52 protein-coding genes, 1 tRNA gene and 1 pseudogene (2 of these 54 cut by a window edge) are annotated in these 57,671 nt (G+C 44.6%); 28 read left to right on the top strand and 26 right to left on the bottom strand.

Features of this window, described 5'->3' with window-relative positions; all coding sequences use genetic code 11:
• The 4 genes from HYN48_RS12005 to HYN48_RS11990 all read right to left on the bottom strand — a co-directional run.
• Positions 1-256 carry the beginning of a M50 family metallopeptidase gene (locus HYN48_RS12005; RefSeq protein ID WP_108372031.1) on the bottom strand. 878 nt of this gene lie to the left of the window's left edge, so 256 of the gene's 1,134 nt are visible here — the first part of the coding sequence; its start codon is at positions 254-256; its stop codon lies off the left edge, out of view.
• Between the two features lie 18 nt (positions 257-274).
• Positions 275-538, bottom strand: coding sequence for a hypothetical protein (locus tag HYN48_RS12000; protein WP_108372030.1), 264 nt, complete (start codon positions 536-538; stop codon positions 275-277).
• Positions 539-546: 8 nt separating this feature from the next.
• Positions 547-1,611 carry a WD40/YVTN/BNR-like repeat-containing protein gene (locus HYN48_RS11995; protein ID WP_108372028.1) on the bottom strand — a complete coding sequence of 355 codons (1,065 nt, stop codon included), beginning with the start codon at positions 1,609-1,611 and terminating at the stop codon, positions 547-549.
• A gap of 67 nt (positions 1,612-1,678) precedes the next feature.
• Positions 1,679-2,197 carry a helix-turn-helix transcriptional regulator gene (locus HYN48_RS11990; RefSeq protein WP_181248472.1) on the bottom strand — a complete coding sequence of 173 codons (519 nt, stop codon included), beginning with the start codon at positions 2,195-2,197 and terminating at the stop codon, positions 1,679-1,681.
• A 74-nt stretch (positions 2,198-2,271) separates the two neighbouring features.
• Here HYN48_RS11990 and HYN48_RS11985 point away from each other — a divergent pair, with 74 nt between their 5' ends.
• The 10 genes from HYN48_RS11985 (at position 2,272) to HYN48_RS15315 (ending at position 11,934) form a co-directional block, all read left to right on the top strand.
• Positions 2,272-2,916, top strand: a complete 645-nt coding sequence (locus tag HYN48_RS11985) for a protein rep (RefSeq protein WP_108372024.1) — start codon at positions 2,272-2,274, stop codon at positions 2,914-2,916.
• Positions 2,917-3,029: 113 nt separating this feature from the next.
• The gene (locus HYN48_RS11980) at positions 3,030-3,254 is read left to right on the top strand and encodes a hypothetical protein (protein ID WP_108372022.1); all 225 of its coding nucleotides are present in this window, start codon (positions 3,030-3,032) and stop codon (positions 3,252-3,254) included.
• A 55-nt stretch (positions 3,255-3,309) separates the two neighbouring features.
• Positions 3,310-3,675, top strand: coding sequence for a hypothetical protein (locus HYN48_RS15175; protein WP_146171774.1), 366 nt, complete (start codon positions 3,310-3,312; stop codon positions 3,673-3,675).
• Positions 3,676-3,751: 76 nt separating this feature from the next.
• Complete coding sequence (locus HYN48_RS11970; protein ID WP_108372018.1) at positions 3,752-4,270, top strand: DUF3347 domain-containing protein; 519 nt, start codon at positions 3,752-3,754, stop codon at positions 4,268-4,270.
• Positions 4,270-4,830 (top strand): helix-turn-helix domain-containing protein, encoded by a 561-nt coding sequence (locus HYN48_RS11965; RefSeq protein WP_108372016.1) that lies wholly within the window; start codon positions 4,270-4,272, stop codon positions 4,828-4,830. Before HYN48_RS11970 ends, HYN48_RS11965 begins: the two co-directional genes overlap by 1 nt.
• Before the next feature lie 83 nt (positions 4,831-4,913).
• Positions 4,914-5,636: a heavy-metal-associated domain-containing protein gene (locus tag HYN48_RS11960; protein WP_108372014.1), complete on the top strand. Its 723-nt coding sequence runs from the start codon at positions 4,914-4,916 to the stop codon at positions 5,634-5,636.
• 30 nt (positions 5,637-5,666) lie between these two features.
• Complete coding sequence (locus tag HYN48_RS11955; protein WP_108372012.1) at positions 5,667-5,918, top strand: heavy metal-binding domain-containing protein; 252 nt, start codon at positions 5,667-5,669, stop codon at positions 5,916-5,918.
• A 7-nt stretch (positions 5,919-5,925) separates the two neighbouring features.
• Complete coding sequence (locus HYN48_RS11950; protein ID WP_245945954.1) at positions 5,926-8,562, top strand: multicopper oxidase domain-containing protein; 2,637 nt, start codon at positions 5,926-5,928, stop codon at positions 8,560-8,562.
• Positions 8,563-8,853: 291 nt separating this feature from the next.
• The gene (locus tag HYN48_RS11945) at positions 8,854-11,193 is read left to right on the top strand and encodes an Eco57I restriction-modification methylase domain-containing protein (RefSeq protein ID WP_181248471.1); all 2,340 of its coding nucleotides are present in this window, start codon (positions 8,854-8,856) and stop codon (positions 11,191-11,193) included.
• Positions 11,194-11,295: 102 nt separating this feature from the next.
• Positions 11,296-11,934 carry a TaqI-like C-terminal specificity domain-containing protein gene (locus tag HYN48_RS15315; protein ID WP_181248470.1) on the top strand — a complete coding sequence of 213 codons (639 nt, stop codon included), beginning with the start codon at positions 11,296-11,298 and terminating at the stop codon, positions 11,932-11,934.
• 86 nt (positions 11,935-12,020) lie between these two features.
• Here the strand turns inward: HYN48_RS15315 and HYN48_RS11940 are convergent.
• The 12 genes and pseudogenes from HYN48_RS11940 to panB form a co-directional block, all read right to left on the bottom strand.
• Positions 12,021-12,105 (bottom strand) — tRNA-Ser (locus HYN48_RS11940).
• A 163-nt stretch (positions 12,106-12,268) separates the two neighbouring features.
• The gene (gene ribB / locus HYN48_RS11935) at positions 12,269-13,399 is read right to left on the bottom strand and encodes a 3,4-dihydroxy-2-butanone-4-phosphate synthase (RefSeq protein ID WP_108372010.1); all 1,131 of its coding nucleotides are present in this window, start codon (positions 13,397-13,399) and stop codon (positions 12,269-12,271) included.
• 656 nt (positions 13,400-14,055) lie between these two features.
• A pseudogene (locus HYN48_RS11930) lies at positions 14,056-15,399 on the bottom strand (LptF/LptG family permease); the annotation flags it as partial.
• Between the two features lie 7 nt (positions 15,400-15,406).
• Positions 15,407-16,045, bottom strand: a complete 639-nt coding sequence (gene lolA1, locus HYN48_RS11925; RefSeq protein WP_108373619.1) for an outer membrane lipoprotein periplasmic chaperone LolA1 — start codon at positions 16,043-16,045, stop codon at positions 15,407-15,409.
• 37 nt (positions 16,046-16,082) lie between these two features.
• Positions 16,083-18,548 (bottom strand): DNA translocase FtsK, encoded by a 2,466-nt coding sequence (locus HYN48_RS11920; RefSeq protein ID WP_108372005.1) that lies wholly within the window; start codon positions 18,546-18,548, stop codon positions 16,083-16,085.
• Between the two features lie 39 nt (positions 18,549-18,587).
• Positions 18,588-18,962 (bottom strand): diacylglycerol kinase family protein, encoded by a 375-nt coding sequence (locus HYN48_RS11915; protein ID WP_108372002.1) that lies wholly within the window; start codon positions 18,960-18,962, stop codon positions 18,588-18,590.
• A 3-nt stretch (positions 18,963-18,965) separates the two neighbouring features.
• A complete protein-coding gene (gene tpx, locus HYN48_RS11910; RefSeq protein ID WP_108372000.1) occupies positions 18,966-19,463 on the bottom strand; it encodes a thiol peroxidase in 498 nt (165 codons plus the stop codon).
• An 80-nt stretch (positions 19,464-19,543) separates the two neighbouring features.
• Positions 19,544-23,596: a PAS domain S-box protein gene (locus tag HYN48_RS11905; RefSeq protein WP_108371998.1), complete on the bottom strand. Its 4,053-nt coding sequence runs from the start codon at positions 23,594-23,596 to the stop codon at positions 19,544-19,546.
• A gap of 142 nt (positions 23,597-23,738) precedes the next feature.
• Entirely contained in the window at positions 23,739-25,067 is a 1,329-nt protein-coding gene (locus HYN48_RS11900) for an aldehyde dehydrogenase (RefSeq protein WP_108371996.1), read from the bottom strand.
• 14 nt (positions 25,068-25,081) lie between these two features.
• Positions 25,082-26,419, bottom strand: coding sequence for a DUF5723 family protein (locus HYN48_RS11895; RefSeq protein ID WP_108371994.1), 1,338 nt, complete (start codon positions 26,417-26,419; stop codon positions 25,082-25,084).
• A 78-nt stretch (positions 26,420-26,497) separates the two neighbouring features.
• Positions 26,498-27,187, bottom strand: a complete 690-nt coding sequence (locus HYN48_RS11890; RefSeq protein WP_108371992.1) for an RluA family pseudouridine synthase — start codon at positions 27,185-27,187, stop codon at positions 26,498-26,500.
• 124 nt (positions 27,188-27,311) lie between these two features.
• Positions 27,312-28,130, bottom strand: coding sequence for a 3-methyl-2-oxobutanoate hydroxymethyltransferase (panB, locus tag HYN48_RS11885; protein WP_108371990.1), 819 nt, complete (start codon positions 28,128-28,130; stop codon positions 27,312-27,314).
• Between the two features lie 169 nt (positions 28,131-28,299).
• Between panB and HYN48_RS11880 the strand changes: the two genes are divergently transcribed.
• The gene (locus tag HYN48_RS11880) at positions 28,300-29,556 is read left to right on the top strand and encodes a flavin monoamine oxidase family protein (protein ID WP_108371988.1); all 1,257 of its coding nucleotides are present in this window, start codon (positions 28,300-28,302) and stop codon (positions 29,554-29,556) included.
• Between the two features lie 9 nt (positions 29,557-29,565).
• Here HYN48_RS11880 and HYN48_RS11875 read toward each other — a convergent pair whose 3' ends face one another.
• The gene (locus tag HYN48_RS11875; RefSeq protein ID WP_108371986.1) at positions 29,566-30,993 is read right to left on the bottom strand and encodes an L-serine ammonia-lyase; all 1,428 of its coding nucleotides are present in this window, start codon (positions 30,991-30,993) and stop codon (positions 29,566-29,568) included.
• A 192-nt stretch (positions 30,994-31,185) separates the two neighbouring features.
• Between HYN48_RS11875 and HYN48_RS11870 the strand changes: the two genes are divergently transcribed.
• The 3 genes from HYN48_RS11870 (at position 31,186) to HYN48_RS11860 (ending at position 35,019) form a co-directional block, all read left to right on the top strand.
• On the top strand, positions 31,186-32,094 hold the full coding sequence (locus HYN48_RS11870; protein WP_108371984.1) for an EamA family transporter: 909 nt from the start codon (positions 31,186-31,188) through the stop codon (positions 32,092-32,094).
• Positions 32,095-32,376: 282 nt separating this feature from the next.
• The gene (dnaK, locus tag HYN48_RS11865; RefSeq protein ID WP_108371982.1) at positions 32,377-34,263 is read left to right on the top strand and encodes a molecular chaperone DnaK; all 1,887 of its coding nucleotides are present in this window, start codon (positions 32,377-32,379) and stop codon (positions 34,261-34,263) included.
• Positions 34,264-34,407: 144 nt separating this feature from the next.
• On the top strand, positions 34,408-35,019 hold the full coding sequence (locus HYN48_RS11860; RefSeq protein ID WP_108371980.1) for a hypothetical protein: 612 nt from the start codon (positions 34,408-34,410) through the stop codon (positions 35,017-35,019).
• A 31-nt stretch (positions 35,020-35,050) separates the two neighbouring features.
• Here HYN48_RS11860 and HYN48_RS11855 read toward each other — a convergent pair whose 3' ends face one another.
• The 3 genes from HYN48_RS11855 to HYN48_RS11845 form a co-directional block, all read right to left on the bottom strand.
• Positions 35,051-36,829 carry a M56 family metallopeptidase gene (locus HYN48_RS11855; RefSeq protein ID WP_108371978.1) on the bottom strand — a complete coding sequence of 593 codons (1,779 nt, stop codon included), beginning with the start codon at positions 36,827-36,829 and terminating at the stop codon, positions 35,051-35,053.
• 2 nt (positions 36,830-36,831) lie between these two features.
• Complete coding sequence (locus tag HYN48_RS11850; RefSeq protein WP_108373617.1) at positions 36,832-37,197, bottom strand: BlaI/MecI/CopY family transcriptional regulator; 366 nt, start codon at positions 37,195-37,197, stop codon at positions 36,832-36,834.
• 131 nt (positions 37,198-37,328) lie between these two features.
• Entirely contained in the window at positions 37,329-38,555 is a 1,227-nt protein-coding gene (locus HYN48_RS11845; RefSeq protein ID WP_108373615.1) for an MDR family MFS transporter, read from the bottom strand.
• Between the two features lie 94 nt (positions 38,556-38,649).
• Here HYN48_RS11845 and HYN48_RS11840 point away from each other — a divergent pair, with 94 nt between their 5' ends.
• A complete protein-coding gene (locus HYN48_RS11840) occupies positions 38,650-39,306 on the top strand; it encodes a TatD family hydrolase (RefSeq protein WP_108371976.1) in 657 nt (218 codons plus the stop codon).
• A gap of 24 nt (positions 39,307-39,330) precedes the next feature.
• Positions 39,331-40,044: a tRNA threonylcarbamoyladenosine dehydratase gene (locus HYN48_RS11835; protein ID WP_108371974.1), complete on the top strand. Its 714-nt coding sequence runs from the start codon at positions 39,331-39,333 to the stop codon at positions 40,042-40,044.
• 41 nt (positions 40,045-40,085) lie between these two features.
• Here the strand turns inward: HYN48_RS11835 and HYN48_RS11830 are convergent, their stop codons facing one another.
• Complete coding sequence (locus HYN48_RS11830) at positions 40,086-41,144, bottom strand: SRPBCC family protein (protein ID WP_108371972.1); 1,059 nt, start codon at positions 41,142-41,144, stop codon at positions 40,086-40,088.
• 227 nt (positions 41,145-41,371) lie between these two features.
• On the opposite strand from HYN48_RS11830, the gene HYN48_RS11825 reads away from it, so the two are divergent.
• Positions 41,372-43,402, top strand: a complete 2,031-nt coding sequence (locus HYN48_RS11825; protein WP_108371970.1) for a dipeptidyl-peptidase 3 family protein — start codon at positions 41,372-41,374, stop codon at positions 43,400-43,402.
• Positions 43,403-43,477: 75 nt separating this feature from the next.
• Here HYN48_RS11825 and HYN48_RS11820 read toward each other — a convergent pair whose 3' ends face one another.
• Positions 43,478-43,702 carry a hypothetical protein gene (locus HYN48_RS11820; protein WP_425433094.1) on the bottom strand — a complete coding sequence of 75 codons (225 nt, stop codon included), beginning with the start codon at positions 43,700-43,702 and terminating at the stop codon, positions 43,478-43,480.
• An 80-nt stretch (positions 43,703-43,782) separates the two neighbouring features.
• Between HYN48_RS11820 and HYN48_RS11815 the strand changes: the two genes are divergently transcribed.
• Complete coding sequence (locus tag HYN48_RS11815) at positions 43,783-44,172, top strand: pyrophosphohydrolase domain-containing protein (RefSeq protein ID WP_108373610.1); 390 nt, start codon at positions 43,783-43,785, stop codon at positions 44,170-44,172.
• Positions 44,173-44,251: 79 nt separating this feature from the next.
• Here the strand turns inward: HYN48_RS11815 and HYN48_RS11810 are convergent, their stop codons facing one another.
• Positions 44,252-45,319, bottom strand: coding sequence for a branched-chain amino acid aminotransferase (locus HYN48_RS11810; protein ID WP_108371968.1), 1,068 nt, complete (start codon positions 45,317-45,319; stop codon positions 44,252-44,254).
• 281 nt (positions 45,320-45,600) lie between these two features.
• Here HYN48_RS11810 and HYN48_RS11805 point away from each other — a divergent pair, with 281 nt between their 5' ends.
• The 3 genes from HYN48_RS11805 to mnmC2 are packed head-to-tail and all read left to right on the top strand — an operon-like array spanning position 45,601 to position 47,353.
• Positions 45,601-46,227: a DUF4920 domain-containing protein gene (locus tag HYN48_RS11805; protein WP_245945953.1), complete on the top strand. Its 627-nt coding sequence runs from the start codon at positions 45,601-45,603 to the stop codon at positions 46,225-46,227.
• Entirely contained in the window at positions 46,227-46,691 is a 465-nt protein-coding gene (locus HYN48_RS11800) for a hypothetical protein (RefSeq protein ID WP_108371965.1), read from the top strand. Before HYN48_RS11805 ends, HYN48_RS11800 begins: the two co-directional genes overlap by 1 nt.
• Positions 46,691-47,353 (top strand): tRNA (5-methylaminomethyl-2-thiouridine)(34)-methyltransferase MnmC2, encoded by a 663-nt coding sequence (gene mnmC2 / locus HYN48_RS11795; RefSeq protein ID WP_108371963.1) that lies wholly within the window; start codon positions 46,691-46,693, stop codon positions 47,351-47,353. The genes HYN48_RS11800 and mnmC2 overlap by 1 nt, the downstream gene beginning before the upstream one ends.
• Before the next feature lie 5 nt (positions 47,354-47,358).
• Here mnmC2 and HYN48_RS11790 read toward each other — a convergent pair whose 3' ends face one another.
• On the bottom strand, positions 47,359-48,249 hold the full coding sequence (locus tag HYN48_RS11790; protein ID WP_108371961.1) for an NYN domain-containing protein: 891 nt from the start codon (positions 48,247-48,249) through the stop codon (positions 47,359-47,361).
• A gap of 324 nt (positions 48,250-48,573) precedes the next feature.
• Between HYN48_RS11790 and capB the strand changes: the two genes are divergently transcribed.
• Complete coding sequence (gene capB, locus HYN48_RS11785) at positions 48,574-49,833, top strand: cysteate-C-fatty acyltransferase (RefSeq protein WP_108371959.1); 1,260 nt, start codon at positions 48,574-48,576, stop codon at positions 49,831-49,833.
• Positions 49,834-49,971: 138 nt separating this feature from the next.
• A complete protein-coding gene (locus HYN48_RS11780) occupies positions 49,972-50,445 on the top strand; it encodes a hypothetical protein (protein WP_108371957.1) in 474 nt (157 codons plus the stop codon).
• A 62-nt stretch (positions 50,446-50,507) separates the two neighbouring features.
• Here the strand turns inward: HYN48_RS11780 and HYN48_RS11775 are convergent, their stop codons facing one another.
• On the bottom strand, positions 50,508-51,626 hold the full coding sequence (locus HYN48_RS11775) for a GTP cyclohydrolase (RefSeq protein WP_108371955.1): 1,119 nt from the start codon (positions 51,624-51,626) through the stop codon (positions 50,508-50,510).
• Complete coding sequence (locus HYN48_RS11770; protein WP_108371953.1) at positions 51,623-52,585, bottom strand: transporter; 963 nt, start codon at positions 52,583-52,585, stop codon at positions 51,623-51,625. The genes HYN48_RS11775 and HYN48_RS11770 overlap by 4 nt, the downstream gene beginning before the upstream one ends.
• Before the next feature lie 118 nt (positions 52,586-52,703).
• On the opposite strand from HYN48_RS11770, the gene HYN48_RS11765 reads away from it, so the two are divergent.
• From HYN48_RS11765 to HYN48_RS11745, 5 genes are all read left to right on the top strand, one after another.
• Positions 52,704-52,991: a DUF4834 family protein gene (locus tag HYN48_RS11765; protein WP_108371951.1), complete on the top strand. Its 288-nt coding sequence runs from the start codon at positions 52,704-52,706 to the stop codon at positions 52,989-52,991.
• Positions 52,992-53,074: 83 nt separating this feature from the next.
• Positions 53,075-55,546, top strand: coding sequence for a YfhO family protein (locus HYN48_RS11760; protein WP_108371949.1), 2,472 nt, complete (start codon positions 53,075-53,077; stop codon positions 55,544-55,546).
• Positions 55,547-55,556: 10 nt separating this feature from the next.
• On the top strand, positions 55,557-56,858 hold the full coding sequence (locus tag HYN48_RS11755; protein WP_108371947.1) for a glycosyltransferase: 1,302 nt from the start codon (positions 55,557-55,559) through the stop codon (positions 56,856-56,858).
• The gene (locus tag HYN48_RS11750; RefSeq protein ID WP_108371945.1) at positions 56,851-57,450 is read left to right on the top strand and encodes a hypothetical protein; all 600 of its coding nucleotides are present in this window, start codon (positions 56,851-56,853) and stop codon (positions 57,448-57,450) included. Before HYN48_RS11755 ends, HYN48_RS11750 begins: the two co-directional genes overlap by 8 nt.
• Positions 57,450-57,671, top strand: partial view of a lipopolysaccharide biosynthesis protein gene (locus HYN48_RS11745; RefSeq protein ID WP_108371943.1) — the 5' end (the start) only. Its footprint extends 1,242 nt past the window's final position; only the first 222 of its 1,464 coding nucleotides appear in the window; its start codon is at positions 57,450-57,452; its stop codon lies off the right edge, out of view. The genes HYN48_RS11750 and HYN48_RS11745 overlap by 1 nt, the downstream gene beginning before the upstream one ends.

The raw sequence follows: 57,671 nt of genomic DNA, 5'->3' as shown, positions 1-57,671 counted from the left end.
TGAATGGCCCAACGATGTATGTTTTGAAATGAAATTTCATCGAGACACCAGCGAGTGCGTGACCCGCTTCATGTATAGCTATTACAATAAAAAATGTAGGAATAAAAAGCAGTATTAATGCAATGAATGACAATTTTGACATACCGGATGAAGCGGCTATGCCCACTTTGGCAGCAAAAAAACCCATACCGCCGAAAACAATAACTATGACAATTGATCTTAGGATTAAAACTAATTGTGGTTTTTTAATTTTCATATAAAATTTAAAATCAAATTATCTATCTCCGATACCAATTCCCAGTCCAAATAACAGCCCAACGATACCCAGATGAGCAAAAAGCCATATTTTTTGCCATAGTGGACGTCGGGGCCATGATTGCTCCGGATTGAAAGGATCAAAAGCTAACGCAATACCGAGCGTTGCAGCGGAATCCACATAAGCATGTTTGGCAAAAAACTGATATCCAGCCAAAGCGATGAATAAAAAATACAGTACTTTGTTGAAGGGGGTAACCGACTTGATTTTATTATTCTCCATTATTTATTTTATAATTTAAATACATTGACGCCAATACTGTATCCAAAGACCTTTCCGTTGTCATCCTTGTAAATCCGGATTTTGTTGCAGGCCTTTCCTAAGTCAATCTTTCGCCATGTAAGCCCTCCATCAATGGTTTCAAAGCCACTATTCATCGTCCCGACGTATCCATGACTTCCATCTACAAATCCAATCCCAAATTCTCGTGCGGCAGCGTCTTCCACTAAATTGATTTCCGTCCACGTTTTGCCTCCATCAAGCGTTTTAGCAACCCTTTGTTGCTTAACATCGGGATCAGGATTATAGGATTGAATAGTGACATATCCAATATCTTTGGTAGGAAACGAAACTTTCCAGGTGGTTTCAAAAGGTCGTGTCGATTGGTAAACTTTTTGCCAGGTTTCGCCACCATCAGTTGTTTTCAAAATCAGGGCATTGGATAGCGTGATGTCTTCGTTAGTAGCCGCACAGGCAAAGCCTTCATTTTTATTGAGCATTTTAATATCGAACAACATTTTGCAATCGTTGTTCATACTGCGTGATGTCCAGGTCTCACCTGCATCATGGGAAATCATAAGGTTTGCCGGGCTGCCTACACGGCCCACCGCAAAAAGATGCACTTTGTAATCAATTTTTCCGTGATTGATGAACTGCTCTTTGACAATGTCTATAGCACACAATCCTTTTACGTAAGGGCCTTTATAGGTTACCGGTTTCCAGGATTTTCCGCCATCTTTTGTGCCGTAAAGCGGAATGGTATCGGTCACATTTGGAAAATACTCAGTCCCTACGGTACCGGCAAATCCAATGTTCTTGTCTACGAAAGCAACAGTCCTGAAAAAGGTTCCCTTTTGTTCCATTTGTTTTTCCCAGGTAGTTCCACCATCTGTAGTGTGGAAAATTTTGCCATAGCCGTTAACGTACCAACCCGTATTTTCATCTACAAAAGCAATATCGTCCTGCTTGCCTGCATAGGTTTCGGTAGTTAACTTTCTCCAGGTTGCTTCCTGACCAAATACCGGTGTAACTGCTGTGAACAGTAGGATCGAAATTTTAAAAATTTGATTTATCATCACTCTCTGGTTTAGAATTCACTTCAAAATTAATTGAGGATCACGCCAGCTTAGTTGTGAAAAATTGCTAATTTATCCGGAATTTATTTGGCGAAAAACCATAGTGTTGTTTGAAGGCATTACTAAACGCAGGTATGTCTGAGTATCCGAGCAGCACGGCTACGTTTGAGATGGGATATTGGTGTTCGAGTAACTGTGAGGCAAAATCTAATCTTTTTTTGGTGACGTATTTGTAAGGTGTAGTGTTGAAAATTGATTTGAATAATCGAATGAAATGGTACTCTGACAGCTTTGCTTCCCGGGCAATGATTTCGATATTTATTTTTTCAAGGAAATGATCGTCTATGTAATTTTTCGCATCATAAATAAAATTAAACAAGCGCCCATTAGTCTCTTGTTTTACTGATTTTAATGTGTTGAAACTTTGAAAAACAGCACTTTGGTCTTTTACGATACACTCTGCTATTGCATAAAACAGCTCCTTGTTGATCTTAATGTTTCCGTTGTTTAGATTCTCAAAATCGTTTGACAATAGACCGAGTGCCTGTCCTAAAGAAGTGTTTTTGACGTTGTATTTCTGGACCATCCAGACCTGATCAAATAAAAAATCGGAAAACGGGACTACATCTTGATACATTAGGACAAAACGGGACAAATAAAATGGGACAAAAGCCGGTTTTTATTTCAGGAAATGGCTCTGACCTCAGCAATGATGAGGTTTTGAAAGGAAGGGCAAAGCGCAAATTTATCACACAAAATATGATGCTGAGCCTGATGGATGTAGCAAAAGAAAAAGGCGATAATGAAAAGCAAAAAAGTTATTGGAACAGCTATTATTGCCAAAACCGAGTTACAAGCGTTGATGGTCGTTTGTATGGCAACTATTGCAAAAATAGATTTTGCACCCTTTGTTGCAGCATCAGGAAAGCCGAAATCATAAACAAATATTATCCGGTTATTGAGCAATGGGAACAACCTTATTTTGTAACACTAACAGTCAAAGCCTGTTCAGCTACAAGGCTAAGAGTAATGGTCAAAAAGGTGATGCAGGGATTCCAACGGATAAAAGACAGGCATAAAAAGAACTATCTGAGAGGAAAGGGAATCAAATTGATTGGCGTTAAATCGTTGGAGTGCAATTTCAATCCGACAAAAAAGACTTATAATCCCCATTTACACCTCATCGTTGCCAATAAGAAAATGGCAGAAATATTAATTCAGGATTGGCTAAAACTGTGGACACCGAAATTTGCCCAAAGACAAGCGCAGGATATGAGGGAAATTTTCAACGCTGAAACAGGCTGATAGAGATTATAAAATATGGAAGTAAAATATTTACTGAGCCGGATATAAAGAAAAAAGAGGATAACGCTTCCTATCAAATCTATGTTTCGGCTTTAGATAATATACTAACATCTATGAAAGGAATCCGAATTTTTGAACGCTTCGGATTCAATGCTGAAAAGAAGGAAGAAATCGTAACTAAAGAACCTCAGCCGGTAGTGAAGTATGAGCAATGGGAATTTAACCCACAGCTTTTTGATTGGCAAAATACAGCAACAGATGAGGTTTTAACCGGATATAAGCCAAAACCTCAACTTACAGCTATATTGTCAAACTGTATTGATATTACTTCTCAATGACATTGTTTAACAAATTCTTATAAATTATCCTTAAAAATTAAATAAATTTGTATCAATGAAAATCAGTCACTTCATATTACTTGTGTTTTTTACACTTTGCCTGTCGCAAAATAGTGCTTTCGCTTGCGGTGGAAAAAAATCATGTAAAAAAGAAATGTCTAAAACTCAAGAAAAAGACTGTTGTGGAGATTCATGTGGAAATCATGAAAAAGGCAATCATAATGGTTGCAATGGTAAATGTGGTCATTCATCCTGCGTGAATCCGATAGTATATACTGCGCTGAATATTATCCCTACTTATTCAATTTACACTAATCAAATAGTTTTTTCGACTGAAAAAGCTTCATTTTATTATACACAATCCCAACTTTCTATGGGATATTATACAATTTGGCTCATACCTAAAATAAGCCTGTCATAATTACATAACAGCCACAGGTATGCCCTGTTGGAAGCTTGGCTTCCGTTTTTAATTGTATAATTTAATAATAATATTCATGAAATCACTTTCTAAAATAGTGATGGCAATAGTTACATTGCTATCAATAAACCTTTGCATTGCTAATGCACAAACCAACCAATCACCAAATGAATTATCAACAGTGTTTGATAAGTACTTTGCGGTAAAAGATGCATTGGTAAGCACTAACGGAAAATCAGCAGCCGAGAAAGCAAAAGGACTGACCGCAGCTATAAAAAATGTAAATATGGAAAAACTGACTGCGGAACAGCATACCGTTTGGATGGCGGTTCAGAAAGACTTAGTTGAGGATGCAGAGCATATTTCCGAAACGGGTGATGCAAAGCACCAAAGAGACCATTTTGTAACACTTTCAACGGCTATTTATAAGCTTCAAAAAGTATCAAAAACTGAAACGCCGGTATATTATCAATTTTGCCCAATGGCAAATGATGGTAAAGGTGCTAATTGGTTAAGTAAAGAAAAGCCAATTAAAAACCCTTATTATGGCTCACAGATGATGAGTTGCGGCAAAACTGTTGAAACGATACAGTAATGATGCTATATATCAAAAATATGGTTTGTCGGCGTTGCAAAATGGTAGTTGCTTCCGAACTCGAAACATTAGGCATTAAAGCCCTTTCTGTAGAGTTGGGCGAAGTTGAATTACTGCATCCTATTGATACTGCTCAAAAAGCAACACTCTCAGCCAATTTATATGCTTTGGGATTTGAACTCATCGATGATAAGAAAAGTAAAACTATCGAACGGATTAAAAACCTCATCATTGATTTAGTCCATTCCCGAAACAACGATTTGAAAACAAATTTGTCGCAATACCTTTCTTCAGAAATTGGTCAGGAATACAGTGCGCTCAGTAATTTATTTTCTGAAGTCGAGGGAACTACCATCGAGAAGTATTTGATTGCACAGAAAATCGAGAAGGTCAAAGAATTGCTTACTTATGATGAGTTGTCATTAAGCGAAATAGCTTATCAGTTAAATTACAGCAGTGTCGCTTATTTAAGTAATCAATTTAAGAAAGTAACCGGATTCAGTCCAACTTATTTCAAAAACCTCAAAAGCAGGAAACGTAAGCAAATTGAAGATTTGTAAAGCTTTACAAAACTCATCCAAAATTTCGCAACATTATGATTTAGTGAATATGGAACTTTGTACTGTAAATTAAAACAAATATCATGACACACACTTATCAGGTTACAGGAATGACATGCGGAAGCTGCGAAGCAAAAGTAAAATCTGCTTTAATGACAGTTGAAAATGTTTCATCAGTCGAAGTATCTAAGGATACTAATACGGCAACAGTCACAATGGACAAACATATTGCAATTATTGAGTTTCAAAAGGCATTGGGAGGCGATGAAAGCCGTTATCATATTTCAGCCATTGAGCACAATGAAACAGTAGAACAGGCGAAAAGTTGGTTTGTTACCTACAAGCCCATTATAACAATATTCGCTTATATTACTGCTATAACGTTGCTAATTCAAACGCAAAATGACAGTTTCAATCTTATGGAATGGATGAGGCATTTTATGGCGGGATTCTTTTTGATTTTTTCTTTCTTTAAGATGCTAAATCTAAAAGGATTTGCAGAAAGTTATGTGATGTATGATGTGGTTGCCCGTAAAATACCTATTTGGGCATATCTATATGCTTTTGTAGAATTGGGATTAGGTATTGCAAACCTCATCGATTTTAATCCGGTTGTAACCAATGCAACAACATTTATTGTGATGTCAATAAGCATTATTGGAGTATTGCAATCGGTACTAAATAAAAAACAAATTAAGTGTGCCTGTCTTGGTGCGGTATTTAACCTGCCAATGAGTACGGTTACCATCATTGAAGATGCACTTATGATAGTTATGAGCGGCGTGATGCTTGTGACTATGCTTTAAAATAAAATTTATTAATTAAAACTTATCATTATGAAAAATCTAATCTTCTTATCATTTATCTTACTTTCATTAACTGCTTGTAATTCAAAAAGCGGTAAAACAGAAAGTGCCACACCTACTGAGCCACAGAAAACCGAAACAACTGAAAAGGTTGTTGACACCACTGCTGAAACAAAATCAGTTGCACAATTATATTCATGCCCGATGCATCCTGAAGTAAAAGGGGAAAAAGGCTCTGAATGTCCAAAATGCGGAATGGCATTAACTGAACCTGTTAAGTAATAGGATTATGAGAAAGGCATTTTTAATATTTTTCCTCATTATGCTTCCGTCACTGTCACAGGCGCAGTCGGTTAGTTATACCTGTCCAATGCATCCCGAAGTACATTCACCCAAACCCGGTAAATGTCCTAAATGTGGAATGAATTTGGTTAAGAAAAAAACGAAGGCGAAACCGAAAACAGTTAAGGTAGTAAAACCAAAAAACAATCCTGCTACTTCTGAAAATAAGGAAACAGATGGTGTGGCAAAATACACTTGTCCTATGCACCCTGAAGTTGTTTCAGATAAACCGGGAAACTGCCCAAAGTGTGGGATGAAATTAGTGCCACAGGAAAAGAAAGTTGTTTCAACTGAAGAAACAAAAACAGACATGCCTGAAAACCATGATATGACAGGTATGGATATGCCAACGGATGATTTAAGTGAAAATATAAGCCTTGCAAAAAAGAACTTGGGAAAAGTCAAAACAGTTAAAGCGGTGCAACCACCTCGCACTGTGCGTTACGATTTGCATATACGTGATACCATTGTAATGTATGGCAAAAATAAAAAAATGGCTATTGCGGTTAACGGACAAATCCCAATGCCCACGTTGACATTTACTGAAGGTGATACGGCTGAAATCCATGTTTATAATCATCTAAAAGAAGAAACATCACTTCATTGGCATGGTCTATTTCTTCCTAATCAAATGGACGGCGTGCCATTTATGACACAAATGCCAATTAAGCCAGGAGCAGAATATTTATACAAATTTCCTATTGTTCAGCACGGTACACATTGGTATCATAGCCATAGCGGCTTACAAGAGCAGATAGGTATGTATGGGATGTTTATCATGAATAAAAGAGAAGAATGGGATATTCCAACTATTCCGGTATTATTGAGCGAATGGACTGATATGAAGCCGGAAGAAGTGCATCGTAGGTTAAAGAACGCCAACGATTGGTTTGCTATCAAAAAAGGAACTACGCAAAGTTACACCGAAGCAATTTCATCTGGGCATTTAGGTACTAAGGTAACCAACGAATGGAAACGTATGACTGCAATGGATTTAAGCGATGTATATTATGATAATTTCCTTATTAATGGAAAAAATCAGGATGAACATCCACAGTTTAAGGCAGGCGATAAGGTAAGGCTACGCATTGCCAATGGTGGGGCATCCGATTATTTTTGGCTTAACTATGCCGGTGGTAAAATTACTGTCGTTGCGAGTGATGGAAATGATGTTGAACCTGTTGAGGTTGACCGTCTATTAATAGCCGTTTCAGAAACTTATGATGTTGTAGTAACTATTCCCGAAAATAAAAGCTATGAGTTTTTAGTAACGCCTGAAGACCGAACAAAATCGGCTTCTATATGGCTTGGAAGCGGTGAAAAGGTTATGGTTGACAAATTACCACGACTGAAGTATTTTGAGGGCATGAAGATGATGAATCAAATGATGGACATGAACGGTAACATGGTTGAAATGGATGGGATGAAAATGCAAAACCAAATCATGGACATGAATACTGTTATGTATCCTGAAGTAACAGGTAAAGAAAAAAAGAAAACCCAAAAAGAGGAAACAGAAAACAATCATGCGGGGCATAACATGGCTAATATGGATGCAATGCTCAAAGACATTGTCACACTGAGTTATGAAATGCTACGTGCGCCTGAGAAAACAACACTACCTAATGGCGAATGGAAGGAACTAAAGTTTGAGTTAACAGGAAACATGAACCGCTACGTTTGGAGTTTGGATAATAAGGTGGTTTCTGAAACCGATAAAATCCTGATTAAAAAAGGTCAAAATTTGCGCATTGTTTTATATAACAACAGTATGATGCGCCATCCTATGCACTTACACGGACATGATTTCCGTGTTGTAAATTCTCAGGGTGATTATGCACCAATGAAAAATATCATTGACATTATGCCAATGGAACGTGATACAATAGAATTTAAAGCAACTGAGCCAGGTGGTGATTGGTTTTTCCATTGTCACATCCTTTATCACATGATGAGCGGAATGGGGCGAGTTTTCAGTTACGAAAATTCACATATCAACCCTGAATTACCTGATGCCAAATTCGCTCGCCGTAAATTAAATTCTGATGATAGGGCATTCCATTTTATGGCAGAAAATGATTTTGCTACAAATGGAAATGATGGGATGGCAATGCTTGCCAATACACGTTGGAGTGTAGGCTCAGAATGGCGTTTAGGATATAATGACATGCACGGCTATGAATCGGAAACCCACATAGGGCGATATATAGGAAGAAATCAGTGGTTTATGCCTTTTATTGGGTTTGATTTGAGGTATAGGAAAATGGAAATGGGTGAAACAGAAGAAAACCTGTTTGGGCAAAAGAACACAAAAGACAAACGTGCGCAATTCAGTATTGGTGCAGCCTACACTTTACCTATGCTTGTCATTCTGCAAGGGGAGTTATATCATGATGGAAATGTGCGTTTACAGTTGATGCGTGAAGATATTCCAATTTCACCAAGAATTAGAGCAGGCTTTATGATAAATACTGACCGGGAATATATGGCTGATATGCGTTATATTTTTGGTAAAAATATCAGCGGAAGAATCCATTATGATAGTGATATGAAGTTTGGAGTTGGCTTAACAGTTAATTATTAAAAAGGACAGAGAATTATCTAAATAGAGCCCCTTATAATTGGGGCTTTTATATTTTTAAGTCATCCTTTGACAACATTAAAATTTCATTAGTTGGATTCTAACAGCATTTAAGATAGCCAATATAATGCTTTGCTAAGCTATCCTTTTGATTTGGTTACTGATATTGATACCATTGCAATTTTACTCAGTTTGTTACTTTCTGAATTGATCCTCCGATGTTGATTTATATGTTTTGGTTAGAATTAATAATTAACATTTTTATTACCTTGTGCCATCTAACAAAACTTTCTAATGGCTTTCTTTCAAAATTCAGTAATTAAAAAGTATTTACAAAATCAAAATAAATCCAAAGTGGCTTCACAATGGAACATTTTTAGAAATCACTTTTTAAATACCCGTATTCAAAATAATATTCGCAATAGTAAGGAAGAAGAATATCAGGGTGAATTTCTGATTGATTTATTTGTTAATGTATTAGGATATACAAAGAAACCTCAAGAAAATTACAACTTAGTTACTGAGAAAAAAAATGTTAATAATAGTGAAAAGTCAGATGGTGCTATCATAATCAATGACAAAGTAAAGGCTGTCATAGAGTTAAAAGGCACTAAATTAACTGATTTAAAAAAGATTGAAGTACAGGCGTTTGGTTATAAAAACAACCACCCTCATTGTGTTTTTGTTATTACTTCAAATTTTGAAAAGTTGAGGTTCTACATTAATAATGCGACCGAATATTTAGAGTTTAATTTATTCCAACTTACAGAAAGTGAATTTGAGTTACTTTATTTGGTATTATCTTATGAAAGTTTATCTAAAGGATTAGCTAATACAATTAAGGAAGAATCAATTATTGAGGAAAAGAAAATATCAAACGAACTTTACAAAGACTATTCAACATTTAAAAGCGCATTACATCAAAATCTCGTCTTATTAAATCCGGAATATAACCCATTAGAGCTATTAAAAAAATCTCAAAAACTTTTAGATAGATTTTTATTTATATTCTTTGCCGAAGACAAAAATTTAGTCCCAACAAATTTAATTTTTAGGATAAATAAGGAGTGGGAGCAGTTGGTTAATATGAGGATAAATCAATCCTTGTACGATAGATACAAAATTTATTTTGAAGACTTAAATTCTGGTGCATTGGTTACATTACCTGCATTTAGTAAAACAGTTTCAGACACTAAGGAAAAGCATCAACTTTTTGCTTATAATGGAGGTCTTTTTCAACCCGATGAGGTTTTGAATAATATTAGAATAGACGATGCATTACTTTTTAAATATACTGAGAAATTAAGCGAATATGATTTTGAAAGTGAAATTGATGTAAATATTTTAGGTCATATTTTTGAGAATTCATTAAATGATTTCGATGAAGTAAAAGCCAAAATAGAAGGAAAAAAAATTGATACTTCTAAAACCAAAAGAAAGAAAGATGGAGTTTTCTACACCCCGAAATATATAACAAAATATATGGTAGATAATTCTTTAGGTCTACTATGTAACGAGAAAAAAAAGCTCCTGAAAATAAATGATGAGAACTATCAACCAGCAGCGAAAAGAAGTCGTGAACGGTTGAATAATCTGAATGAATATAGAAAATGGCTTAAACAATTGGCTATTTGTGACCCTGCCTGTGGTTCAGGAGCATTTTTAAACCAAGCTTTTGATTTTTTAATTGAGGAACATAAATATATTGATGAGTTATCAGCAAAGTATAATAGAGATACTTTCATACTTAGCGATGTTGAAAAAAGTATTTTAGAAAATAATTTGTTTGGCGTTGACTTAAATGATGAAAGTGTAGAAATTGCAAAGCTCTCCTTATGGTTAAGAACTGCAAAACCAAATCGAAAATTGAATGACTTAAATAACAATATTAAATGTGGTAATTCATTAATTGATGATAAGGTTGTAGCGGGAGATAAAGCATTTGATTGGTATAGAGAATTTCCCAAAGTATTTGCAAAAGGTGGTTTCGATGTGATTATTGGTAATCCTCCCTATGGGATTTTTATTGATAAGGAAATGCAAGATTATTTTAAGGCAAAATTCCCTTTAACCCAATATAAGACTAATTTGTATGTTCTATTTGTAGAAAGGATGCTGCAAGTTTTTGAAAAGGGCATAGTTTTCTTTATTATTCCAAAATCTTTATTATTTAATTCTTATTATGAGTTAATCAGAAAGGAGTTAATTTTAAAGACAGAATTAAATGAGATTTTCACAATAACAGAGAGGGTTTTTGAAGATGCTGAGGTAGGAAGCAGCTTATTGATAAAATTTACTATAAAAGATGATTTAAATAAAAAGAATATAGTAAGATTAGCTTCAGCAGAAAAGATTAAAAACTTTATTTCGGGTAATGGGATTGTAGAAAATAAGATTGAGCAAAATTCTTTTTTGAAAATTCCAAAAGCTGAAATTTCGGTTATATCCTCAGACTCTCAGTCAATAGTTAAAAAGCTTAACCAAATGAAAACTATTGACAGTTACTATACGTTAAAGAATGGTTTGAATCCGGGAAACATAAAGCATTTATTAGTATCTGATGAAAAAACCACTAATCACCATCGACCTATAATTTGGGGAAAAGATATTTCTAAATACAGTATTAGCTGGTAGGGACAATTTATTAATTATGATGAAACAATTATAAACCGAATTTCAATAGCTGACATTAAGTCTAAAGAAGGGATGAATAAGCAAAACAAAATCGACTTTGCTTTGAGAACTCCTAAAATGTTTAACGATAAGAAAATTATTATCAGGAAAACCGGCGATTCCTTAATTTGTGCAGTTGATGAATTAAGTTATTGTTTTGACACATTAGCACACGGTATTTATCAAAAGAATAAAAATTATAGTTTGGAATTTTTGACAGCTATTCTAAATTCAACCCCTGCAACAATATTTTACCGTTTACTACACGATATTAAAGGTAAAGTGTTTGCCAAAATAAGCTTGGATAATCTATCATCATTCCCGATTCCTAATTGTGATACATCGCAAAGAAATGAAATAGAGGGAACTTCAATAAAACTCTCAGCGTTATCAAAAGAGTTGAATGATGAAAATCTTAAATTTCAGAGAAGTCTGCAAAGAAAATTTGAATTAGATAGTTTGCCTAAAACACTTCAAAATTGGTATTTACTGAATTATTCCAAATTCATTGGCGAATTAGGAAAGTTAAAAATCAAATTGACTTTATCGCAGGAAGCAGAATGGGAAGATTATTTTATAGCTGAATCAAATAAAGTTAGAGCTATACGTTCTGAGATTGATGGCATCAACAAATCACTCAATAAATCGATTTATAAAATGTATGGAATAACAAATGATGAAATTGAAATTATAGACAAATAAATAATGCTAAAATTATTGGAACTGTCAACTATATTGTCAACTAAAAAACAAAAGCCCCGAATGACGGGGCTTTTTGCTGTTTTAAGCGGAGAAAGAGGGATTCGAACCCCCGGACCTGTTACAGTCAACAGTTTTCAAGACTGCCGCAATCGACCACTCTGCCATTTCTCCAATATGTCGCTCTCATTGCTGTTAGCGGTTGCAAATATAACATGCTTTTTTGATTTCCAAAACATTTTGCGTCGAAAAAAGCAGTAATTTTTTAATTGTTTTCTAATGGATTCATTTCCAGAACCTCATCAGATTCCGAAATGTGCAAATCAGAAATACAAACTCAATAATTTACGTATTCCGTTATCTCCAGTCCATAGCCAATCATGCCTACGCGCTTCGTGTGTTCCGTGTTTGACACCAGCCTGATTTTTGAGATGTCGATATCGTGCAGGATCTGCGCACCGATTCCGAAATCCTTAACGTCCATCTTAATCGGCGGCGCTTTGTAAATGCCCTTCTGCTGCAGTTCCTTCAATTCGGTGATGCGTCCCAACAGGTCACCGGGCTGCAGTTCCTGGTTGATGAAAATCACAGCACCCATCCCTTCAGCATTGATGAGGTTGAACATGTCGTCGAGCTTCTTATCGGTTTCGTTGGTCAGTGTGCCAAGGATATCATTATTAATCGCGGTCGAATTGATGCGGGTCAACACCGGATCACCGATATTCCAAGTGCCCTTGGTCAGTGCAATGTGTATGTGCTTGTTCGTCGTTTGCTGGTACGCACGGAAACGGTACGTGCCGAAGCGCGTCTCGATATCAAAATCCTCTTTTTTGACAATCAGGCTGTCATGTTGCATGCGATAGGCGACAAGGTCCTCAATCGAAACAAGTTTGAGGTCAAATTTTCGGGCAACCTCAACCAATTCCGGCAGGCGAGCCATTGACCCGTCTTCGTTCATGATTTCGCAGATGACACCGGCGGACTTAAATCCGGCCAGGCGTGCAAAATCAATCGCGGCTTCCGTATGGCCGGTGCGGCGCAATACACCGCCCTGTTTGGCGATTAATGGGAAAATATGCCCAGGCCTCGCAAGATCATAAGGTTTGGTGTCTTCATTGGTCAGCGCCAGGACCGTTTTGGCACGGTCCAGCGCGGAAATTCCGGTCGTTACGCCATGGCCCTTTAAATCCACTGACACGGTAAATGCGGTTTCCATGTGGTCCGTGTTGTGCGTTACCATGGCACGGAGGTCGAGCTCTGCGCAGCGTTTTTCAGTCAGCGGCGTGCATATGAGTCCGCGGCCGTGGGTCGCCATAAAATTGATCATTTCCGGCGTCGCTTTTTCTGCAGCAGCGAGGAAGTCACCTTCATTTTCGCGGTCCTCATCGTCCACGACAATAATTACCTTGCCCTGGCGGATGTCTTCTATGGCTTCTTCGATTGTATTGAGTCGTATGGTATCTGACACTTGGTAGTGGGTTATAGACTGCTTTCAGAAATCGATTTCCTGAGTGCGATCCGGTTGTAAATGTGAAATAATAAGTAAAAAGGGAATCCGAGCGCGATGACCAGCCAAGGATAAATGCCGACCTTGCGCCCCAAAACCGTGTTGATTTCCTGGTGGCGCTGTCCGGTTTTGAAGGCAGCGATGTAAAAACAGATTAGTACGATAACACCCAGCGCAATCAATTTGAGATTTTGTCTGTTGTTCATCACCACAAGGACCATCGTTACGGTCATCAGGAAGGTAATCACCGTCATTTTCGAATTCAGCACAAAATTTTCATACGCATCCGCGAGCCTTTCGTACTGCTCGTTGAATAATTTGCCCTGTTGCATCAAATCGGCCTGCGTGATGTTGCGGCTGTCAAGGATCTTCAGCGCTTTAACGCGCCGTGCAGGGTTATACCCGAATTTCTTCGAATCGTATACAGTCTCAATCAGCGCGGCGTCCGGCATTTTCAGCAATTCGCGCCACTCTTCATCTTCGATGACGGTTGCGGTATCGAGGTTGATTATGCGGTCGTCCGCCTCAAAGGAAGGTCGTGTCTTGTTGCGGCTGAACATTTTTACAAGCGGATCGGTAAGCCAGTCAAAACTGATTGACATTTGCAGGTCATTCTTTGCCCGATACGTCAGCAATATGGCTAACGGGGACAAAATCAGCGACGACATCCAGGCGCCAAGGAACGGGGTAATCCCGTTTTCCTGTCCGAGTTTTTTTCCGAACGTATTTACGAAATGGAATGTAATGAAGATAAGAATCGCAAACACAATCGGCAGTCCGAGTCCGCCTTTGCGGATAATCGCACCCAGTGGGGCACCGATAAAGAACATCAGGATACAGGCATAGGCAATCACGAATTTGTCGTATACCGAAAGCCAGTGGCTGTTGATATTTTTCTGCTTCATCTCGAATTCATCCTTGGTTCCGGCAATCGTAAAGGTCGTGCTGCCCACGTTGCTTTTCGCAATATCAATGAATTTCAATCGCTTCGATGCGGGATACGCGTTGAGCAGGTTGGAGGGTACCGACGTGTTGGCGGAATCTTTCACTGCTTTCATATTCACAATGCCGGTGCGCACGTGGATGTTTTCGGTAAACGAATTGACCTCCTTTTTATAATCCTGGTTTAGCGAGTCGAGTGTATAGGTGAGTTCGCTGAGCTTAAGCATGTTGCTCGTACTGGTCACTTTTTCTTCATTAGGATCAATCTTATTGAGTTTAGACAGATCCATATTGAGATTGTATTTCTTGAAAAGTGTTTTCGCAAATGGCATTTTTTCCCTGTCAGTATATTTTTTAGGGATGATATCTTCGAATTGTGCCCCGTCGTACAACACGAGCTGAATTACCTTCGAATCCGGGCTGCTTTTCAGTTCACCGGTTTTTGCCTTAATGATTGTGGTGCTTCCCTGGCCATTGACCGATTTTTTATGGATGGTGATGCCGGAGAGCTTGTTGCCGTTCGGTCCCGATTTTTTCTCCACCTTAATGATGTAACTGCCCACATCACTGAATTGGCCTTCCGCAATCGCCATGGCGGGCTTAAGCTGGGCGATGTTGGCCTTGAAGTTGATGAATTTGTACTGGGAGTAGGGGATGATGTTGTTCGCGAATATGAATGCGGCAATGCTGAGTACAAATATAAAAACGGTGAGGCTGCGCAACGCCCGCATCAGTGAAACCCCGGAGGATTTCATCGCGGCAAACTCATAATGCTCTGACAAATCACCAAACGTCATAATCGATGCCAGAAGGATCGTCAGCGGCAATACCATCGGGACGATACTAGGGAAGTAGAAGGTAAGGAACTTCAGGATCATAAAAAAATCCAGGTCCTTGCCGGCGAGTTCCCCGATAAAAAGCCAGACAGCCTGAAGGATGAAGATAAAGAACAGGATTACAAATACCGAGGCAAACGTAGTCAGGAATGTTTTTAGTAAATATCTGTCGAGTATCTTCACAGGAAGCTTAGTCTAATTTATTGATGTAATAGTTCGGGTATTTGCTACCGACAAAAGTAAACTGGTTTTTCGGCAGCGCCTGATTGGTTTTAAAAGAATTAACAACCAACGTCGTTTTGGTGCCGTTCTTGCCCGTCTCGATCACATTGTAAATCTGCTTGGTTGCCGTATCAATGCCCACGAGGATTTCCTTGCGTTTGTCTTTTTTGTCGTCCGGGACGAGCTTGACATATTGTAATTTCTTTCCCTTTACATTTTGCTGGATGTCCCAGTAAAATTTGTATCCTTTGTTGAAAAACGTCAGCATTTTTGATGGCGTGATCGTGTTGGCATCTTTTTCATCCACTTTGGATATGCTGATTTCCTCGTCTTCAGGGACAATGGTGTACAGTTTCTTTCCATCGTAAAGTTTGGTCACGCCCATAAAGCTCAGGACATACTGATTTCCTTTCATTACCACCGTGCCACTGCTCTCCTGATTGACGTTTTCCTTACTGTTGTTCAGGGTATATTTGAAGTCAATCGAAATGTTATCGTACGCCTTCACCTTTTTTGTGACTTCGTCCAGCAGGTCTTTCGCCTTTTTATCCTGCGCCGACACGATAGAGCCTGCTAATATCAGCAAAGCGACCGCCACATTTTTCATGTTCGTTACAAACACACTTTTCATACTCTTTTTCATATTAGGAATTATTTTCTTCATTTTTAAAAAACTGCTCAAGCGACGCCAGGTCGGTGTAATTCACGGATCGCGCCTTACTGCCTTCAAAAGGACCGACTATTCCCGCCGCTTCCATCTGGTCTATAAGCCTTCCGGCGCGGTTGTAACCCAGTTTAAGTTTGCGCTGCAGCAAAGACGCCGATCCCTGCTGTGCGGTCACCACGATTTCCGCAGCCTCCTTAAACAGGCTGTCCCTTTCTGAGATGTCAATGTCAAATTTCATGCCACTTTCTTCCTCGCCAAAAAATTCCGGCAGCAGGTAGGCATTCGCATAGGCTTTCTGTGAACCGATGAACTCCGTAATACGTTCCACTTCAGGCGTATCGACAAACGCACATTGCACCCGCACTACATCATTGCCGTTGGTGTAAAGCAGGTCACCGCGTCCGATAAGCTGGTCAGCACCCTGTGTATCGAGAATGGTGCGCGAATCGATTTTTGACGTTACACGGAAGGCGATCCTCGCCGGGAAATTCGCCTTGATGATACCCGTGATCACATTCACCGACGGCCGCTGCGTTGCAATAATCAAATGGATGCCAATGGCACGCGCCAATTGTGCGAGCCTCGCAATCGGAGTTTCGACTTCCTTTCCGGCAGTCATGATCAGGTCGGCAAACTCATCGACAACCAGCACGATATACGGAAGGAAGCGGTGCCCGTTTTCCGGATTCAGCTTGCGGGACTTGAACTTGTCGTTGTATTCCTTAATGTTTCGCACCATCGCTTCCTTGAGCAGCGAGTAGCGGTTGTCCATCTCAACACAAAGCGAATTGAGTGTATTGATGACTTTGTTGTTGTCTGTGATTATCGCATCTTCCGTATCGGGGAGTTTGGCGAGATAATGCCTTTCAATTTTATTGAACAGCGTGAGTTCCACCTTTTTAGGGTCTACCAATACAAACTTTACTTCAGCCGGATGTTTCTTATAAAGCAGCGACGTCAATACGGCATTCAATCCGACTGATTTTCCCTGTCCCGTAGCACCAGCCATCAGCAAGTGCGGCATTTTGGCCAGATCGACCACGAACGTTTCATTGGAAATGGTTTTTCCCAAGGCGATCGGCAATTCCATTTCGGCTTCCTGGAACCTGGCCGAGGCGATGACGGTTTTCATGGAAACCATCGTCGGGTTTTTATTCGGCACTTCGATACCGATGGTTCCCTTTCCAGGAATCGGTGCGATAATACGGATGCCCAGCGCCGAAAGCGACAACGCGATATCGTCTTCCAGGCTTTTGATCTTTGAAATGCGTATGCCGGCCTCCGGAACGATCTCATAAAGGGTTACCGACGGCCCCACGGTCGCCTTGATCTGCGCGATCTCAATCTTATAATTGCGCAGCGTTTCCACGATGCGGTTTTTATTTTCTTCAAGTTCCTCCTGGTTGATGGTAATGCCGCCGGATGAATAATCCTTCAGCAGATCAATGGTGGGAAATTTATAATTGGACAACTCAAGCGTCGGGTCGAAAAGACCGAAGTCCGCCACCAGTTTGGACGCAAGGTTTTCTTCAACCACTGTTTCTTCCTCGACTTTTTCGATCACAAAAGTCTCTTCAATCGGCGCTTCTGGTATTGGCGTCACCTCCATCGGTGGGGTAGCGGCTTTTATCGTAGGCTCAAGTATCAGTTCTGAGGCGCTGCTGATCGTCGGTTTTAACGACTCCTTATTGATTTCGAATTGGGAGGGCTTCGGCACCACCAACTCAGGTTCGCCGATTAACTCTTCGTCTTCAGGGTCGCCTACGGCAAATTCCTCAAGGTTGTACAAGCTGTTGGATTCGGCGACAGCTGCGGTCTGTCCGACTTCAATATCTTCAGCCATTTCTTTCTTGGTTCTTTCGAAAAGCGCTTTTATGGCATCAGGCGACACCTTGATTTTGAAAATCAGGTAAATGATCAGGCCGAACAGCAAGACCATCAATGTGCCGGCTTTCCCGATAAAGTCCTGCAGGAACAGGTTCATTTCAAAGCCAACGACACCACCCAGTTCCGGCATAAAAGTCGCAAAAAATCCGAGCAGCACCGATACGACTGCCATCGCGAAAAGGTCCCAGAACCATACATTCTTTAATTTCCGAAGCGGAAGGTCAAGCACAAGGTATGCGCCCGTCAGGAAAAATAACCGTACGAAAAGGAATGAGGCAAGTCCGAAACCCTTCAAAACAAAAGTATCCGCGAGGTACACCCCGAATTTCCCAAGCCAGTTTCCCACCTTGACGCTGCGGTCAGTCAATTCGGTTACGGCACTCTGGTCCTGCTGCCCATAGATGTAAAACGAAATAAAAGACAGCAACAGCGCCACTGAAAACAAAACGAGCAAACTCCCCATCAGGATTTTATGCTGTTTGGTAATCCGCAGGCCTTTTTTTGACTCCGCGCCGTTTTCTTTAGCTGCCGTTTCTTTCTTCGTGGTTTTTGCCATAGTAGGGTTGTGCTATAAAGATAGGAAATTTAGCCTTGCTTATAACGCCATCAGGTACGGGATATATATGATACTGGCGATTGCCAATGCTGCCAATGCTGCAAAAAATACAGCCCCGGCGGCAATATCCTTGATAAAACCGATTTTGGTATGGAAGTCGGGATGGATGAAGTCAGCGATTTTTTCAACAGCCGTGTTCAGCCCTTCGATGCTTAGTACCAGACCGATGGCGAAGACCTGAAACAGCCATTCGGTTTTTGTAATCCCGAAGTAAAATCCGGCTGCCGTCATGATCAGCCCCAATGAGGACTGCGCCATGATGCTGTGCTCTGTAGTCACCAGTTTGTATGCGCCGGCAAAAGCAAACTTGAAGCTCTTGAGTCGGCCCGTTATGAAAGAATGGTCTGTCTTCATCAATTAAAGCGCATTTAAGGCCGCATCATAGTCCGGTTCCTGGCTGATTTCCGGCACCAGTTCAGTGTATGCCACCGTACCGTCGGCATCGATCACGACTACCGCCCTGGCATGCAGGCCGGCCAGTGCCCCTTCGGTCATTTCAAGACCATAGTCCTTCCCGAATCTGCCTTCGCGGAAATCCGATAACGTCAATACGTTTGAAATATTTTCGGCGCCACAAAAACGCTTCTGTGCAAACGGCAGGTCGCGGGAAATGCACAGCACGATTGTGTTGTCAAGATTCGCCGCTTTTTGGTTGAACTGTCTTACCGATGCCGCACAAACGCCGGTATCGATGCTCGGGAAAATATTCAGGAGCAGTTTTTTACCGCTGAAATCTGCCAGCGAAACGGTGGAGAGGTCGTTCTTTATCAGTTTGAAATCCGGTGCCGCAGAACCGTTTGCAGGAAGGTCACCATTTGTATTTACAGCGTTTCCGCCTAAGTTTGTTGAAGCCATTTGTACGTTTTTTTAACAGCCTCAAAAGTATAAAAAATAATTGCAATCCGGCTTAAGAATTGCGCCAAAATAGCGGCGGGCTAACCGTCTGTGCGTACACCCGGTTTCCACTGCCTGATCATCGCCTCAATCGAGCCTTTAATGATGGGTTTGGTAATGTAATCGTTCATGCCGGCGGCCAGGCATCGGTCGCGTTCTTCCTTGACGATCCCGGCGGTCAGCGCGATGATCGGTACGGTTTGGCCCTGTGGCAGTTTCCTGATTTCTGCAGTAGCCTCATAGCCGTTCATCACCGGCATCTGAACGTCCATAAAGATCAGATCAGGGAGGCTGTTCACAAACTGTGCTACGGCAACAGCACCATTCTGGGCTTCGGTTAGGATGACATTCGGCACGGTGTTTTTGATGATTGTCTTGACTAAAAGCATGTTGATGTTGTTGTCTTCGACGACGAGTATCCTGAGCGCGTCTGGGAGGATTTCGGGTTCAGGATGGGCTTCAGTCGAAGCAGGAATTTCCGGTGTAACAGCCGCTTTTTCCTTAGAAGCCCTGAGGGTAAGGTCAAACCAGAAAAGGCTTCCTTTGCCGGGTTCGCTATAGAGTTCGAGCTGACTTTCCATCAGTCCCAGCAATTGGTTGGAAATGGTAAGGCCAAGCCCGGTGCCGCCGAATTTCCGTGTGGTGGAATTGTCTTCCTGTGAAAACGCGGTGAATATCTTTGCCTGGTTTTCCTTTAAAATCCCGATGCCGGTATCCCTGACACAGAAACGCAGTGTACGTCGGTTGTCATCATGCACGGCCATCGAGATGATCTCGAGCTCTATCTTGCCGCGTTCGGTAAACTTGACCGCATTACCCAGAAGGTTGAACAGGATCTGCTTGAGCCTGATCGAATCGATCCACACATATCTGCTGATGTCATCAGATATTTTCAGGTTCAGCTCAATGCTTTTCTGGCTGGATTCAAAAGAGATCAGATCGATTACCTGATCCAATAATTCACGCAGGTCATGTTTCTTGATCTCAAGTTCCAGTTTGCCCGCCTCAATTTTTGAAAAGTCGAGGATGTTGTTGATGATTTCAAGGAGTGAGTGGGCGGACTGGTTAATGGTACCCATGTATTTTTGCTGGATCTGCCCGAGATCGGTTTGCATCAGCAAATCGGTAAATCCGATAATTCCGTTCAGCGGCGTTCGTATTTCGTGGCTCATATTGGCGAGGAAATCGGACTTTGCCTTGTTCGCCGCTTCAGCAACTTCACGTGCCTTGACCGCATTTTCATTGGTTTTCCTTTCAGTGATGTCGATAAAAATCCCCTCTACAAACGCAATCTCGTTCTCAATAATGATGAAGTCCCCGAATTCCTCGACCCAGGCGACCTCGCCGTTTTTACGGTGAATCCGGTAGATGACATTAAAAGCCTGCTTATTGTCCAGCGCTTTCCGGATCACTGACGCCACCTTATGTTGGTCATCCGGATGGATCAGGCTAGTGTAGCGTACGCGATTGTCGAGGAAATCCAACTTACTGTAGCCTGTGAGCTTTTTGATCTGGTCGTTGATGTATACCCTTGACCAGTTTTCGTCATTCCTGAACAGGTAGACCGTTCCGGGAATGTTGTTGGCCAGCAGCCTGAATTTTTCCTCGCTCTCATAAATCATATTTTCATTGATATTGCGTTCGAGGGCAGCGGAGATATTGTTGGCCAGCGTCTGCAATATCTTGACTTCATCATCGGTCCAGTCCCTTTCATACGCGCAGTCATCAAAACCGATGAATCCCGTGAAAATGTTTTTCCGGAAGATCGGAATGATCAGGATCGACCGGATTTCATTGTCCAGCAGGAGCTTCTTGAAAAACGTATCCTTCAATTCCCTCGTGTGCGCTGAAAAAGTTTTCTTGATACGGATCGAGTCCGTGATTTCCTTTAGGTCGTGGTGTGAAAATTGCCGCAAAGGCGTAATCTGCAGCTTGACACCGGGTTTGGCCCATTTGACCTGCTGGCTGATCAGGTTGGTTTTCTGGTCGTTCTCGTAATAATAAATGTGGTCAGCGTTGGTTGCCTTGCCAATGATGTCAAACGTTTCGGTGAACATGTCGTGTGTGTCGGTCTTCAGCAGGAACTTATCGGTGCATAACGCTACAGCCGACAGCAAATCGCTTTTATACGCCAGTTTTTGCTCTGCCTTTTTACGCTTTTGGGCCTCGATGGCGAGCGTAATGATATCGGAAACAGAGCGGCAAAAGGTGATGTCCTCGTTATCAAAATCCTTTTTGGAGGTGGCTTCAAAGCACAATATGCCCGCAATCTTACCATTGGTGCTGATTGTCGTGTCGAGCAGTGACCTGATGCCTTTCTCGATGAAATAATTATCCCGGAATTCCTTTGTTTCTCGGTGGTTGTTGACATCAGAAGCGATGATGATCTTGTCGTTCTCAATCGCCCTGAAATAGATCGGCACCTGTTTCTTCTCGAAAATCCTGCCCTTGGAAAACGCATTGGCGGTCAGGTCGTACAAGCAGGCGCAAACAATCCTGTCCGGATAATATTCCCAAAAACTGACCCTTTCCACACCGGTGTCACGTGCGGCACTTTTAAGGATCATCTGCAGGATCGTAATCAGGTTCTTGTGGTTGGCGTAATTTGTGGTCGAGAGCCTGTTGATCGTCGCATTGTATTTTACGATTTTTTCCTGCCTGCGGCGGTTTTCCATTTCGATATTTTTCAATGCAGTGATATTTCGTGCAATACCGGAGTAGCCCACGACCTGCCCGTCATAATTCCTGCGCACGATCACTTTTTGTGAAACCCACAGCTCCTCTCCATTTTTAGCCGTAATCGGAAATTCGATGATTGGGAAATCGCTTTCAGAGCCTGCCAGGGTTTCATAAAAATCCTTCATGTTGGCCATATAGTCGGGACGGATAAAATCGGTGTAATTGCGCCCGATAATTTCGTCTTTGGAATAGCCCAGCATGGAAATGGTGAAATCGTTGATAAAAGTAAAGTCGCCGTCCCCGTTGACTTCGAAGATGATATCAGTAGCATTCTCGATCAGGTTCCTGTATTGGTTCTGGATTTCGACCTGGCTCGTTACATCCTGACCAATACCGATAATGAGATTTTCGCTGAACTTCTTGTCTTTCCACTGGATGAACTTATATTCCCCGTTTCTGCATTTCAATTTCCGGATGTAGAGCCGCTCATCGATGTAATTGTCGTGGTATTTTTCACCGATGAATTCCGGATCCTCGGTAAGCCTCCAGAATTCCATCCCCATCACTTCCTTGGGTGAGTAGCCTAAAATTGAACGGATGCTTTCGCTGCAGTAAGAAAGTTCGCCCTTGATATTCGCGCCTACGATCAGCGAATTCCCTTTATTGACGATCTGGTCGGCAAAAGCAAACCGCTGCTGTGAATTGAGCAGGATCATTTGCCGGATATAGTGGATGACGATGATGAAAAAGAAGGAGTACAGCAGTGTAAGCAAAATGTTGGCAGCGACAGCATGCCTTATATACAGCGCAAAGAGTATTGCGGCGAACCCGCCGATAAACGTCCAATAGGACTTCAGCGTCTGGAAAATGCCCGGTGCAAAGAAGAAAATGATCAGCAGTTCGGCAAAGGTCACAAGCTCAAAGGGTCGGAAGGTCAATTTGCAAATCACATAAAACGTGAGCATGATGTAGTTTGCTATGAAGATGGTCTTCAGGTGTTTTTTCAGGAATTCATTCTTGTCGCTGTAATAATAAATGAATACAAGCACCAACCCCATAAAAGAATTAAACCAGAATTCACTGTGCTTGCGGACGTGAAATATTTCAAGGAACAGCTCAGTTACCGGAAACATAGTCCCGAAGAACAGCAGGTACAGCCGGTATTCGTCGCTATGGATGTGATTCTTGAATGACGAGACGAATTCGCGTTTTGAGCGTGAAATTTTCTTAAGCGTCCAGAGGAAGGCCAGACTCATGATTACAAAAACTCCCATGATGAACCACCACGTTGCGGGCACGTCAGCCGCTGCGTCATCAGGATTCCGGATTTCAGGCAGCGGGCTGAATCCTTGTGTGGCGTATCCGCAGCTGAAAGCGATGAATGGCATGACGAACATTGGATGTGGCAGATTCATGTTGCTGTAATTGGTTTTGCGAAAAATCCTTACTTACAAAAATCGAGGCAGTAGCGGCTACCGTAAAAATACAAAAAAACCAACGCCATACGAAATGGGCATTGATTTATGTTGATGAAACGCGAAGTTTATTGCTGTCAGATCAGAACCATCCGAGGATGCGGCGCAGCAGTTTTCCTTTTTTGCCGTAAGGCGCATAGCGCAGCGCAATGTCAAGCCAGTTTGCTTTCTTAAGCACCGCTTTTTTATGACTGAAAGTATCAAATCCGAATTTTCCGTGATACATGCCCATACCGGATTGGCCCACGCCGCCGAAGGGCAGTCTTCGGTTTGAAAAATGTACAACGGTGTCATTGACACAGCCACCGCCAAACGAGTACTCGCGTAGGACACGTTGCTCAAATTCACGGTTCTCTGTAAATACATAAAGGGCTAATGGCTTGCCATATCCTGACAGGATCTGTCGGATTTGCGTTTCATTTTCGAACGCAAGGACAGGAAGCACCGGACCAAAGATCTCGCCTTGCATCAGGGCGCTCTCGACATTGTGTTCTTCAACAAGGGTAGGGGAAATGTACCTTTCTTCTTCAACCGAAAGCCCCCCGTGAAGCACCTTGTAAGGTTCGATCATCGCGGTCAGCCTTTTCCAGTGGTCGCTGTTGATGATCCGGGCAAAATCTGCGGAAGCGCGCGGATCGTCGCCATATGCGCGTTCAATCTCTGTCTTGAGCAGTACAATGAATTTGTCCCTGACCTGGCTGTGCACCAAAAGGTAATCCGGCGCGATGCAGGTTTGTCCGGCATTCATAAATTTTCCCCAGACAATGCGTCTTGCGGCAAGTTCGAGTTGGGCTGATTTATCGATGATGCACGGGTTTTTGCCGCCGAGCTCCAATGTGACCGGCGTGAGGTGTTCGGCCGCGGCCTTAGCTACCAATTTGCCCACGGCAGTACTCCCCGTAAAGAAGATGTAATCCCATTTTTTCCGAAGCAGGTCAGCGGCTATCGTGGCATCGCCCAAAACGGCCACCACGTGTTTGACATCAAAGGTTTCGCGGATAATTTTTGATACCAGGGCAGAAGTTGCCGGCGTAAGCTCGGAAGGTTTCAGTACAACGGAATTGCCGGCGGCCACGGCCGCAATCAGCGGGAGGAAGGAAAGTTGGAATGGGTAATTCCATGGTGCGATGACCAACACCTTGCCGTAAGGCTCGCTGTAAATGCAGTCCCGGGACGGGAAATTGAGCCAGGAGGAACGGACCTTCTTCGGCCGGGCCCACGATTCAAGATGTTTTATCGTATGTTTCAGATCGGATATTACGATTGAAGTTTCCGTCAGCATGCTCTCGAATGCCGGCTTTCGGAAGTCCTTATACAAAGCCTCCACAATATCGGATTCGTGAACCCGGATATTGTGGAGGAGCTTTTGGAGTGTTTCTTTCCTGAAACGGATGTCGTGGCTGAAATTCATCCGGTCAGCGTCTGTTATAGGAAACCGAAACGGTATCCGAAATAGGCATCAGCCTGTTTTCCATCGCCCAATGCGGTCAGGATGGAGTTTGACCCCAGGTAAAATCCGGAAAGCCTGAAACCGATTCCGGCCTGCGTATCTGAGATCTCATTGAATGACACAGGCAGGAACGCTTCGAAAAACCCAAGGTTCACACGTGGTGTAAGCGCAAAAATATTCTGAGAAGCCACCTGGTTGTTTTTGTCATCCTTATTCATTTTTTGCTGCAGGAACAAGGTCAGGTTTAATTTAGGCACGATGTTGTAATCAGCATAAAAGTTGAAGACGGTCGGAAGTTTGACCTTGAAGTCAGTTGTTTCGGATGTTTCGGTGAAAATTTCCGGGTGGCTCAGCAAAACAGCTTCGACATCAGACAAACTTTCCGCATTGTCGAATTCTGCCAGGTCGAGGGATTCTCCCGGAGCCATATCCAATTCGTAGTTGGTTGATTTGTTGTCATCGGACTTAAAAGTCATGCTGCCAATATTCCTGATCGAGGCGCCCACCTTGAGTTTATAGGAAGAACCGGATTTCCATTGGTAATCAAACCCGATGTCAGTAGCCATACCTTTCAACTGTCCGAATAAAGAGCTGGTGTAGTCGCTTGAATCGGTAAAACTGTCTGCGAAATTTCCTGAATATGCCAGGTTTATTCTCGCCTGACCATTTGTTAATACAGGATTTCCGGTCGCGTAGCTGATGTCACCTGAGAAATTACCGGCCCCCATGTTGGCATACGATCCGGGGAACAACAGTTTCAAAGTAACCCCTCCGCCAAAACGGTGTTTTTCATTTTCGTAAATTTTACGCGCTGCAGAAAATCCTACTTCACCCCATACCGTGGCGTTAACACGCTGGTTACCGGTATTATTGATGATCGCAGCGGCTGTCGTTGCGTCGAGGCTGTTGTCAGTAACGGCACGCCCGAAATCAGAATTCACGTCGATTACGTTGGCCGTGATATGTCCGCTTGCTGCAATTCCGAATCCCCATCCCCAGGCCTTGAAAGCGAATCCGGGCAGGGCAATCTCAGCATTTGTAGTGAAATCAACCGGCTCTTTTCCTGCGAAAATCAATGTCTCGAGGTCTTCGCCACCGACAAGGTCGCTAAAACCCACTTTGTTGCTCGAGGCGCTTACGCTAAGCCCAAAAATCTGAACTTCAAACCGGTTTCCAAGGTTCGCAAACTCGGACGGATTCATATTTCCGTTCAGGATTCCCACCCGTTTGGAGGTGGCCAGGCCCGCAAAATGTTCCTGCGCAACGGCAGGCAGTGCCAAAAAGGCGCACAATAACAGCGTAATTTTTCTCATGAGGTAGATGTTTATATTTGCTCAAATATAATAAAACTCGGTGTGTGTGCATCAGTTTGCATACATTTTAGAATCAATTCAGATTGCATTCCATACCGGATCATCCGGAGTAGGCGCCGTAATGGTCATCTGCTCTTTTGAAACCGGATGTATGAATTCGAGCCGTCTGGCATGCAGGTGGATGCCGCCATCAGGATTGGAACGGTCTGCGCCATATTTCAGGTCTCCTTTTATAGGCGACCCGATGGCTGAAAGCTGGGCGCGTATCTGATGGTGGCGCCCCGTATGCAATGCGATTTCAAGTGCCGTATACGTCTGCAATTCCTTAATGGTGTTGTACTCAAGAATCGCAATCTTACTCTCAGGGATTTCTTTGAGGTAAGCCTTTGAGGTGTTGTTTTTTTCATTCCTGCTCAGGAAGTGAACAAGTTTATCCGCATTTTTGGCAGGCTTGTTCTTAACAACGGCCCAGTAGGTCTTTTGCGTTTCACGGTTCTTAAACAATTCGTTGAGTCGGGCCAGCGCCTTTGACGTACGCGCAAAAACCACAATCCCGGTTGTGGGTCGGTCCAGCCGGTGCACCACGCCCAGGAAAACTTCGCCGGGTTTATTGTATTTGTCCTTGATGTATTCCTTCACGACGTCGCTCAACGGCTTGTCGCCGGTTTTGTCTCCCTGGACGATGTCTCCCACACGCTTATTGACGACAATGAGGTGATTGTCTTCGTGCAGGACTTGAAGGTTTTCTTTGGTTGAAATGGTTTTCAATGATTCTCAGATTTGAATAAACGTCTGATTATACAGTCTTTCATCGTGCGTGATGCGTTACTAACAGATCAAATCGTTTGTGAAACACGGGCATTTCCATACGGTGACCTGATCATCCGACAATCTAATACTGTTCCTTATCATTCGGAAAATCCTTTCCTTTCACATCGCTTACATATTTAGAAATGGCTCCCGTCATCTGCTCGTACAAATTCAGGTAGCGACGCAGGAAGCGCGGACTGAATTCATTATTCATTCCCAGCATGTCGTGGATAACCAAAACCTGTCCGTCTACGCCGCCGCCCGCGCCAATCCCGATCACGGGAATCGAAATGCTCCTGGCAACTTTCTCTGCAAGGTGTGCCGGTATTTTCTCGAGCACAATGGCGAAACAACCCAGTTTTTCAAGTAAAATCGCGTCTTCGACCAGTTTTTCCGCTTCAGCGTCTTCTTTCGCGCGGACCGAATAGGTACCGAATTTGTATATAGACTGCGGCGTAAGGCCGAGATGGCCCATAACCGGGATTCCTGCATTCAGTATTTTTTTAATGGATTCCTTAATTTCACGGCCCCCTTCAAGTTTTACGGCGTGTCCGCCGCTTTCTTTCATGATCCTGATCGAGGAGCGCAGCGCTTCTTTTGGGTCCGATTGGTAACTTCCGAAAGGCAGATCGACCACAACCAATGCCCGGTCTACGGCACGGATTACCGACGACGCATGATATATCATCTGGTCGAGCGTGATCGGGAGGGTGGTTTCATGTCCGGCCATCACGTTAGAGGCCGAATCCCCGACAAGGATCACATCAACTCCGGCAGTGTCCACTATTTTCGCCATGGTAAAGTCGTAAGCGGTAAGCATCGAGATCTTTTCGCCATTGGCTTTCATTTCCACGAGCGATTTCGTGGTGATTTTCTTGTAATCTTTTTTGGCTACAGACATAGGTTTTTATTTGGTCTGTAAAAGTAGTGATTTTTTTGGACCGCTTACCCCAACCGATTTCGGCAGCGGCTTTTCGTAGCATACCGCTTTTTTTATCTGAAAAGAAATTTTCCGATGCAGTACATGCCCAATATCATTTGACGATTTAGTATCTTCATCTAAAAAAAGCATGAAAGTGATTATCGTCGGTGCCGGTGCCGCCGGAATTATGGCCGCCAACATCCTGGCAAAGAAAGGGGCTTCAGTTACGATACTGGAAGCGGGTAACCGTATTGGCGGGCGCATCCATACTTTTGTGCCCGACGGCTTTGTCAATACGGTTGAAGCGGGAGCCGAGTTCATCCACGGAAATTTGCCGCTTACGCTTAAGCAGCTCAAACGCGCGAAACTGCCATATGCCGAGGCGTCCATGACGATGCACCGCTTCGATGGCACGAGCATCACCCGTAATTTCGGGAAGAGCAAGGCTTGGGAATCATTTTACGAAAAGCTGGCGCAACTTCAAACCGATTGTACACTGGACGCTTTTCTTGAAGCACATTTCCGCGGTGCCAAATACAGATTGCTGCATCGGGAAGTACGTGAAATGGCACAAGGGCTGGATCTTGCAGATCCTTCAGAGGTCAGCCTGCTGTCGCTCAAAGCGGAATGGCTTTCGGAAGAAACGCAGTACCGTCCAATCACGGGATACGGCCCGTTGCTGGAATTCCTGTACGACGAGGCGACTCGGGGCGACTGTACGGTAGCCTTCGGGCAAAAGGCCACGACGGTCAGATGGAAATCAGGTTCGGCAAGCGTGGTTACTGAAACACAATCCTATCAGGCCGATGCGGTTATCCTGACGGCCTCGTTGGGTATACTGAAGCAGGGTGAAATCGCTTTTGAACCTGAGATTCCCGAATTGCCCGCCTGCTTTGATAAAATTGGTTTCGGGCAGGTAATCAAGCTGGCGCTCGAATTTGACCGGCCATTTTGGGAGCAGCAAATTCCGGATCTCGCTTTTCTTTTTGCAGAAAACGGGCTTACTTTCTGGACGCAGGCCGACCGGCATACACCTGTGCTCACGGGCTGGCTTGGGAATGATGACGTGGCGGTGTACAAAGGATTTGACGACAACAAGATCATTGCATTATGCATGGATGAATTATCAAAAATTTTTCCGGAAGCAAGGCGGTATTTCCGTACCGCTGCCGTATTCCGTTACACAGAAGATACTTTCTTCAGGGGAGGTTATTCCTGGCCGAAACCGGACAGCAAAAAAGCAGTGAAGACAATCAACAAGGGTTTTGGGAACACGGTCTGGTTTGCCGGGGAGGCGTTCGATCCTACATTTGAAAGCGCCACTGTCGAAGCGGCTTTGGAAAGCGGGAAGTTTGTTGCCGCAAAGGTTTTTCGCGCGTTGCGGGGTAAATCAATGCGATCTTAGTCGGGCCAATCAGCAATCGGCCATATTTACCGCAATCGCCAGTCCACCCTCCGAGGTTTCCTTGTACTTGGAGTTCATGTCTTTTGCGGTTTGCCACATCGTGTTGATTACTTTGTCCAATGGCACCTTGGCATTCTTTGCATCCGTTTCCATAGCGAGTTCCGCGGCATTTATGGCTTTTATGGCACCCATCGTATTGCGCTCGATGCACGGAATCTGAACCAATCCGCCTATCGGGTCACAAGTCAGTCCGAGGTGGTGTTCCATGGCAATCTCTGCGGCCATCAATACCTGGTCCGGTGTCCCGCCCATGACTTCGCATAATGCTGCTGCTGCCATCGCCGATGATACGCCAATTTCTGCCTGACAACCGCCCATCGCTGCTGAGATCGTCGAGCCTTTCTTGAATATGCTCCCGATTTCTCCTGCCACCATCAGGAATTGCTTGATTTCCTTTTCGCCTGCATCGTGGTTTTCGATGACCAAATAGTACATCAATACCGCCGGGATTACGCCTGCGCTTCCGTTGGTTGGCGCGGTAACCACACGTCCCAAAGCGGCATTCACCTCGTTGACGGCCAACGCAAAACAGCTAACCCATTTGAGGATCTGGCGGAACTTCACTTCGGTGTTGCGAATGGTTTCAAGCCATTCCTGCGGATTGCTGTAATTGGCGAGTCCGATTAATCCCTGGTGCATGTCAAAGGCGCGTCGGCGTACATTGAGTCCGCCCGGTAAGATCCCTTCCGAGTGGCAGCCAATGTACATACATTCGAGCATCGTATGCCAGATGCGCATGAGTTCTTTGTGTATGTCATTTTCGGTGCGCATTGATTTTTCGTTATCGTAGACGATTTCAGAAATGCTGCGGTTTTGTTGCTGGGTGTACGCAAGCAATTCAGCGGCGGTCTGAATGGGGTAGGGGAACGCACATTTGATTTCCATCTTTTTTTTGGCGTTCGGACGGTCTTCCTTGACCACAAACCCGCCCCCGATGGAATAAAAGGTCGAGGCATATTCGCTGCCATCGGTTATGTAGGCTGTAAACATCAATCCATTGGCATGAAAAGGCAGGAAATTTTTGTTGAATACGATGTCCTGAAGAAACCAGAAAGGAATTTTGAGCTCATTACCCAGGTTAATCTCATGATTGTCTTCTATGGATTTGATAATTCCTGAAATGTTCTCTACGGGAATATATTCAGGGTCCTGCCCGCTGAGCCCGAGCATTACGGCGAGATCTGTGGCGTGTCCTTTGCCTGTAAGTGACAGCGAACCGTATAAATCAACCTTAACACGTTCGGTTTTATGGAGAAGCCCTTCGGTGCTGAGTTCTGCAAGGAATCTTTCCGCAGCGCGCCACGGCCCGAGCGTGTGCGAACTCGAAGGCCCGACGCCTATCTTAAGCATATCAAAAACCGAAATACATTCTTCCATTGCAATTGAGTTTACGCAAATATAAATGAAAACGTCAAAAATCGCGTTTCAAATTGGATAATTGGCAAAATTGATTTCGGGTACTTATTTCGCAGCTGTGTCACTTTAAAATGTGGACGTTTTGCTCGCATCATCGTTAATAATTGGTAGTTTTGCACCGCAGGCACAGGTCTGCCTAATATTTAGTATTCGATGCGTTTCAACAAATACTACGCTGCGGCGTTAACCGCCTTTATAATGTGGGGTTTTTTCAGTCTTGTGCTTAAGCCCCTGCATGATTACCCGTCGATGGACATACTGTTTTACCGCATTTTTTTTGCTGTGGCGCTGTTGCTGGGCATCAACCTGATATTTCGCCGGAGCGTTTTAAAAAATGATTTGCAGGTTTTAAAGGCGATGTCCGGTCCGGAGCAGAAGGCATTGCTGCTGATGACGGCAGCCGGTGGGATCCTACTCACGGCGAACTGGTTCATTTTTATTTATGCCATGAATCACGTAAGCATGAAATCGGCTTCGTTTGCGTATCTGATTTGCCCGATCCTCACCACGATCCTTGCCTTTTTTATCCTGCGGGAAAAACTCAACAAACTGCAATGGTCGGCCATTGCGTTGAGTGTTGTCAGCTGTGTATTGCTGTCTTACGGCAGCCTGCGTGACCTGATGTTCAGCCTTGTCATCGCGCTCACATTCGCCTTGTACCTGATTATCCAACGCCGGTACAGCCGGTTCGACCGTCTTGTCGTACTGAGTGTCCAGATCATGATTACGGCAGTGTTGCTGCTGCCTTTGTTCCCGACCTATGGCGGCGCGGTGCCGACAGCCTGGACTTTCTACGTTCTCATTGGCGTCATCGCAGTGTTTTTTACGATTATCCCGTTGTTCCTGAACCTGTTCGCCCTTAAGGGGATGGATTCTTCGGCGGTTGGTATTTTAATGTATATCAATCCGATGATCAATTTCCTGCTTGCAGTATTTTGGTATCATGAAAAAGTGACGCACCTGGAAGCGGTGGCTTACGGGCTGATTTTGCTCTCAGTCGTCGTGTTTAACTCGAAAATCCTGTTTCGGAAAAAGATGCCCTTGACCCGGCGGGACGCCTAGCCCCGATAGCAGCGGCATCCTTTTTTATTTGCAAACCGCTTCAGGCAAACGCCGATTGTGATCAAATAAAAAAGATACAGCGGATAGCGGGAACAAGCTCCTGAACATTATAGGCATACCGCGCGCCTGTAATTATTCTTCAAAAGCAAAATGTCATCTTGTCATATTTCAGCAGGACTACCTGACAACTTTCCGCACATTTTTATGATGGCATAAAACTTGCCATATACGCGTCAGATTCAAAAATCAAAAACTCACAAATAAAATTTAAAACAATAAAAAATGGGTAAAATAATCGGAATTGACTTAGGAACGACAAACTCTTGCGTAGCTGTTATGGAAGGTAACGAAGCGGTTGTAATCCCTAATTCAGAAGGAAAAAGAACAACACCGTCGATCATCGGATTCGTGGAAGGCGGTGAAATTAAAGTGGGTGATCCTGCCAAAAGACAGGCGGTGACCAACCCAACCAAAACGATCGCTTCGATCAAGCGTTTTATGGGACATACGTTCTCAGAGACTGAAGACGAAGCCAAAAGGGTTCCTTATGCGGTGAAGAAAGGCGATAACAATACGCCACGCGTGGATATCGATGGCCGTTTGTATACCGCACAGGAATTGTCTGCGATGACATTGCAGAAAATGAAGAAGACTGCTGAGGATTATTTAGGACAAACCGTTTCAGAAGCGGTAATTACCGTTCCTGCTTACTTTAATGATGCGCAGCGTCAGGCTACCAAAGAAGCCGGTGAGATTGCAGGACTGAAAGTAATGCGTATCATCAACGAGCCTACCGCTGCGGCTTTGGCTTATGGTTTGGACAAAAAAGGACAGGACCAGAAGATTGCGGTATACGATTTGGGTGGTGGTACTTTTGATATCTCGATCCTGGAATTGGGTGACGGTGTTTTCGAAGTATTGTCTACAAATGGTGACACGCACCTTGGAGGTGACGATTTCGACCAGGTGGTGATTGACTGGCTGGCTGACGAATTCAAGTCTGAAGAGGGTATTGACCTTCGTCAGGATCCGATGTCGCTGCAACGTTTGAAAGAAGCGGCTGAGAAAGCGAAAATCGAGTTGTCATCTTCTGCAGAAACGGAAATCAATTTGCCATACGTAACCGCTACGGCTTCAGGACCAAAGCACCTTGTTAAGAAATTGTCCCGTGCGAAATTCGAGCAATTGGCCGATTCATTGGTAAAACGTTCAATGACGCCGGTTGAAAAAGCGCTGAAAGATGCCGGTTTATCAAAATCAGATATTGATGAAGTGATCCTTGTAGGAGGTTCTACACGTATCCCAAGGATTCAGGAAGAAGTGGAGAAATTCTTCGGAAAGAAAGCTTCCAAAGGTGTGAACCCTGATGAGGTGGTAGCAATCGGTGCTGCAATCCAGGGTGGTGTATTGTCAGGTGATGTGAAAGACGTATTGCTTTTGGACGTTACGCCGTTGTCATTAGGTATTGAAACTATGGGGGGTGTATTGACGAAACTGATTGAATCGAATACGACCATCCCGACCAAAAAATCACAGGTGTTCTCTACCGCTGCGGATTCACAGCCAAGTGTTGAGATCCACGTGTTGCAGGGAGAGCGTGCGATGGCTGCCGATAATAAGACCATTGGCCGTTTCCACTTAGACGGTATTCCGCCTGCACCAAGGGGTGTTCCACAGATTGAGGTAACTTTCGATATCGATGCCAATGGTATCATCAAGGTTTCGGCGACTGATAAAGGAACTGGTAAATCCCACGACATCCGTATCGAGGCTTCTTCAGGTTTGACACAGGAAGAAATCGAAAGGATGAAGAAAGACGCCGAAGCGAATGCTGATGCTGACCGTGTGGCGAAAGAAAGAATCGAGAAGCTCAATGAAGCTGACGGTATGATCTTCCAGACAGAAAGCCAGTTGAAAGAGCTGGGTGATAAACTACCGGCTGACAGCAAAACTGCGATTGAGAATGCATTGACTGAATTAAAGGCAGCTCATGCTTCTCAGGACCTAACTGCAGTTCAAACCGCATTGGACAACATCAATGCTGCCTGGAAAACGGCTACTGAGCAGATGTATGCACAGGGCGAGCAGGGTCAGGCGCAACCTAATGCTGAGCCACAGGCGGAAGCAGCGGACAATGTGCAGGATGTTGATTATGAAGAAGTAAAATAAGCGGCAGGATTTTAAGACTGTAATGCTTTAAGATAGGGCGCGGGATTTGTTTCCCGCGCTTTTTTTTATGGATGTTAAACAAATACGATAATCCGGCTTCCGAAAATCTTTTTTTGTAAATTCGGGAACCTTAAATTGTACATTATGAAAAAGATTGCCCTTCTGCTGGTGTTCACGCTGTTTACCGTTTCTGCAAACGCACAGAAGAAAAAAGCCCCGGCAAAGAAAACCGTTGCCAAAATCACCACTTTAGCGAAGACCGACAACCTTTCCGCGGATATGGCGGGGAATAAGTTTATGGTTTCCATAACGGACGGGAAAGTGAAGGATACACTGTTCAGCAGGCCATTTGATCCGGCGAAGACGTTGCCTGCAGACTTTAAGATTACGCCTTTTACGGCCAAAGGGGCGAAGCTGTATGCCATCAGTTGGACCCAGAGAAATATTTCGGAAACCAAGTTAAAAAATGAGGAAGCGCTGACGACTTTTACCGAAATCTGGGACGCAGCAGCTAAAAAGCAAATCCTGGCCAACAACCAGATTACGACCAAGGTATCAGAAATCGTTTATCTGGATAAGAATCAGACCGTTTCCGAAACCCAGCAGAAGATGCGCAGGGAAGGCTTTGAACTGACGATTACACCGGAAGGCGATATTGTGTTGAAAAACAAGACACAGGAAAACAGGATGACTTATGATGCCGGGCAGCAGAAATTCATCAATACGGCCAGTCCCAAGCCCGCTAAAAAGAAATAAGAAACGCCGGATACTTTCCGGCGTTTTTTAGTTACTTCAGCTCCATCAGCACTTTACTGTAGGTCTTCTGTTTTGTATCCGGATTTATCGTTTCGACAAGACGTATCGACTTGATCCGGTCGAGATCCATCCCTGATATGGTCTCTTTCGGATTGTGATAGATCACATCATTTATGATTAATTCGGGTGTGGAGTTGTCAAAAATCACTATGGGATGATCCGGTATTTTCATTTTGGTGCGGTCCATAAATATCGCCTGGTCGCCATTATCGAGCGTAATGATCTTTACCGGATTGGAATCCGCAGCAACGGCTTGTTTTTTTACCATGGTCGACTTTCCTTTAAATATCAGCGCGCCGTTCCTGCCTTTCTCACCATATTCCCTGATGGCGTCTTCGGGCATTAGTTGCAATATGTATTCATCCGTGGTAATGACGTAACCTTCAAGATCGTCTGTGAAATACTCTTTACCATTGATAATGTGCAAGACCTGATTGTTATCCGATGTACTCTGACTCGCAGCCACCGGCTGGATCTGAGCGACACTACCTGCAGCTTGTGCATTTTGGGCATCGGTTTGTTGGGCAGCCTGGCCGGATTGGCCGGAAGTGGCTTTTGGGTGTTCTACAGTGCCTAACTTTCCGAATGAAAAATCATAACGGCCCTGCCCGAAATCTTTTATCGTAAGTCCGAATGCCGCGATGGGTTTGCCTGACAAGTCTTTGTAGCCAATAATTTTACCGAATTTATCGGTAAGCCTGAGTTCGAGGGCGGTAAGCTGGTTTTTGGCGTCGGTGTTTAATGCGATTATCTGCAAACCGGCCTGGTATTGTTTCAGGAGCATGTCGGATAATTGCATCAGTTCCTTTTCTGTCGTAAAAGAATTAAATGGTCCCTGTACCTGAATGCGTTCGGGGAAAACAGGGTCTTTTTGCTGCGCGACTACCTGTACCTGAAATTGCAGCATGAACATTACCAGCACGGGAAGTACAAAGGAATACTTCCACAGATTGACTTTTCGGGATTGTTTTTTGTTTAGCATAACGATTCGTTTTTTGATTAATGATTGGTAAAAAGGGTTGGTAAATGCCAGGCAGTTTTCCCTGGCGGTGACTTTCAAAAGTGTGATTTGATAATTTTTTCGGTCCGAAATACGGCGATTAGCCTCCGCATCTGCGATAAATTCAAGGTTTTGGGTTATTTGTGATTTATAAAGCCAGATGATCGGATTGAACCAGAAGGCAATACAGCACAATCGTGTAAAAAGCACATCTGCGGAATGGTATTCGCGACAATGCGTTTTTTCATGCTCGAGTATGTTCTCCAGTTCAGTTTCAGAATACTGTAACGGATTGTATACGATATAATTAAAGTACGAAAAAGGGGAGAGGTCTTCGGTGGTTTCAATGATGCGGAATTTACCTTCACGGCGAATCGGCCTGCCGGATAATACTTTTCGGACCAAATAATAATCCAGGATAAATTGTCCTATGAAAAACAATGTCCCTGCAAGATAAAAAAGACTGACTACAACCCACCAGTCGATGACCGGCTGTTCTTTTTGGATAAGCTGCGGCACGATAACAGCAACGGCTTCTGTTGCCGTTCTGGCCGGAACCGACTGCGGCGCTGTCCAGATTATCTTGGTAAAAGTGATTAACGGCAGCACTATCGAGATCAGCATTCCGCTTATAAGGAAAAATCGGTTTGATCGGAAAAATGTTTCCTTTCTGAGCAGCAGGTGGTACACCGCTGAGAACAATAACAGCAGGCTTCCGGATTTGATAAGGTAATTTATTGCAGCGTCCATGGTCAATCGTTTTTATTTTCTTTTTCCACCATTTCAAGAATTTCACGCAGTTCTTCGGCCGTGATTTTTTTTTCTTTGGCAAAAAACGACACCATATTCTTGTAAGAGCTGTTGAAATAATTTTCGATGGTAACGTTCATCGATTTCTTTTTATATTCCTCCTTCGATACCAATGGGAAGTACTGGTATGTTTTTCCGAAGTTGTTGTGGGCGACGAATCCTTTATCCTCAAGGATCCGGACAAAGGTAGAAAGCGTATTGTAATGCTGCTCTCCCGGAATTTCCGCCATAATCTCCTTTATGAATCCCTTTTCAAGTTTCCAGAGTGCCTGCATGATTTCTTCTTCTTTGGTAGTCAGTTTCTGCATGATGGTGTTATTTGAAATCAAATATAACTAATTATTTAGTTACAAAACTAAAAAGTTAGTTATTTATTTTCAAACGTGCTCTAAAAAGATCTTAAGGGCAATGTTTGTGTGGGATTTCGGGAAAGCAAAAACTAATTAGACCGCTCCTGTTCGCGGATCAGCAATTTTTGGAGGTAGATGCAACAAAGTACAGCCGATGTGCCCAGGATGCCCATAAAAAGCCAATTTGCCTGATAACCGGCGCGGTCAATGACTTCCATCCCGATCTTAGAACTGCCGATGTGCGCAAGGCTGAAGCTCATCGTGAACAAAGCCATATAGCGGCCTTCGTGTCCTTTCGGCGCCCGACTTAAAGCAAACGAATTGGAAAAAGGGAAAATGAACATTTCCCCAAAGGTGATCAGAACGATATTCACAAGCAGCAGGCCGGCCCAATTGTCCGGAAGCAAGGCATAGAAACTGACCGCCATCATTACTGAACCCGAAAGGATCAGTTTCACCTTATGCACCCCGGTGCGTTCGAAATAACTGACAATGGGCATCTCAAGGAGGAAAATCAGCGAGCCGTTGAGGGTCATTAATAGCCCGGTCTGCAATTCGGTCAATCCATATTTCTCATGATGGTAGAGGGGTAATGTAGAGAATATCTGGAAGAAAATCATTGCCGTAGAAAAACTGATAAAAAGGAACACCCAAAAAATCCTGTCCCTGAAAACAGAATCGGTAAACACGGCTGCCGGTTGCTCCGCGTCGGTAAAATCCGATTTTTTCCGTTCTTTTACCATCATTGCGAAAACCGTTATCGCGAGAATGCAGGTGGCGCCGTCAACCCAGAATAAGCCCTGATAGCCAATAGTCATGATGATCAGTCCCCCGAGTGCCGGACCCGCCGCAAATCCCAGGTTGATCGCGAGCCGTACCAGGGTAAATGCCCTGGCGCGATTTTCAGGTTTGGCGTAAGTGCCCAGCGAAACAAACATCGCCGGACGGAACATGTCAGCGATCGTCATGATGGTGAACATCCCGAAACACAGCCCCCAAAAAGTTGTGATGTACTGCAGGGCGAAAAACAAGATGCCGCTGGTAAAAAGACTGAAGACCATGATCCTGTAAAAACCGATCCTGTCGGACAATTTTCCGCCAAGAAACGACCCCAGCATCGACCCCAGGCCAAAGGCTACCATAATCCATCCCACCTGGGCATAACTGAAATGCAGGTTTTCCTTAAGGTATTTCGAAAGGAATGGCAGTACCATCGTGCCCGCACGGTTGATGAAAGTAATAATCGTCAATATCCACACTTCGCGGGAAAATCCCTTAAAATTGTTGATATAACGGGTGAGGCCTTTGCGCAGCATGTCGGTTTTGTATGGGCGTAAAGGTACAAATTCGGTCACGATTTTCAGGAAGTACCCAACGCATTTGTAATCGGTTTTGGTTATTTTTGCCGGCATGGGAAGATACGCTAACCTGCATACGCACCGCCTTACGGATTCGAATGTCCTGGAAATTGTCAATCAATATCCGGAGGCATTTGAAGACGGCATCCCGCATTATTCGATCGGGATCCATCCCTGGCGGATTGAAGGCGCAGATATTGATGCGCAGCTCGACCTGATGGAAGCCAGGCTGTCCGATCCGAATTGCGTGGCGATTGGGGAGTGCGGACTCGACAAACGCATTGACACGCCGTTGGAACGGCAAATCGAGGTGTTTGAGTCACAATGGCTGTTGGCCGAGAAGTACAGGAAACCCGTCATTATTCACTGCGTTGCGGCCTACCAGGAAGTCATCGGCATAAAAAAAAGGCTTGGAATTTCCGTGCCTTCTATTATACATGGATTCTCAAAGAGCGGTCAGGTGGCTGACAGCCTGCTGCAACACGGATTTTACATATCATTTGGAAAATACTTACTCAGGAATCCGGAACTCGCGACCGTTTTTGCATCCATCCCCGATGACCGGTTTTTTCTCGAAACCGATACAGTGGACGAAGCGATAGAAAAGGTCTACGAAGTGGCTGCAAAAGCAAAGGGAATCGGGATTGCAGGGCTTCAGGAAATCGTCCGCGGTAATTTTGCGAGGGTATTTCCGGAACTGTTTCCTTAAAATCAAAAATTTAAAATAGAAATTATGGCTGAGTGGACAGAACGTGCCGAATTGTTGTTTACAAAAGAAGGGCTTGAAAAACTAAAAAACGCAAATGTGCTCGTGGTCGGGTTGGGCGGCGTAGGCTCGTTTGCGGCCGAGTTCATCGCGCGCGCCGGCGTGGGAAAGATGACGATTGTCGATGGTGATGTGGTGGATATCACGAACATCAACAGGCAATTGCCTGCGCTGCATTCGACAGTGGGAAAACTCAAGACTGAGGTCGTCGGCGACCGCCTGATGGACATCAATCCGGACCTGCAGCTCACGCGCCTTACGGAATTTCTTTCGCCGGAACGTGCGTTCGAGATGGTGTCCGATGAGTTCGATTACGTACTTGACTGCATCGACAGCGTGACCCCAAAGCTGAATCTCCTGATTGCCGCCAAACGTAAAAAAATCAAGGTCATCAGCAGTATGGGGGCAGGAGGGAAGATGCTTGCATCAAAAGTCAGGGTAGCCGACATCAGCAAAACCGAGAATTGCTTCCTGGCCAAAACGATCAAGAAAAGACTGCGTCAGGTCAAGATTGATAAAGGCATAAAAGTGGTCTATTCATCCGAAATACAGCAGCAGGGAAGCCTTCGGAAAACCGATGGGAAAAACTACAAGAAATCTTTCTATGGGACCAATAGCTATATGCCAGGACTTTTTGGTTTGCACGCCGCCGAAACGGTAATCAGGCATTTGCTGAAATAGTTTCGCATCGAACGAGGGAAAGATTTATTATTGGCCGAAACTTACTCCACCGGTATTGTCGGTGGGGTTATTACGGTTTGGGCAGGCGGTGCCGCAACACCTTTTACAGGAATCAGGAAGGCTGTTTTCCATTTAGATGGATGGCGGTTGTCCAGTGCGCTGATTTCATAAATCTCAATTTCCCGGCTGGATCCGCGCTCCATCTTATTTTCATTGAAGTGGCTTAATCCCTTGCTCCGTGCAGCCTCCCGGTGGGAATAATCCCCGGTGAGCGTCGTTTTTAATGCGCTGAACGGATCGAGGAACTGCACTGTGATGTCGCTTTCCTTCGACACAAAGATCTCTTCTTTCAACGGGCCGCAAACCGAAAACCGGACCGTGTCACTATCCGCATTGTCGAAAATCACAAAAGGCTTTCCGTTCATCTGCATGTTGGTCTTTTTGAAGAATTGTATGATCTTCGGCAGTTGTTGGTGCAGCTGGCCCAGCATTTCGCTTTTAAGGCAGACGATGCGTTTCTTGACGTAAAAACCGCCCGGCTGTTTCACGATGCCGTCGACCTTGACATCAAACGTATTGATTTCCCTGGTAATGGTCTTATTGAGGTTGTAGAGGCTCTGCTCAAACAGGTCGCCCATGAGCTTATCGGCACCGCCGGAAAAAGTCGCATTCACTTTGGTCATAAAATCGACGGAACCTTTGGCTTTCCAGGTTACCTTGGTTCCGCCCGCCGTGTCTTTGAACGTGATGTAAGCATTGTATTGGTGGTCTGAAACGATGGCTTTCTGTGCGATGCTGTCGTTCTGTTTTGCAAACACTGTCGTCATTTTGCCATCGCTGCTGCCGTCCCAGGAGTAAGAGGCGCCCGTTCCGACAGTGTTTTCAGCATAGCTGAATTTCATCGACGCGTCACCCTCTTTCCATGATCCCCAGTCTTCCCAATTCCTGTAATCGTTTACGTAATTATACACGATGCCCCTGGGCACATTGATGACGACCGACCGTGTGACTTCGAATTCGCTTTTCTGCGTAGCGACAAACACCGTAACTGCGATGACTGCAAGCAGGATCAGCAGGAAAATATACTTTAGGATTCTCATGATCTGGGATTATGGTGAGGTAAAGTTAGCTAAAAAGTAAATTATGGCAAGGCGTTGGAAGTAAGATTTTAAGACACATCGCCCAACCATCCGATGCCGGATCAAAAAGTGGCCGCGAAAGGCTAAACCGCATCGTGTTAAAATCGGGGCGTCCTTTTGTGCTCACTTGAAATCGTTATATTTGTTTGCAAAAATTCTTAAGAATCAACTAAAAAAACAATTTGATAATGAAATTAAAGGCATTTGTAATATCCTGCGTTACGGCTTCAGTCGCCGTTTCCTGCCAGAAAGACAAAACGGAATCTTCCGGCGCAAAGCAGGACGATGGTAAATTTGAGTATGTAGCAGAACAGTTCGCCGACATCAAGGTGTTGCGGTACCGCATTCCGGGGTGGGAGAACCTCACGCTGAAAGAGCAGGAACTGGTGTATTACCTGACTCAGGCCGGATTGGCCGGACGCGACATTTATTGGGATCAAAACTACAAGGACAATCTTAAGATCCGTAAAGCGCTCGAGAATATTTACCGGAATTACAAAGGCGACAAGAATTCCGATAACTGGAAAAATTTCGAAATTTACCTTAAAAGGGTGTGGTTTTCGAACGGTATTCACCACCACTATTCGATGGATAAAATCAGGCCGGATTTTGATAAGGCATACCTGGAGCAGCTGATGGCTGACACCGGGACGACTTTGGCACCGGAAATCGTTGACGTACTTTTTAACGATAAAGATGCCAAAAAAATAAACCTCGATGAAGCCAAAGGACTGATTGCCGGCTCAGCGGTCAATTTATATGATAAAGGGATTACGGAAGCCGAAGTGGCCGAATTTTACAGGAAAATGGTTCCGGCCGACAAAGACCGTCCGCTGTCCTACGGCCTGAACTCGAAGCTCGTCCGGAATGCTGCTGGGAAGCTGGAAGAGAAAGTGTATAAGAGTGGCGGGATGTACGGCGCCGCAATCGACAAAATCATTTACTGGCTTGAGAAGGCAAAAGGCGTGGCCGAAAATAAAAAACAGGCGGACGCACTTGGCCTGCTTATCGATTTTTATCGTACGGGCGATTTGAAAAAGTGGGATGATTATAACATTGCCTGGCTGCGGGCGACGGAAGGCAACATCGATTACATCAGCGGTTTTGTCGAAGTTTACAATGATCCGCTCGGATACCGCGGTTCGTATGAGGGCGTGGTGCAGATCAAGGATTTCGATATGTCGGCAAAGATGGAAAAAATCTCTAAAAACGCACAGTGGTTCGAAGACAATTCCCCATTGATGCCGGCGCACAAGAAGAAAAATGTGGTCGGTGTTTCCTACAAGACAGTCATCGTGGCAGGCGAATCAGGTGATTCTTCCCCGAGCACGCCGATCGGTGTCAACCTTCCTAACGCGGATTGGATCCGTGCCGAATTTGGCTCGAAGTCGGTGTCGCTGGGCAACATCGTCGACTCCTATAACAATGCAGGCGGGACAGACAAGCTGAAAGAGTTTGCGAATGACCAGGCTGAAATCGATAACGAAATCAAGTACGGCGAACTCGCAGACAAACTGCACACCGCGCTGCATGAAGTCGTCGGTCACGCTTCTGGGCAGATTAATAAGGGCGTGGGTACACCGAAGGAAACGCTGAAAGCATACGCTTCGACGCTCGAGGAAGGCCGGGCTGACCTCGTGGGACTTTATTACTTATACAATCCGAAATTGCAGGAACTGGGGTTGGTGGACAATTGGAAACAGGTGGGAATTGCCGCTTACGACAATTACATCCGCAACGGACTGATGACCCAATTGATCCGCCTGGAACCCGGCGCCGACATCGAGGAAGCGCATATGAGGAACCGCCAATGGGTGAGTGCCTGGGTTTTCGAAAGAGGTAAGAAAGATAATGTAATAGAGAAACTCACGCGTAACGGCAAAACTTATTACAACATCACCAATTATGACAAATTGCATGAGTTGTTCGGTGAATTGCTCAAAGAAACACAGCGGATTAAATCAGAAGGCGATTTCAAGGCCGGGAAGGCTTTAGTTGAAAATTATGGGGTGAAAGTAGACCAAAAACTGCACGCTGAAGTATTGAAGCGGAATGAGCGGTTCAAGTCAGCGCCGTACAGCGGTTTCATCAACCCAGTATTGGTCCCTAAGATGAAGGACGGAAAAATCATTTCAATCGAGGTGACGCAGCCCAAATCATTCGCCGAGCAAATGCTTTATTACAGCAGTCAATTTGGCTACCTGCCTGAGGAAAATTAGTTTGGATCCGATAGCGCGCATTGTATTCACATTACTTTATAAACAAAAATCCCTGCTTCGGCGGGGATTTTTCTGTTAATGCTTGAGGTAAATCTTTATCACAAACAATAGTCCGATAAACAGCAGAAAGCCGAGCAGGATCTTATAATTCCCTTTATAGAATTGACGGTGCATTACAATGTCTTTCCTGTAAGCATAGATCATGGCGACGACAAAAGCAACGAAGAAACAGGCTGCAAAAATGAGCTGTCCCTGCGTGAACATACCTTCTGATTTTGTGGTTTGTATCTGTAACAACATGGTTGAAAAGTTTTGGTGCAAAAATACTTTATTTTACAGCGATGATTGCTATTTTGCGCAGACAATTAATACGAATCAACATGCAAAAAAGACTCCAGTGTGTCAAGGAATTTCACACCGCTTTTGAAATTGGCTACAGTGAAACGCCGAGAGCCGATCTGGGCGAAGCGAAAAACCTGCTGCGCTTTAACCTGATGAAAGAGGAAAATGAGGAATATCTTGAGGCGGCGCGCAACAATGATCTTACCGAAGTCGCCGATGCGTTGGGCGATATGCTGTACATCCTTTGCGGCACCATTATCGAACATGGCCTGCAGGATAAGATTGAACAGGTATTTGATGAGATCCAGCGCAGTAACATGAGTAAGCTGGGCGCCGATGGCAAACCGGTCTACCGTGAAGACGGGAAGGTGATGAAAGGCCCAAATTATTTCAAACCCGATTTTTCCCACATTATCGGCCCCCAATAAATCGCATAGATTGGCTGTAAAAAAAAGCCGGAACTAATTTCCGGCGCTTCTATTATCGTGTTACATATTACAGATGCTGTTAGACCTTGACGGTCCATCCGAAGGTATCCTCAGCAAGGTTGTATTGTATTTTTGTCAATTTGTCCTTCAATTGCAGCGCGATGGAATTGTCCAGTTTCGGTAACTCATAATAGGTATCCTGGTAAGAAAATCCAACGATGGGATTTACTACCGCTGCGGTACCGGCGCCGAAAACTTCTTTCAGTGAACCGTCCTTTGCCGCTTTAATGATTTCATCGACGTACACAGACCGCTCTTCCACGTTAATCCCTTCACGCTGTGCCAATGCAATCAGGCTTTTTCGGGTCACGCCATCGAGGATACGTTCGCTCACCGGCGCTGTATACAAGGTGTCGTTGATGCGGAAAAATACATTCATGGTTCCGGCTTCCTCCAATTTGGTGTGTGTCGCGTCATCGGTCCAGATGATTTGCTGGAAGCCTTTTTCGTTGGCCAGTTTTGTAGGGTAAAACTGTGCGGAATAATTTCCGGCCGCTTTGGCAGCACCAATACCGCCATTAGCAGCACGACTGAAATGTTCGGCGATGATGACCTTAACTTCGCCCGAATAATAAGACTTGGCCGGCGAAAGGATAATCATAAAACGGTATTGCGTAGACGGGGCAGCGATGACACCACTTCCGACGGCTATCATGAACGGCCTGATATAAAGCGTGTTACCGAGTCCTTTCTTGACCCAGTCCCGCTCCAAATCGACAAGTTGTCTGAGGCCTTCGAGGAAAATCCAGTCCTCCACTTCGGGCATGGCCATCCTGACGGCCGACTTGTTGAAACGGTCCAGGTTCTGATCCGGGCGGAACAGCCAGACATCATCATGTTCATCCTTGTAGGCTTTCATGCCCTCAAAAATCGCCTGTCCGTAATGGAAAACTTTTGCCGAAGGATCCAGTAAAAAGGGCTCATAGGCCTTGATCACCGGCTTGCCCCACTTGCCTTCCCTGAAATCGCAAACGAGCATATGGTCAGTAAAGGTGCTGCCGAAACTCAGCGTGTCAAAGTCGACACTGTTTATTTTTGAGGAAGGCGTCTTTACTATATCGATTTCGTGAGGTTTATCTGGATGCATCAATGTGTTATTTAAGATTAAATTCAGTCGTAAGACGCTGTAAACCAGTCTTTTGATTTTAAATTAGAATAGCCTGAGCGTTAGTGTTTTATGTTCGGCTAAATTAGAAAAAATTAACATGTTTTCAGTTGGGGCAATAAATAATTTTCAATTTTGGATTTATGACGTTTCCAATCCTAATTTATTGGACATTTGTATTCAATTTGAATAAATTAGGCAATAATTTTAAATTTCCCGAAATAATCTCATTATTTTTGCCGGACAGAAAACCACCTTGATATATGAAAAAAATAGCCCTTTTAGCAAGCGCAATAGTATTGCTCTCAGCATGCAAAGACGATAAGAAAACGCCGGCGACCGATGCCCCTATGGAAACCCCTGCCGATACCATCAAAAAAGATACCATCGCCACCGCGGTCCTGCCGGTAGAGGAAACTGTTACAGAAACCGCTCCCGCCGACGAGAAAATCGTGGTGAAACCTCAGGAAGGGAAAGAGATTAAAGTACAGTATGCCACATTCGGCAGCAAGATTTCTGCTGACAAGGCGCTGACCCAGGAGCAGATGATGAAAAAATATGCGTCTTTGAAAAAAGGGGATACGATCAATGTAAAGTTCCGTTCAAAGATTACCGATGTGTGTAAGAAGAAAGGCTGCTGGATGTCAATGGAATTGCCTAACTCCAAAGAATCATTCGTAAGGTTCAAGGATTACGGATTTTTCGTGCCGCTCAATGCCGATAATTCTGAAGCCATTGTCAGCGGAAAGGCCTTTCTTGATGTCGTCTCTGTCGATGAGCTCAGGCATTATGCCAAAGACGGAGGGAAGTCGCAGGAAGAGATTGAAAAGATCACCCAACCGAAAGTTACTTATGCGTTCACGGCTGACGGCGTGTTAATTGAGCAATAATGAAGAAGGTATTGCTGCTCGTCTGCGTTTCAGTATTGATGTTTTCGTGCGACAAAAAGCAGGAAAAGGCTGCTGTAAAGAAAGAATCCTGTACATCGACGGAAAAGGATTCCAAAGGCAAGAAGAAATTCGAGATGTACACCATGTCCGAAATGTCGCTGCTGATGGAACAGATGTATCTTGACAATCAAAACCTGAAATCCCGCATACAAAACGGAGAGAAGATTGGCGCATTTCCGAGCCACTTCCTTAAGATCCACAAGGCGGTAATGTCAGACGATAAGGAAAATGACGATTTCTTTAAAAAACAGGCCGCGAACTTCATAGCAGCGCAGGAGCAGATTTACAAAGATCCGGAAAATGCCAAAATGCATTTCAACAAAGGGATTGACGCCTGCATACAATGCCACAAAGTCAAGTGCGGCGGACCCATCCCCAGGATCAAAAAGCTCTATATCGAATAGTGAAACGCGAAATTATCACGACTTCGGACGGCTCGACCACGATTCACCTTCCGGAATGGGAGGAATCGTACCATTCTAAACATGGTGCGATCCAGGAGGCTTACCATGTATTCATAAAAAACGGACTTTCCTTGTTCAACGGGAAGTCCGTTTCTATTTTAGAGATTGGTTTTGGCACGGGACTCAACGCTTTCATCACTTTCCTCGAGTCTGAAAAGCACAGCCAGCAAATCGGATACACCGGGGTGGAGGCTTATCCGGTTTCCGCAGCCGAGGTGTCGTCGATGAATTATGTTACTGCGCTTCAGGCAGACCGTTATTTAAAGGTTTTTGACTCGATGCACGCTGGTCCCTGGGGAGTAAAAATCAGCCTTTCGGATTGGTTTTCACTGACCAAAAAACAGCAGTTTTTCCATGAGGTTGATGACGTGCAGGCTTACGATCTGATTTATTTCGATGCCTTCGGATTCAGGGTGCAGCCTGAACTGTGGTCACTCGAGATCTTCGCCAAAATGCATCGGGCGCTGAAGCCAGAAGGAACGCTGGTCACTTATGCCGCAAGGGGTATCATCAAAAAAAATATGCAGGACGCAGGTTTTAGTATCGAAAAACTCGCCGGACCACCAGGGAAACGGGAGATGTTCCGTGCTACTGCAATTTAAGGAGTTCATCCGAGCCGCAGCCGAACATAAACGTGTTTGATGCCTCGTTTGTCGGAATCCCTTTCATCAATCTCAAGGATATCTGACATCGATTTTAACATGGGCGTCAGTTTGTTGAACCCATAATTCCGCGGGTCAAATTCAGGCTTTTTACGTACAATCAGGTTGCCCACATCGCCGAGGAATGCCCAGCCATCATCATCGCAAATGTCATCGATTGAGGATTCAATCAGCTGGATGGTTTCTTCCTCTATAGTGCCGTCAGCATTGGTTGCGGGTATCGGCGCGGGCGCAGGGATTTCCTCGGTTTTTTCAGGCGCTTTCACAACCTGTTTCCCTGGAACCGGTTTTACAACAGGACGCTCAACGGCCTTTTCAGCAGGCTTGTTGACCGTTTTTTTGACCGCCGTTGCAGCGATCCGTTTAGACGCTTTTTTCTGGACGGCGCCCTCAAGCACTTCAATATAAATGAATTTGTCGCAGGCCGAAATCAGTGAAGGAGGCGTTTTTTTCTCACCGATCCCAATGACTGTCATTCCCGATTCACGCAACCGGATGGCGAGGCGTGTAAAATCAGAATCGCTCGATACGATGCAGAATCCGTCGACCTTGTCAGTATATAGCAAGTCCATCGCATCAATAATCAGCGCCGAATCCGATGAGTTTTTCCCCTGGGTATAGCTGTATTGCTGGACTGGCGTTATGGCATGATCGAGCAGCACGGTCTTCCAGCCCGCGGCATTGGGACGGGTCCAGTCCGCATAAATGCGTTTGGTAGTGGGGGTGCCGTATTTGGCAATTTCCTCCATCATCCCTTTGATGTTGCTGTAAGGCACGTTGTCGGCATCAATGAGTACGGCCAGGCGTAATTCTTTATGGTTGTTGTTGAGTGACATGAAGTGTTTTTTGGTAAAGGTAGGTTTAAAGTATCAAAGTTGCAAAGTGGTGCCAAAGTGACTTTTTTTAGCCCGCTTAAATTTGTTAGAAATAAACCAAAGCTTGTATGAACCCCGAAGGGCCTGCGCAGCGTCACAGGCATGACTGCATTGGCCGATGCGCTATTCGCAGACATTAACCAGGTTCCATTACCTTCTCTATCCGCAACAATCAAAGTGTATATCAAGTCCTAAAAAAAAGCAAAAAATCCCCCGCCGTTTGCACGATAATCTTTATTTTTGCACGCGAAACCAAGCGGGAAATAAGCCCGAAACAGAAGCAACATGGTAAAAGATTTATTCGAAAGGATACAGGAAAATAAAGGCCCGTTAGGAAAATGGGCATCTCAGGCAGAAGGTTACTACGTGTTCCCAAAACTCGAAGGCGAATTGGGGCCGCGCATGCAATTTCACGGAAAGGAAATACTGAACTGGAGTATCAACGATTATCTCGGATTGGCTAACCATCCCGAAGTACGCCAGGCCGATATTGAAGCAGCGACGCAATATGGTGCCGCCTACCCGATGGGTGCGCGCATGATGAGCGGACAGACGACTGCCCATGAGGAACTTGAGCGTGAACTCGCGGAATTTGTCATGAAGGAGTCGGCTTACCTGCTCAACTTTGGCTATCAGGGCATGGTGTCAATCATTGATGCGCTGGTCACGAAAAATGATATTATCGTCTACGATGTCGATTCGCATGCTTGTATCATCGACGGCGTAAGGCTGCACATGGGCAAGCGCTTCACCTACCGCCACAACGATGTGGAGAGTATGGAGAAAAACCTGCAGCGTGCCACCAAAATGGCCGAGGAAACCGGCGGCGGCATATTATTCATCACCGAAGGTGTTTTCGGCATGCGCGGGCAGCAGGGAAAACTCAGGGAGATTGTTGAATTCAAGAAAAAATACAATTTCCGCTTATTGGTCGACGATGCGCACGGTTTCGGTACGCTCGGGAAAACCGGGGCCGGGGCAGGTGAGGAGCAGGGTGTGCAGGACGGAATTGACGTGTATTTTTCAACCTTTGCCAAATCAATGGCCAATATCGGCGCGTTTGTTGCGGCAGACAAAGCGATTATCGATTACCTGAAATACAACCTGCGCTCGCAGATGTTTGCCAAGGCTTTGCCGATGATCCAAACAATTGGTTCCCTCAAAAGGCTGCGCATGTTAAGGACGATGCCTGAACTGAAGGACAAATTGTGGGAAAATGTCAATGCTTTGCAAAACGGATTGAAAGCGCGCGGATTTGATATAGGCGATACGAACACCTGCGTCACGCCGGTATATCTCAATGGCAGCATACCTGAGGCCATGATGCTTGTGAATGATTTACGTGAAAACTACCATATTTTCCTTTCAATAGTGGTGTACCCTGTCATTCCGAAAGGCATTATCCTGCTCAGGATGATACCGACGGCATCTCACACCATTGAAGACATTAATGAGACGCTTGATGCATTCGAAGCAGTCAGGGAAAAGCTTACAAATGGCACTTACCTCAAACTGGCCGGGGAACGCACTGTCGACGTTTCATAAGAAAGATATACATTGATGGAAAAAATTAGCCGTCGGTTTTACCGGCGGCTTTTTTTGTGTTGCCTGTCGGAAACTATCGCTTTTTCTGATTGCCGCTTCCGTCATTTATCCTTAAATTTATGATATAAAAAATAAATTATGAAAAAGACACTATTTGCTGCAGCCGTATTGACACTGGCCAGCTGTAAAAAAGAAAACAAAATACCGGAAGCGGACATCACGCCTTCATCGGTTCCTGAAGTGGCGGCTGCCGCTACCGAATGTTACCGCGCGGTGCTGAAGCAGGATACCATCATGCTGACGGTGGATGTAAAAGGCAATGAAGTGCCATCGGGAAAACTGACGTATAATTTCTTCGAGAAGGACAAGAGTGACGGAACCATCAGCGGTAAAATGCACGGCGACACGCTGTTTGCGAACTACATTTTTACCGCCGAGGGCCAGACCTCACAGCGCGAAGTCGCATTCCTTAAAAAGGGGGATGCGTTTATCGAGGGCTACGGCGACATTACTGATGACGGAAAAGGGAATGTTACCTTCAAGGACAAACGCACCTTGAGGTTTGACGGCAACACCGTGTTGCAGCCTGTAGCGTGTGACGAAAAGCCATAACGCGCAAACCGCGCACTGCAATCCGGCTGGATAAGTTGAATCGTTGTCGCGTTCGCGGATCGCTATATGTCTTTCCTGAACGTCGCGCGTTTGCGGAATGTTACCGGGTCAAAATTTTTCCAGATGTTGTGGATAGCGTGGTTGTCGGCGAGTTCGGGGGTGCGTATGCATTCCTTAATTCCCTTTTCCATGAAAGTCTTGTAATATTCTGCAAAGACGATGGCTGTTACGCCTTTATTCTGGTATTCGGGCAAAACGCCTATAAGGTAGAATAGCACCTTTTTGCTGTTTTTCCTCGCTTTCAGAAGGTGGTAGAAACCGAATGGGAACAGTCTGCCCCCGGCTTTACGCAGCGCATCGGAAAAAGAAGGCATGACGATGCTGAAGGCAATCATGTTCTCATCTTTGTCAAAAATAAACTTGATGTATTCCGGGTTGATGAAACCGATGTATTTCTTCTTAAAATAATCGATCTGGCTGTCATTGATCGCCACAAACGAGGACAAATCTGAGTAGCTTCGGTTAAAAAGGTCAAACATCTGGTCGACGTAGGGCATAATGTCTTTGGTGCGGGTGAAATTCATCGGGGTAAGCTGGTACCGCTTCTTGATCAGCTCCTGGATTTTACTGAACATTTCAGGCTTCACATTGGCAAAAGGAAATTTATTTTCCAGATACTCCTTTTCCATCACATAGCCCAGCTGCTCCATGTGTTTGCCGTAGTATGGATAATTGTACCAGGTAATCATCGAACCGATTTCGTCAAAACCTTCCGTGATCATGCCCACTTTATCCAGATTTGAAAATCCCATCGGGCCTTCTGCATAAGTGAGCTGGTGTTTCCGGCCGAGTTCATACACTTTCTCAATCAATGCGCGGCTCACTTCGATATCGTCAATAAAATCAAACCAACCGAAGCGCACTTTCCGTTTGTCCTGTTTGTTGACTTCATCCCAGTTGATAATGGCCACAATGCGTCCCACGGCTACATCGTCTTTAAACGCAAGGTAGAAAATCGCTTCCGCCGTTTCAAACGCGGGATTGGATTTCCGGTCAAAGCCCGCCAGTTCGTCATCAATCAGCGGCGGAACCCAGTAAGGGTGGTTTTTGTAAAGCGAAAAAGGGAATTTCACAAATTCCCTCATCAGTTTTGGTGTATCGGCTTCCTTTATACGGATCATTTGGTTGGTGCTTTTTCTACTTCCACTTCGTCTTTGCGCTTCTTTTTCTTCTTTTTCTTTTTGTCCTTATCCTTGTCATCGTTCTTGCCGCTGCGGATGAGGACCGGCTTGTAGTTCTTATCAAAGCGCCAGGAAAGCCCGATTCCGCCCGAAAATACCGACGGTGTCTCTTTCATATTGAAAGTCACTGAGGCGTCGAGCTGGATGTTTTCTTTTATAAGATAGGCCGCGCCGCCGCGTAGCAGCGCATCTGAGTAATAATCGCTCTTGTAATTCTGGTTTTCAATAAACGCCGACCATTTTTCCGTAATGCCCTTTGTCAGCGTCAGGATCAGTCCGTAACTCGGAAAATCACTCGTTACTTTATCAGCAATGATATTGGTAACAAAGACGTATCCTCCTGAGAATTGGTTTTGAGTGATGACCATCAGTTTCGGACTCACGGCTGGATCGGTTTCAAACGTGAAAGGGTTGTCAAAATTCAGGTTCACGCCGGCATACGCGGCCACGGCAGGAATAAATTCCCTCCATTTGAATTTGTGGCTCGCCTTCCAGCTTTTGAGGTTGGGTTTTTCCTCATAATTTTTGTTCGGGTCGTAAAAAAGGTATTTCGCACCAATGACCGTCTGTCTCAAGGCGCTCCTGTTTTCGCTGCCCAGCGGGGTATTGTATGCGTCATACTGATACTGCAGGTCGAACATGAATTCCAGCTGTTCATAAAAAAGCCCCCACCGCAGGCTTAAGTCTGCATCGATTCCGTTGGTATCGGTGGCGAGCAGTTTGTGCTTTTCGACAAAGCCGCTCAGTCCGCCTTCCGCCTGAAAAACACTTTTCCCTACGGAGAATGCGGAAAGCGATTTTCCGGGCCGGTTGGAATTGATGACATCGGTGTACTGTGCCGAAATGCTTTTGGCCCCGAAAAAAGATAACAGTAGAAAACAAATCCTGGTTTTGCTCATGAGTGCGGTATTGGGTAGGACAATGTGTCCCAAAAGTACTATAATTTATTATTTATTTATGAAAGACATTTCAATTTTAATAGTGCGGATTCGTTAAATTTGACAAATTTTATTCCCCATGGAGACAGCCAACCTGACCTCACTGCTCGAGACGATCTTCTACATTATCGTCTTCTATTATATATTCAAATACATTGCGAAGCTTTTCCTTCCAGTGGTGGTGAAGAAAGTCGTGCAGAAAGCCGGCGAGAATTTTCAGCAGCAATACCAACAGCAACAGCAGCAGTATCACAACCGGCAGCAGACCCAGAACCGCGACGAGGTGATTTTTGACACCGCTAAATCGACCAGGCCGCGCGAAACCAAAAAAGTGGGCGAGTATGTGGATTATGAAGAAATTGATTAAGTTTGCAATATAAGATTCCCAGGCGCTTTCGCGGCGCGATGGCCTGTATTTTCAGGAGGGAATGCAAACTTTAAACCGACCAAATGAAGATTTTCAACAGGTTCTTTCCGCATGCATTGGCCATTTTCGGCTTCGTACTTATCTCACTCGTTTATTTCTATCCCGTTTTACAGAATAAGGCCATACTGCAATCCGATATCCAGCAGTATACCGGAATGGCTAAGGAACAAAACGACTTCCGCGCACAGGAAAATACCGAACCGTTCTGGACAAATTCATCATTTGGTGGCATGCCCACGTACCAGCTCGGGGCGAACTATCCTCACAATTATGTAAAGAAACTCGATGGCGTATTGCGTTTCCTGCCCCGCCCGGCTGACTACCTATTTCTTTATTTCCTTGGGTTTTACGGCCTTTTGCTCGTGATGAAAACCGATCCGCTGAAGGCATTTTTCGGTGCCCTGGCCTTCGGATTCTCAACTTATTTCATCGTCATACTCGGTGTCGGCCACAATGCTAAAGCACATGCCATCGCGTACATGCCGCTCGTGGTTGCCGGAACTTTACTCGTATTCAGGAAACGTTATATTTACGGCGCGCTGCTTACGATGGTCGCCGTCGCGCTCGAGATCAATGCAAACCATTTCCAGATGACGTATTACCTGCTGATACTTCTTCTGGCCATCACTGTGTACTTCGTTTATGCGTTCATCAGGGCGAAAGAGTTCAAACCTTTAATTGTCGCGTTTGCGAGCCTCGCGGGCGCCGTGCTGCTGGCGGTCGGTGCGAATGCGACGGGCTTGCTTGCAACGGCGGAATATACCGGTTTCAGCATGCGCAGCAAAAGTGAACTGACTTTCAAACCTGATGGGCAAAAGCACGAGGAAACCTCAATGCCACGCGATTACATCACACAATACAGCTATGGGATTGCCGAAAGCTTTGATCTGATTGCACCCGGATTGTTCGGCGGTTCAAACGGCGAAAAGCTAGGATCTGATGCTAAAGTTGTTGAATACCTGCAAACACAGGAAGTAGCTGAAGGACAGTATCTTTCCAGAGACGAAGCCGTGAAATACGCCGCAGATGGCATGCCCGTGTATTGGGGAGATCAGCCCGGCGTAGCGGCACCCGCCTATGTGGGGGCGATTGTTTTTTTCCTTTGTGTGCTCGGACTTTTTAATGACAGGCGGAAAATAAAATACGCATTCCTCGCGGCTGCGGTGGCGTCGCTGATGCTATCGTGGGGTAAGAACTTCCCGGCATTGACTGACTTTTTTATTGACCATGTGCCGATGTATGATAAATTCCGTGCCGTATCTTCAATCCAGGTCGTGTTGGAACTGTGCCTGCCTGTGCTGGCCATCATGGGATTGAAAAGTTATTTCGAATCCGACAGGGAAAGCCAATGGAAATCGTTAAAATATTCAGCAATGGTGAGCCTTGGACTGCTGTTGTTGCTGTTGGTGTGCAAAGGCATGTTCCGTTTTACGAGTATCAATGATGAGGGTATGGATCCTGCATTTATCGACGCGCTCATCCAGGACAGGAAAGCATTGTATTCGGCTGATTTGTGGCGCTCCCTGCTGCTTATCCTGGTCGCTGGCGGTGTGTTATGGATGCATATGAAGGGTAAACTGTCGAACGTGCTTGCCGTCATTCTTGTGGGCGTACTGATGGTTGGCGACTTGGTCCTGGTGGATAAAAGGTACGTCGCGAGTGACAAGTTTGTCGACAAGTATCAGGTGGAACATCCGTTTGAGCCGACACAGGCCGATCAGGAAATCCTCAAAGACAAAAGCAATTACCGCGTGTATGACATTCAGGGCAGGATGCAGGCGAAAGCCTCTTATTTCCATAAATCCATTGGCGGATACAGCGCGGTACGGCCAAGGAGACTCGATGAAGTCATCGATTACCAGATTGATACAAAGCTGGGCAAACTCGCTGAAATCATTGACCCGGAGACATTAAGCCTGAAAACGAGTATTCCGGCGTTAGACCTCCTCAATGTAAAATACCTGATCGTTGCCACGCGTGACGGCGAACTTCCGGTGACCAATCCGTTTGCAAATGGCAATGCGTGGTTTGTCTCTTCAGTGAAAACCGTCGCTTCCGCAGATGATGAAATGAAGTCGCTTGCCAAAGATGACCTTAAGAATGAAGCAGTAGTCAACACCGCCGCTTTCCCCGAACTGAAAGCCGGGAATTTCGCCAAAGACAGCACTGCAACCATCAGGCTTGAGGTGTCCAAACCGAATTACCTTAAATATGCTACGAACAACACCGGAAACGGACTTGCGGTATTTTCTGAGATTTATTACCCTAAAGGCTGGAATGCCTACATTGATGGGAAAGCTTCGCCGCATTTCCGTGCTGATTATGTATTGCGTGCCATGGAGATTCCTGCCGGAAAACACACGGTGGAATTCAGGTTTGAACCGCAGGTGGTAAAGACGGGCAGTATGATCTCACTCGTCAGTGCGGGCTTGATGCTGCTGCTGTTGGTTGGCGGAATATATATCGAAAACAAAAGGAAAACCCAATCCGCCTAAATTAAGACTATTGGATACCGGGCCGCAAAAAGTACTGATCATCACTTATTATTGGCCGCCAGCCGGTGGTCCCGGAGTGCAGCGTTGGCTTAAATTCGTAAAATATCTTCCCGATTTTGGCATTACGCCGATCGTATACGTCCCTGAAAACCCTACGTATCCGATTGTCGATGAAGGGTTGCTGGCTGACGTGACCGACAGGGCCATCATCCTGAAGCATAAAATCACCGAACCATACGGACTCGCAACAGCTTTTTCAGGAAAGAAAAGCCGCAAACTGAGTTCAGGAATTATTCCACACCAAAAGAAACAATCCGTGTTGGAACGGCTGATGCTTTGGGTGCGCGGCAATCTTTTTATCCCTGACGCGCGTGTCCTCTGGGTGAAGCCGTCCGTGAAATACCTGTCGCGATACATCAGGGACAACAATATTGACACCATCATCACTTCCGGGCCACCGCACAGCCTGCATTTAATCGGACTTGGATTAAAAAAGGAATTTACGGTGAACTGGGTTGCCGATTTTCGAGATCCCTGGACAACGATCGGATATCATAAAGCGTTGAAGTTATCTTCCTACGCATCAGGAAAACACAAGAAGCTTGAGCGTGAAGTGTTAACCGCCGCCGATACCGTCTTAGTGACCAGCAACACTACAAAAACCGAGTTCCGTTCGCTGACTTCCAGGCCCATCGAAGTCATCACAAATGGTTATGATGCCGAAATTATCGGTAAAATTGAGCGGGATGCAAAATTTTCACTTGCACACATTGGCTCTTTTTTATCAGAAAGGAACCCGCGGATTTTATGGGAATCATTAAGCGAACTGGTTTTGGAACATTCCGCTTTCGCAAATGATTTCGAATTAAAACTAATTGGTGCTGTGAGCCGGGAAGTCCTGGATTCCATTTCCGAACACCGTTTGGATTCCTATTTAAATAATTTAGGATATGTGCCACATTCCGAAGCTGTTAAGCAACAAAGAAGTGCTCAGGTTTTACTGTTGATCGAAATCAATTCTGACGATACCAAAAGCATCATTCCCGGAAAGCTATTCGAATACATGGTTTCCGAAAGGCCGATAATCGGTATTGGCCCGGAAGGTTCCGATTTTGCTTCGATATTAAAAGAGACCAATACAGGGAAGTTTTTTACGTATGATCAGAAAGCATCGCTAAAAGGTTCTATTTTAGCGTACTACGAACTTTACAGGGAAAATAACCTGAAGGTGTACCCGGTAGGCTTGCAACAATATTCGCGTAAGCAACTGACAGCAAAATTGGCGTCATTATTAAAAAAGGCAAATGGATAAGTTTCTTTTTTTTCTTGTTTTCCTTTTTCAGGCCAATCTTTTTGCACAGGACACAGAGGCTACACTCATTGTGAATGGCAGTACGCAATTTGAGGATTACGGACAGATTGTACAACAGGGTATCATCAAGGATCATGATGTCATAAAGTTTAGAATTTCTTCTAAGGGAAAAGCGGATATCTGGAATGAAACTAAATGCAAAGGAATATTTTTAATGCTTGACGATATTCAGCACGAGTATCGGTATGTCACCATCAGAAGCAATGACTTCCATCCGGTTTTACTGAAGGTTTTCAGTGAAGGCACAGTGACACTTTACGGAAGGGTTGCTAAAAAAGTGCATTCCCAACCTAATGACTATGGGCTTGATCGTAAGTACGTCGACCCTGATATCGAAAATGTCACATTTTACCTGAAACGGGAAAATGACGAATATGCGGGAAAACTCTGGGGGCTTTTCAATTGGAAAAAAATGACAAAGGATTATTTCAAAGATTGTCCCGAATTAATAGAAAAAATCGAAAGCAAGGAATTCACGTCAAAGAACATCCCCGAAATGGTCGATTTTTACAATAACATCTGCGGCGAATAATGGGAATCGTACTCCGTCAATCGGCAAGCAACGTGGTCATCACTTATTTCGGTTTCGGGATTGGTGCGATCAATGCAATGTTCCTGTACACGACATTCCTGTCGAAAACGAACTATGGGATCGTGAGTTTCCTGCTTTCCGCGGCCAATATCCTGATGCCTATCATGGCCCTGGGTGCACACAATTCCCTGATCCGGTTTTTTGCCTACTGCAAATCCGAG

It is taken from the genome of Flavobacterium magnum, assembly GCF_003055625.1.
Lineage (GTDB): Bacteria > Bacteroidota > Bacteroidia > Flavobacteriales > Flavobacteriaceae > Flavobacterium > Flavobacterium magnum.
The sequence above is the reverse complement of the archived record's forward strand: the minus strand, read 5'-3'. Positions and strand labels throughout refer to the sequence as shown.

Coding starts and splice junctions, on each gene's coding strand:
- HYN48_RS12000 (WP_108372030.1), bottom strand. CDS start 538: ATGGAGAATAATAAAATCAAGTCGGTTACCCCCTTCAACAAAGTACTG.
- HYN48_RS11995 (WP_108372028.1), bottom strand. CDS start 1,611: ATGATAAATCAAATTTTTAAAATTTCGATCCTACTGTTCACAGCAGTT.
- HYN48_RS11990 (WP_181248472.1), bottom strand. CDS start 2,197: ATGGTCCAGAAATACAACGTCAAAAACACTTCTTTAGGACAGGCACTC.
- HYN48_RS11985 (WP_108372024.1), top strand. CDS start 2,272: ATGGGACAAAAGCCGGTTTTTATTTCAGGAAATGGCTCTGACCTCAGC.
- HYN48_RS11980 (WP_108372022.1), top strand. CDS start 3,030: ATGAAAGGAATCCGAATTTTTGAACGCTTCGGATTCAATGCTGAAAAG.
- HYN48_RS15175 (WP_146171774.1), top strand. CDS start 3,310: ATGAAAATCAGTCACTTCATATTACTTGTGTTTTTTACACTTTGCCTG.
- HYN48_RS11970 (WP_108372018.1), top strand. CDS start 3,752: ATGAAATCACTTTCTAAAATAGTGATGGCAATAGTTACATTGCTATCA.
- HYN48_RS11965 (WP_108372016.1), top strand. CDS start 4,270: ATGATGCTATATATCAAAAATATGGTTTGTCGGCGTTGCAAAATGGTA.
- HYN48_RS11960 (WP_108372014.1), top strand. CDS start 4,914: ATGACACACACTTATCAGGTTACAGGAATGACATGCGGAAGCTGCGAA.
- HYN48_RS11955 (WP_108372012.1), top strand. CDS start 5,667: ATGAAAAATCTAATCTTCTTATCATTTATCTTACTTTCATTAACTGCT.
- HYN48_RS11950 (WP_245945954.1), top strand. CDS start 5,926: ATGAGAAAGGCATTTTTAATATTTTTCCTCATTATGCTTCCGTCACTG.
- HYN48_RS11945 (WP_181248471.1), top strand. CDS start 8,854: ATGGCTTTCTTTCAAAATTCAGTAATTAAAAAGTATTTACAAAATCAA.
- lolA1 (WP_108373619.1), bottom strand. CDS start 16,045: ATGAAAAATGTGGCGGTCGCTTTGCTGATATTAGCAGGCTCTATCGTG.
- HYN48_RS11920 (WP_108372005.1), bottom strand. CDS start 18,548: ATGGCAAAAACCACGAAGAAAGAAACGGCAGCTAAAGAAAACGGCGCG.
- HYN48_RS11915 (WP_108372002.1), bottom strand. CDS start 18,962: ATGAAGACAGACCATTCTTTCATAACGGGCCGACTCAAGAGCTTCAAG.
- tpx (WP_108372000.1), bottom strand. CDS start 19,463: ATGGCTTCAACAAACTTAGGCGGAAACGCTGTAAATACAAATGGTGAC.
- HYN48_RS11905 (WP_108371998.1), bottom strand. CDS start 23,596: ATGAATCTGCCACATCCAATGTTCGTCATGCCATTCATCGCTTTCAGC.
- HYN48_RS11900 (WP_108371996.1), bottom strand. CDS start 25,067: ATGAATTTCAGCCACGACATCCGTTTCAGGAAAGAAACACTCCAAAAG.
- HYN48_RS11895 (WP_108371994.1), bottom strand. CDS start 26,419: ATGAGAAAAATTACGCTGTTATTGTGCGCCTTTTTGGCACTGCCTGCC.
- panB (WP_108371990.1), bottom strand. CDS start 28,130: ATGTCTGTAGCCAAAAAAGATTACAAGAAAATCACCACGAAATCGCTC.
- HYN48_RS11880 (WP_108371988.1), top strand. CDS start 28,300: ATGAAAGTGATTATCGTCGGTGCCGGTGCCGCCGGAATTATGGCCGCC.
- HYN48_RS11875 (WP_108371986.1), bottom strand. CDS start 30,993: ATGGAAGAATGTATTTCGGTTTTTGATATGCTTAAGATAGGCGTCGGG.
- HYN48_RS11870 (WP_108371984.1), top strand. CDS start 31,186: ATGCGTTTCAACAAATACTACGCTGCGGCGTTAACCGCCTTTATAATG.
- dnaK (WP_108371982.1), top strand. CDS start 32,377: ATGGGTAAAATAATCGGAATTGACTTAGGAACGACAAACTCTTGCGTA.
- HYN48_RS11860 (WP_108371980.1), top strand. CDS start 34,408: ATGAAAAAGATTGCCCTTCTGCTGGTGTTCACGCTGTTTACCGTTTCT.
- HYN48_RS11855 (WP_108371978.1), bottom strand. CDS start 36,829: ATGGACGCTGCAATAAATTACCTTATCAAATCCGGAAGCCTGCTGTTA.
- HYN48_RS11850 (WP_108373617.1), bottom strand. CDS start 37,197: ATGCAGAAACTGACTACCAAAGAAGAAGAAATCATGCAGGCACTCTGG.
- HYN48_RS11845 (WP_108373615.1), bottom strand. CDS start 38,555: ATGCTGCGCAAAGGCCTCACCCGTTATATCAACAATTTTAAGGGATTT.
- HYN48_RS11840 (WP_108371976.1), top strand. CDS start 38,650: ATGGGAAGATACGCTAACCTGCATACGCACCGCCTTACGGATTCGAAT.
- HYN48_RS11835 (WP_108371974.1), top strand. CDS start 39,331: ATGGCTGAGTGGACAGAACGTGCCGAATTGTTGTTTACAAAAGAAGGG.
- HYN48_RS11830 (WP_108371972.1), bottom strand. CDS start 41,144: ATGAGAATCCTAAAGTATATTTTCCTGCTGATCCTGCTTGCAGTCATC.
- HYN48_RS11825 (WP_108371970.1), top strand. CDS start 41,372: ATGAAATTAAAGGCATTTGTAATATCCTGCGTTACGGCTTCAGTCGCC.
- HYN48_RS11820 (WP_425433094.1), bottom strand. CDS start 43,702: ATGTTGTTACAGATACAAACCACAAAATCAGAAGGTATGTTCACGCAG.
- HYN48_RS11815 (WP_108373610.1), top strand. CDS start 43,783: ATGCAAAAAAGACTCCAGTGTGTCAAGGAATTTCACACCGCTTTTGAA.
- HYN48_RS11810 (WP_108371968.1), bottom strand. CDS start 45,319: ATGCATCCAGATAAACCTCACGAAATCGATATAGTAAAGACGCCTTCC.
- HYN48_RS11805 (WP_245945953.1), top strand. CDS start 45,601: ATGAAAAAAATAGCCCTTTTAGCAAGCGCAATAGTATTGCTCTCAGCA.
- HYN48_RS11800 (WP_108371965.1), top strand. CDS start 46,227: ATGAAGAAGGTATTGCTGCTCGTCTGCGTTTCAGTATTGATGTTTTCG.
- HYN48_RS11790 (WP_108371961.1), bottom strand. CDS start 48,249: ATGTCACTCAACAACAACCATAAAGAATTACGCCTGGCCGTACTCATT.
- capB (WP_108371959.1), top strand. CDS start 48,574: ATGGTAAAAGATTTATTCGAAAGGATACAGGAAAATAAAGGCCCGTTA.
- HYN48_RS11780 (WP_108371957.1), top strand. CDS start 49,972: ATGAAAAAGACACTATTTGCTGCAGCCGTATTGACACTGGCCAGCTGT.
- HYN48_RS11775 (WP_108371955.1), bottom strand. CDS start 51,626: ATGATCCGTATAAAGGAAGCCGATACACCAAAACTGATGAGGGAATTT.
- HYN48_RS11770 (WP_108371953.1), bottom strand. CDS start 52,585: ATGAGCAAAACCAGGATTTGTTTTCTACTGTTATCTTTTTTCGGGGCC.
- HYN48_RS11765 (WP_108371951.1), top strand. CDS start 52,704: ATGGAGACAGCCAACCTGACCTCACTGCTCGAGACGATCTTCTACATT.
- HYN48_RS11760 (WP_108371949.1), top strand. CDS start 53,075: ATGAAGATTTTCAACAGGTTCTTTCCGCATGCATTGGCCATTTTCGGC.
- HYN48_RS11750 (WP_108371945.1), top strand. CDS start 56,851: ATGGATAAGTTTCTTTTTTTTCTTGTTTTCCTTTTTCAGGCCAATCTT.